Source organism: Fulvivirga lutimaris (genome assembly GCF_009711525.1).
Lineage (GTDB): Bacteria > Bacteroidota > Bacteroidia > Cytophagales > Cyclobacteriaceae > Fulvivirga > Fulvivirga lutimaris.
This window is the reverse complement of sequence record NZ_SMLV01000419.1, coordinates 1-42424: the sequence shown is the minus strand read 5'-3', so window position 1 is coordinate 42424 and position 42424 is coordinate 1. Positions and strand designations below refer to the sequence as shown.

Below are 42424 nucleotides of genomic sequence, written 5' to 3'. Positions count from 1 at the left end.
TTTATTCAACTTTCTTATTGATAATAAACAGAAAACCACTTGACTAATGATTTGCAGGTCTTAAATATTTAAGCCCAATGAGTAATATAACCTGTAAAACCAGAATAATAATTTTCGGATTGATTTCCTGATAATTGATGAATAATGCTGCATGGGTGGAGATATATATCCATAGAACCACGAATCCCCAGTTTTTACGTAAGAGCGCTCCTACTGCCCCTGATGTGAGCAGAATACCCATGAATACAATAAAGGCAAAGTAGGTCACTTCCGTGAATGGCACAATTTGTTTTCCCGCTCGTTCTTCTAAAAATTGTTTTACCTCCATTGTTGCCTCATTTAGTTCCGTGTAGTTAACCAGATGTATTGTTTGCGCTAACAATGCACTTCCTACGCCTATTCGTATAATTCCATATCCCAACAATCCTATGGTTATAAGTATGCCTATTTTGCTTTTCATAGTTATCAAGATTTTTTATTGCTTAACTGTTTTTTCATGGTATAATCAACTGCTGTACCAACCGCTTATCCGAGGCAAATCCACATTCCTAAATTGCTTAGTACGATACCAGCAATGACGCCAAAAAGGACACCTAGTGCCGTTCCGGATATACTGTTAATTTTTGCTTTCATAATTTTTCGTTATTAAGATGTTACAATGACCACATTACCTCTTTTATGGCCTGAATCAATATAGCGATGTGCTTCAGCTACCTTTTCTAATGGAAATTGGCGATCAATGACTGTTTTTAGCCTGCCCTCTTTGTAGATATCCAATACCTCTGAAAGCAGGCCGCGTAGTTTTTCTTCTTTGTTGGCTCCTGTTGCCTCGAACTTGGCTTTCTTTTGACCAAAGAACGAGGTTTTTACCATCTGAAGTAAAAGAGGAAACTTCAGGACTGGAGATAGGTACACACCATTTTCAGAGAGGATGTTTTTGCACGCAGAAAAGGAACTTTTCCCAATGGTATCGTAAACGAAATCATAGCTGTCCTTGCTCTTTGTGAAATCTTTTTGTTGGTAGTCAACTACTTGATCAGCACCAAGAGATTGCACTAACCCAATATTTCTGCCACTGCACACAGCTGTCACTTGAGCTCCCATGTGCTTCGCTATTTGAATAGCAGAAGTTCCCAATGATCCAGAGGCTCCATTGATCAGTACTTTCTGGCCAGCTTCTATTTTAGCTATTTCTATCAGAAAATTAAAGGAGGTCAAATGCCCATCACAGAAATTGGCTGCCTCAGAAAAATCAAGATTTTCAGGCATTGGAAGAATGACTCCATCTTCGGATATGGTCAGATATTCTGCGTTTGAGCTAAAGCCAAAAGTAGTTTCTCCAAACACACGATCTCCAACTTTAAAGTCTTTAACCGCCTCACCAGCCTGCTCCACCACTCCAGCGAAACCGGTTCCAGAAATAGGTTTCTTGGGTTTAAAAAGACCTACAAACAACCTAGCGATGTAGGGTTTACCCGTCCGCATCATGGCATCTGCTGTAGTCGCAGCAGAAGTCATAACTCTTACCAATACTTCATTGGGTTTTGGTGTAGGTCTAGTTACTACTTGTAATTGAAGTACCTCGGGCGATCCGTACCCTGTAGCTACCGTTGCTTTCATTGTCTGATTCATAGCTCATGTTTTGAACACAAGGCAAAAAGACGAAGAAGTGAAAGGGTAAAAGTTCGGTATATTAAGAAGTGGTTCGGATTTATAATTCAGAACCTAATAACAGTTTATAATTGACTTTTCTGGAATTCTTTAGGTGTCATACCTACTTCTTTTTTGAATACAGTGTTAAAAACGGTCTTCGAGTTAAAGCCGCTTTCATATGCCAGCCCTATAAACGAAATATGAGAATTGTCTGGGTCAATGACGAGTTGTTTGAAGTGTTCAATGCGTTTCTTGTTAACGAACTCATTGAAATTTTGACCGATGGATTCATTCAATAACCAGGATAGCTGATTAGGATGAATCTCTACTTGTTCGGCTAGCGAACGCAGCGTTAGTGAAGGATTGAGGTATGGGCGTTCGGATTCTACATACGCCTGTATTTTTTCCACCTGTTCTCTAATAATGGATTGATCAGGATTTCTGTTTTTTGTTTCTTTTGATTTTTCTACTGTTTTAGCATAAACCCTACTATGATATTCTGAATATCTTGGGTGTGAATGGATGGGCTTTCCCAGCGGATCACTAAAGGCAAGAATGAGAATTGAGGAGCCACTTTCAAAAAGCTTCTCTAAAATGCTAAATGCTTCGTCATATCGACCCAGATTGGCATAAGTAAGAAAAAGGTAGGCATGCGCATGATGCGCTTCTGGTTCCTGAGCATGTTTCTCAAGCTTTTGCAAATGTGCGGTGCTTTTCCCATCCATTGCTTCAATCAGGGCAAAGAAGCCTAATCTTTCATCAGGGGTAATGGCTTGCTCTGGAATTTTCTCTATAGTCTGGCGAGCTACTTTAAGTTGACGTTCATGAATAAGGATATAGATATTGACGATAATGGCGGGTAGATTCTGGTCATTTTCTGCCAGCAATTCCTTTAAAATCTCTTGCGCTTTGTCCATTTCGTCAACACGATAGAAATAATTAGCTTCATAGAATTTGGTCTCAGGGTTTAAAGGGTCTATTGATTTGGCAAACATGATATGTTCCCGTCCCTTTTTAAAGTCACCTCTAATTGTGTGGAGAAATGAAACGAATTGATGCGCTTCTGAATATGTGGGTTTGGCTGCCAGAGATCTCATACCATGTTGCAATGCCGCAGTGAAGTTTGCTTTGGTAAAGAAGTATTGCATACCCAACATATAGTTAAGTCCTGCATGGTTTGGGTCAAGCTTCTTTGCTGATTCTAATGCTGCAATACTTTTTTTCCAGGCTTCATTACGTGGAGCAAAACCAGCCACAGCTATAAAACTATAGCTATCCGCTATGCCCAGATAACCATCAATAAGACCTTTGTCTAGCTCTATGGCTTTTTCAAAGTGATCAATTGCAATATTAGTATCCTCAGGATTCCACTTATAAAAATGAAGCCGACCTTTCAGAAGATGTTCGTATGATGAAAGATTCGATGTAGGGCTATTCGCTAATTTATTAGAAATGTTCAGATGCCCATGTTGCTCTCGAATTTTATCAGCGATGAGCAAGCTTATTTCATCTTGCGTTTCAAAAAGATTTTCTAGCTTCCGATCCCAGGTCTCTGACCAGAAATGTACATCCTCTTCGACACCTATCAGCTTGGCACGAACTCGAATTTTGCCGTCATGAATCTGTGCGCTGCCCTCTAGAAGGATTGCTACATCCAGCTTCGTTGCAATTTCCTCAAGAGAAGCTTTATGGTTTTTGAAAAAGAAACTGGATGTGCGAGAGATGACTTTCAACCCATCGATTTTGGCGAGTGCATTGATGATCTCCTCTGTAATACCATCGCAGATGAATTCATTGCTTCCGTCAAGACTGAGGTCACTAAAAGGGAGGACTGCTATAGATTTTCTTGAATTCACTTTCAACTGGATTTTTGCTAATTGACGCTAACCCCAATGTATGAGGCGTGTACTCACACTTGGATCAAAGTAGCAAAATAGTAAAATCTGCCGGTGCATTCAAAGCATCAAATAGGGACTGAGTCAAACAGATCAAAAACCCCCGCGAGCAGAAGAGGGTAGATAGCACTTCAGTTTCCTGGCGGCAGATAAGCGTGAATCTCAGCAGACTCTTTGCAGAAGGCTAAATAAAGCCATGCGCTATATCATATGTTGGCATTCGTTTTATCCAAGGAACTTAATGATTGCATTAATTAAGAAGTCATTAGTTACAATGGCCATAATGATTGGTATCATCAAGAACGTTATGGCCATAACTAAGAAGGTCATAGGATGAACTTTCCTGTACTTTAAGATCTCATATCCAAGGAGTGAAATTGGAATAATAAACGAGCCTACGTATTGAAAAATCTCAGGTAGGCCGAACGGTCGAATAAAGCGATCAAAAGCTGGAGTCAGAAGCAGGAAACTCGCACCAAATATGGCTCTTTTATGTGCATTGGGAGCATTCCGCTTAATGTATGCCAGCAAGATGAGAAACGAGCTGACGAGTGTAAAATATAGGTTCCCGATAACAAATCCGCCAGAGTTTTCAATGGTTCGTATTTCTCCAAAATAGGCTGGGGTGCCCGTCATGATCTCATTTGAAATGTTAAGTACCACATTCAAGTTACCAACAGCCATCAGTATTGCTAGCATAAACCAATAGATGCCAATTTTTTTATGATTTGCTAGTTGTCCTTTTACAATAAGCAGGTTTTGGATGAAGTAGCCTGAAAACCAAAAAAGCATTATTACTCCATGTAAGATTAAATAAAGGGGTAAGGATGTCTCCCTGTATAATGGTCGCAATAAGAAGGTGGGTGTAAAGCCAATGATGGTAATCAAAAGGAAGACAATACTCCAAAAGAAGAAAAAAGTAAAGTTTAGCTTTTTCATATTGATTGAGCAATTGGTATGAATGCCAACGGCCTGGCTATGGTGCATATCCCGAAGGGTGCCATGCAATATACAAAATGTTAGCCTTTCATTTTATTTATTTATCCCTGTAATATGGAGCATCAAAACTGAGCATTATAAGCTTTGTACTATCATGGTAGGCAACTAATCCTATCTGCCAATATTCAAATTAGGCAAGAATATCCCACCCCGCAAAGCCTATAACAGCATAAAATAAGTTACTTAGAACATGAATTAGGATCGCCATTTTTAAAGAGCCAGTACGTGCCAAAATCCAACCCCAGGTAGCACTATACAGAAAATACATGGGCCACAATATCATGGGACTATGGCCAAAGGTAAAAACAATAGAAGTTATCAATATAGCTGCCCATAAGGGTATTTTTTTGGCCAATGAAGACTGTAAATACCCTCTAAATACAACCTCTTCCATAATAGGTCCAACAAAGATGGCCAGCAATAAAAAACCGGACATTTCAAGTGCTCCTCCGCTGGTCTGAATAAAGCTGAACATCTTTGAGCCTCCGCCAATGATTCCTTCGTGACCGAAGGCAGGTAAGATCACCGATCTATATATCCATGCTAAAAAGTGTGTCGATACCAATGCACTTATAACCAATAAAAGACCTTTGCTTTTTTTAATCTTACTTGGTTGAAGTCCTATCTCAGGATAAAAAGCTTTACCTGATCTACGAATATCCCACCAGTAAAAAGTAATTATCATTACTCCACTGAGCAAAGCAGAAGTGAGTCCCAAGATCTCGATAGGAACTTTATTATTAAGGGAAAAGAACTTAAACCCATAAGAGATAGCAATTCCGGCTAGGAGTTGACATGCGTACATGAGCACAATGGCCAGAATTCCCCTCTTTATTGTTAATTGCTGGCGTTTAATTTCCGCTTCTGTCATCCAATTATATTTGTTTTAATAGTTATGGATGCTAACGTCCAACTAAAATGAGTATGCGCCCCAGTTGCTAGAAGCACTGAAGCATCCATTATGATTTTTAATTGCTAGTACTCATTTCGCATATTCATTTTAGTGTTTGTTGTGCATCGTTTATTTTAGGTATAAAGCTACCTTCCTTTCTTCTAAAATCCAGTTTATCTATATCTTCTGTTTCGACTATGAAGCGCAGCGGCATAATGGGAGCGATGATTTCTTATACATTGTAGTGACACGTTTTTATTCTTTTTTAAGTTTCATTATGATTTGAGCGTCTACCCAAAAAATATTGGCCACACTTTCTTCAATGCTCTCACCTAATTTTGCTCGACTAAAATAAAAATACCTTCCGTCTGAGGTTACACTACCATAAAAATCATCACTATCAGTATTGATTTTATTACCCATATTGATCGCAGAACCCCATGATCCATCTTTTTGCCTGAAACATATATATAAGTCTGATCCACCATATCCATCTTCTCTGTCGCTATCCCAAATCAAATACGTTTCATCCGGTGCAATGAAAGGATGCGAAGTATACGTCCCGGAGTTAACTTGTTTTCCGAGAACTTTAGGAGCTTCCCGTTTGCCATTGACGATTCTTCAGTACCTAATCGTTCCGATAGAATCACGTTCATCAAAAAAGTACGTGCCGGACGATGATGCAGTAAGACGCATGATTGGGAATTCATCAAAAGGTGCTCCTAAACTTCTCTCATCCGTCCAGCCATCATCCGTTCGTTCTCTGTATGTATTACCAAGATGTATGGTGTTATTGTCTGTTGCGATAAATACTTCGCCTTCGCTTGTACTCCGTTCAACTGGTTTACTCCATTCGCCACTCTCATAATGAATAACAAAATTCTTAGATCTTTCGCCTTTGCTTTGTCGAAGAAAATAGAATTCTTTCATGTTGGGTGCAAACGCGGGTTCAAGCTCTAGGTCATCGGTTGAAATAATGCCGGGTGCAAATACTTGTGGACTCAATCCAGGTGGGTTTTGACCAAGAAACAACTCTTCTGGTGATTCAGACTTTTCTTCTTTTTGAGAGTTACAGCCATTCGTGACCATTCCTATCGCGAAAAGTGAAAGTAGATAAATCGTTATTTTCATGTGTAAAGTTTGAAATCAAAACCTTGCTGCTTTTAGGTCATGCTTATCACTAATCTCAAGCTAAATACAGCAAAGGTTTTGCAGATTTTCAATTAGGGGATTCGACTAGGTTTCCTGTAATGTTTTCGGACCCATCTGAAAGGGTTAATTCTGCATCATTTAGGGTAATGACTAAATCTTGCATCCCGCCATTTCTGTATCCATCAATAAAGAATTTGTTTTCACCCACTGGAACAAGCGCCACCTTGGTTACATGACTTGTTTTGACAGCATCATCCATAAACATTCCCTGTATTTTATTTTCTGCGTTTACGCTTAGTACCATTCCAATATCAAGGATTTCGAAATGAAATCGTATGTGTACATTTTTACCTTCCTCTCCCTGAATTTTGTAGATGTTGTACGCTATAAATTCACCAGCATCGTTGATGAAATTGGCCCACATACCTTTTAATTGATCCTGCCCTTGTTGGGTGCCTAAGAATCCTTTCATTTGTTCGTTACCGTAAGCTGAAAGTCCTTCAAACTGTTGAGTACTCCAGGCTTTGGCAAAAAACAGGGCAGTTTTGACGGCTTCACTTTTATCATTCGCATCTTTAGAAAATGCATAGGTAAAAATAGACCAAGGTGTTTTCCCAGTTGTTTCCAAGAAGTAGTTACCTCCTTCATTTTTAATAACTAGGGTGTGATCTGTATCCAGTTGAAATGCCTTTTTGCTCAAGCTGACATTGTTTTTTTGAGTGGGAATAGGCGTAAGTTCAACGGGTTTATCTAATAGTAGCGCGACAATTTTATCTGTTATTTCCCCTTCGACAAATGAAATAGCACCCTGAAATTCATCGGTTACCGGATTAACGGAAGTTGCATTGGATAGTATAATCACCTTTATGTTTTGCTCTGGCAACGAGCCCATCATAGAGGCATATCCAGGAAGTAGGCCACTATTGTATATCCATCTTTCTCCTTCTTTTTGATCAATCACCCAGCCTAAACCAGATGTCATTTTATTAACCCCCATGTCTTGAGACCGAGTGTATAACTGATTTACGGAAGCTGCCGTCAAAAGAGTCCCCTTGTCAAGTGCGTGCATGAATTTGTACAAATCGCCAGCAGTTGAATTCACATCAGCAGCACCCATTAGCCATGAAGGGTGAAAGGGAGTTGTGAATTTCTCCAGCTCCTCCATTCCTAAGCCAAAATAGGGGTGAGCCATTTCGCTGACATTTGCAACAGTAGCTGACGATGTACTTTTCATTCCTGCAGGTTTGAAGACCGCCTGCTGCATAAAGCTTGCGTAAGACTGCCTGCTCACTTTTTCAATAATATTGGCAAGTAGTAAGTAGCCGAAGTTATTGTATTCATAAGCTGTACCTGGCTCGAAATTCAACTTGGAGTCTTTAAATTTTGCTAGTAGCTCATCAATACTGATCTCGCTGATTTCTGGCATGAGACCGTTACCCTGGTCATCCACTCTTCCAATATTGGCTTGAATACCCGAGCTATTATTTAATAGGTGCTGAATCGTAATTTGGCTTGAATACTCAGGAACAAAATTTGGAAAGTAAGTGGAAAGTGGAGTTTCTAACGAGAGTTGCCCATTTTCCACAAGCTTCATTATACCTACAGCGGTTAATGATTTTGTAAGTGAGGCGATATTAAATATGGATGCTTTGTTGTTCTTTTTTTGTCCTTCCAGATCAGCATAGCCAAAACTCTTTTCATAAATAATTTTGTTGTCTTTGGCAATCAAGACATTACCCACAAACCGGTTGTAATGTGTGTAGCTTTCAAACAATCGGTCAATTTTTGTTTCCAATTCTTTTTTGGTGTTGGATTGTCCAGAGGAACTGTATCCAAGGCCTAAAATGAGTGCAATAATGATTAACTTTTTCATGATGTGTAGCTTATGATGTATTTGTAAAATCTGTGCTTTCAGTGACAGATATGAGACAATATTAAAGCAGGTAGATGGCGCTTCATAATGAATGTGACCGATGCTTTATAAGGAGTTGTAGACGTTGTTAATTATGTGATAAAAGCAAACTTCACAGCGATCAGAGTTTTTGTCCCTAGAAAAGGATCATTTGTCCCATTGTCATTTAATCATTGATTAAATTTCCTTTCTTTGATCAGGAAAATGAGGAGCATGAATAAACGATCAGAGTCTATCATTCATATTTTATTATGGGGAGTTGGATACTTCATACTATTGCATGAGACGTCAACAATAGGAGATTTCAGGAAAGATACGGGTCCTTATTGGGCTCCACTGTTGTTTGGGATGTTAATGAGTCAACTACTATTTTATACAACGGCCTTTTATTTTGTCCCTAAATTTTTAAGGTTAAAAAAAACAAAGACATTAATCGTATTAGTAGCTACGGCACTCATTACTATAGCACTGTTTGAGAGTTTTGTTGACTATAACTACTTGGTAAATTTTTTCTCCTCAGAGAATGAGAGCTTTCTGGTCTATTTCTACTACAATCTATTTGTAGGGTTCATTGTTCTGCTTGTTGCCCTATCCTACGCTTTGCTTAAGTATTGGATGAGAAATGAAAAATTAAAAAGGGTATTACTCGAGGAAAAATTGTCAACAGAAATGGCTTTTTTGAAGTCTAAAATAAACCCTCATTTCTTGTTTAATGTATTGAATAGTTTTTATGCTAAATCTTTAAAGCATAATGTTCCAGAATTAGCAGATGGAATTTCAAAATTGGCGGAGTTGATGCGGTACATGGTCTACGACACAAATGAAGACAAGTTGCTGCTGGAAAAAGAAATTCATCACCTTAAAAACTTCATTCAAGTATACCAACTACGCATAGCAGAAGAGGACGATGTTTACATCAATTTTGACATTCAGGGAGATTTAAATTCGGTCAAGGTAAGCCCTATGTTGCTTATTCCCTTCGTGGAAAATGCGATAAAGCATGGGGTCATTCCTAATGAAAAGTCAACGATAGAAATAGCATTGAAAATAAAACAAGACTGGATGAATTTTGAAGTGACGAACTCAATTCATAAAGCAGCAAACAGCATTCCAGATAATTCGTCAGGGTTTGGGCTTGATAATTTGAGAAAGCGACTTGCTGTTCTTTACCCTGAGGAACATACATTGGAAACGAGAGAAGAAAATGGTTATTTTATTTCTTCATTGGGGTTAAAAATTGATCAGGCATCATGATAAACTATGTAATTATTGATGACGAGCCGGCCGCTATTGAAGTGCTTCGAATTCATTTGAACAAGATTCCTTCAATGACATTGAAAGCCTCTTTTCGTGACCCAATGGAGGCACTGGAGTACCTCCAGCAAAACACAGTTGATCTCATTTTTCTGGATATAAACATGCCTAAGTTATCGGGTATGAGTTTCCCCAAGTTATTGAAAGATCCTCCCTTGATTATATTCACAACAGCCTATTCGGAACACGCACTGGAAAGTTATGAGCTAAAGGCTGTAGACTATCTTTTAAAGCCGATTCAATTTGATCGATTACTCCAGGCAGTAATGAAAGTGAAAGAAGTATTGAATAAAAGCAATGCTGTTCAATCAGTCAACCCTGAATCAAATGCTAGTGTAGTCGATCAGACTATTTTTATTAAAAGCGGATCGGAATTCCATCAATTGGCTATTCAAGACATTAAATATATTGAAAGTGACAGCAATTATGTGACTTTCTATACCAATAGTAAACCCATACTGGCGCGCTACAAATTATCGGAAGTATTGAGTCTTCTTCCATCTCATCAATTTGTAAGAATACATCGCTCATATGCGGTAGCACTAAAACATATCGTAACGATTAAAAACCATTGTGTGATCATTGGCACACAAGAGGTCCCAATAAGTAGCACGTATAAGGCGGGTTTTTTAGATTTAATAAACGGTAAACTTGGAGAGAGAAACAATTGACCCAAAGTAATTTGGTTTTGGTCGGTACTTTGGAACCAAGTTGAGATGATGCACAACAAAGAAATAGCGGGCATGCCCGCTATTTCACCAATGTATTTTTCTTAGAATTTCACTTCAGGCACTTTTTCAGCACCTTCGTCAGCTTCGAAATATCCTTTGCGTTCAACTCCCGCCATTGGCGCAATCATAGAAGCGGGGATTTTACGAATTTTGGCATTCAATGTTTGCACGGCATCGTTAAACCTTTTACGCTCTACCGCTATTCGGTTTTCTGTACCTTCCAGCTGCGACTGCAACTCCAGGAAATTCTGGTTGGCTTTAAGGTCTGGGTAACGTTCAATGGTTACCAGTAGCCTGGACAAGGCCGAACCTAGGCCATCTTGTGCAGATTGAAATTGACTGATGGCAGCCGGACTCAAATTTGAAGGGTCGATATTTACAGCAGTAGCTTTTGATCTTGCTTCTATTACGCCAGTTAGCGTTTCTTGCTCAAAGTCGGCATAGCCCTTTACTGTGTTCACAAGATTGGGAATGAGGTCAGATCTTCTTTGATAAACATTTTCCACCTGTGCCCATTTACCGGCAACATCTTCATCCATTTCTTGTAAGGTATTGTAAACACCCACAAACCACATGACTAGCATTCCAATAATGACTACGAATGCTCCAAAAACGATTAATAAGATTTTAGCTGTCTTTCCCATAGGTTTTAAATTTGAATCTAAATTAAGCTATTTACACAATTGAAACCAACAATGTTATTCATTGTTAATAACCTCATGAAGCGGATAGCATTCCTTTTATTTTTGATTATTACTGGCTGTAAGATTGATGATGACAAAACCATTGATCGGGATAAGCTCACCTTTAAAATTGGTACGGATACACAGCTTTTTTTTAAAAATGTACGGCAGTCTTATTATGATCTGGAAGAAAATAAGGCCGCTAAATTTAATGTGTTCAGGTTTTCTGATAGAAGTAAAAATCCTGAAGAGAGGGTTTTAAACCTGGCCATTGTGGTCAATTACCTGCAAGATGAGGCTTATTTGTTGATAGAGCCGAGTGAGGCTATAGGTAATGAAAATATTGAATTAAGAGCGCAGCATCCGAATAATGGTGATGTCAAAGGAGCAATTCTCAATGAGATGAACCGTGAGGCCATGCTTAATTTCTGCACAGATGTTTATGAGCTGCTGGTGCAGGGCTATCAATTTGAGATAAAAGTGGGTGAAGAATGGAGGCCTGTTTTAGATAACCATGAAGCCAAGGAGGCTTTCCGAATTACCGTTTCTGATTATTACAGGTTGACGAGGGTGTTTTAAATAAGCTATTTCTTGCCGGATTTATTCCGGCACCTCTTGGATGAAAGTATAAACAGTTATGGTTATAATCAGAGACCCCGGAATATATCCGGGGAGGACTTAAATAAAAGACTCCGAAACAGGTCCGGGGAGGGAATGTTGTATTAATAATTACCATAAAGATCTTCCCATTCAGGGTTCTTCTCATTAATTAGGTTTTCCTTCCAACTTCTTTTGTATCTTTTCAATTGCCGCTCTCTGTGTAAAGCCTCATCTTTTTCAATAAACTCTTCAAAGTATACCAATTTATTACAATTGTATTTTGAAGTGAAGCCTGAAACTAATTGATTTTTATGCTCAAAAACCCGTCTATCCAGATTATCGGTAAAGCCAGTGTAAAGTACCGAATGGTTTTTATTGGTGAGCATATAGACATAAAACATGAATAAAATTAGCTGATTTATTTAATGTATTAACTAGACCCCGGAATAAATGCGGGGAGAAATGTCTTAATATAGTGCTCCCTTGCCGGACATGTTCCGGCACCTCTTGGATAAAAGGTTAAGCAGTCATTATTATAATTGGAGACCCCGGAACATGTCCGGGGATGGTTTCTTCTATTAAGTACTTACTGTATCTATTTCAGTATCTCTTGGATAAGAGATTTGACAGGGGTGTGTAAAACAAAAGACCCCGGAACAGGTCCGGGGAGGCTATATTCTAATAATAAATCTTGGGAGGGTAATTTTTAAGCCCCAGCACCATCATATTTCACATTAAGTATACGCTCTTCGATCATACCCAATGCCAGCTTGTCTTCACCAAGTACATCAAATAATTCGAGGCATCTTCTGGCTACATATTCTTCTTCAATTTGCTCCTGCACAAACCATCTGAGAAACTCTTCAGTAGCTAAATCGCCAACTTTTCTGCACTCGCGAACCATATCATGGATAGAATCTGTAACAGCAATTTCCATTTCCAGTGACTTTTCGAAAACAGTTCTGAGCTTATCAAACTCATGTTGAGAATCACCTACTGTTGGAGAGATAGCCTCGCACTCCATATCTACCAAATAATGAAAGAATTTTAGCTGATGCTCTCTTTCCTGATTAGACTGATTAAAGAAAAACTCGGCACAGTTATCATAGCCATTTACATCGCACCATGCAGCCATAGCAAGGTAAGCAGCCGATGATTGAGCTTCCATTTTTATTTGCTTGTTGATTACGTCAACAATTTCATCTTTCAGTACGGAATGTCTTCTTAGTATATCTTTCATTTCGAAAATTTCTTTATTGTACAACCACAAATGAACAATAAAAGTTGAACCTCTTGTGAATTTGAGGGCAATTTAAATTTAGTCTAAAGAAATAGAAATTATTAAAGGGGCCTTCTTACCAGCTCTTTGTGAATCATGCTGTTAAGCTCGAGCATGGTAAATGCTCCGGCAAATAGCTCTTTTAACTGAAGTACATCGTGAATATTGAGGGCAAATAGTCTGTCACAATGCGGCATGTAAACTATCTCTATGTCGGCTGTATTATCAGCAAACATCTGAGCGAGGTCTATTTTCTGGATTTTTCTTTTGAAAGCAATCAATTGGCAAACTCTGAATTCTACAACCTCTGAGTTAAAGCGCAAAGTATATATCTCAGATGTATCACACTGGTGTAGTGAAGCTTTGTTGGTTTCATAAACCAATTCCAACTGATTGTTATCTAGCGCCATCATAACCTCGGACATTTTTTACAGTGTCTACCCTTCTTTTTATACTTTTTACAGCACTTTTTCAGGACACAGTCGAAGCTGTCCATAGGCGTATTCTTTTCAAAAATGTTGAAAGATTCACTATCCGTCTGCTCTGTATAAAATTCGTTAATCATTATTTAGACTAATTCCAGATAGCAAAGCTATGGAAATTTGATTTTACGAACAATAGACTGGTAGGTATAAAATTGAAGGACTGATGAAAATTATTTTTAATACTGACAATTGTCAGCTCCATAGGGCAACATATTTACCTTTTGGATCGTGCTGTACCCTTTGACTTTCTACATTGAATTCACGGCCATTTCTGGGGTCGTTGCCCACACCAGCTATATAGGCCCAGTTGAGCCAGTTGCTGCAGGGGTCATAATCAATAAGTGAGTGTTCAAACCAGGCCGCACCCCAGGTCCAGTTGACTTTAAGCTGATGAATCAGGTAGCTGGCTACGATCTGGCGCCCTCGGTTGGACATGAATCCGCTCATGCGCAATTCATTCATATTGGCATTGATAAACTCATCTTCTGTTTTACCGTTTTGCCACAACTCGAAGGTTGCGGCATCATTTTTTAGCGTGTGCTCTAATGATGAAATCCCATTTTCAAGAAAGATTTTCTGACCATGTTTCTTGGCCATAAATTTGAAAAAGTCACGCCAGAGCAACTCGAAGATGAGCCAGTAAGTGGAGTCATTATTTTCTCGCAACTTTTCATACTTCTTTACCTCATAGTAGATTGTTTTGGGCGAAATAGCACCTACTGCCAGCCAGGGCGAAAGCTTTGAAGAGTAGTCGGCCCCGACCAGTCCATTTCTGGTTTCTTTGTAGTTCTTTAACAAATCCTGTTTCCAGAAGTAGTTATCCAGTCGTTTGTTGGCCGCTCTTTCTCCGCCTTCGAAATCTAAGACCGCACGCTTGTCATTGACAGTTTCTTCAAGACCCAATTGACTTAATGTTGGAAGTTCTCCTAATTCAATATTGGTGACCGCTGGCAACTTGGTTGGCTTTTGGAAAAGTGCTCTCACCTTAACTGTACTCTCAGCTTCCTTTCTGAACTGTGTAAAAACATCGGGCACTTGCTTAATGGGCCATGGCACATCCTCCTGATGAAAAAGCGTTTGTTGCCAGATGAGCTTTAATGCAATGCCATTCTTAAAAAGCGAGGCTTCCAATGCTGCTTCTATAATTATTTCATCATAGGTAATTTCTTTGCTGGCATAAACTTTTACGGCATTTACCTCTTTTGCTATAGCTGGAATGAGTATTTCGGGTTTGCCGATTCTTATCACTAAATCGGAGCCTATTTTTTGCAGATCAGATTTTAGTTGAGCTAATGTTTCAATAATAAATTTGGTTTTGAACGATCCTGTTCTGGTAAAACCCAAATTAGAAGTCTTGTAATGCCGTGGGTCAAAGATGTAAACAGGGATGATATCAAAATTGGCAGCTGCCTCGACAAGTGTTTCATTGTCAAGTAATCTAAGATCATTTCTAAACCACACAATTGCGTTCGACTTCATACAGATAAAACCAAAAGCAAGAAAAATGGTTTAAAGCTTAATTCTCCTTTCGCTCAAATGCGCCTATATCGGGTTTTTCGTCTCTAGCATTGCCATCAAGGTCTATGAGAAACCCAAGATCAATGGCCATATCTTTAGCAGGTGAGAGTGTATCGAGTTGATAGTCAAATTCGCCTGGGTCAAAGAATTTAGGATCCTCATTAAGGAGATTATCCACATCTGCAAATGCATTCTCCTGGCTTTTTAGGATGTTATTGGTAAATAGAATTTCTGTGCTGGTTTCTCCGGAATTGCTAATTAAAAGTTCGTCTCTAAGGCTTCCCCAAACAATGCTATTGGTCATGGAGAAGTTAAGGTCACCTAGCAAAACTGAATTATCGCCCAGTAAGAGGTTATCAGATAACACAAGCACAGGATCTCTACGGAAAAAGTTGAATGAGAAGTTGGCGAATGTACAGTGCTCATAGGTGTAATTACCGCCAGCAAGATTGCCAACAGCATTTAATTGACAGTTATTGATCAACACGTTAGCCGCGTACAGGTCTGAAGAGATGGCCAGCAAACCAAAACCTGGCTGCACAAGGCTGTCGATACTTGGGATTAGGGCATTGCCACCCATATTTTCAATGCGTGTATTGGTAAGCCGTAAATCAGGTTCATCATCATCGTCTGGTGTGCCCAAATAGATGCCCACATTAGAATTTCTAATATCAGCAAAGTCAATTTGATTGCTATTGCTACCCACAAGAAATATGAGTCCACCCCACTGCCCTGGAGCATCAGTAAACTGCTCATCAAAACGATCATTGGTAAAGGTTACTCTGTTTTCTGCTGAGCCGTTGGCTAAAATTGTTCCTTGAATAAAAATGAAAGAACCATTGTGCGAGTATATGCGTGTGCCTTCTTCAATAGTCAAAGTGCAGCCTTCTTGTATCAAAACAGAATTGTATAATACATAAGGCCGTTCTGCTGTCCAGGTGGTGTTGCACACCAATACCGAATCTCTTAAAAAGTTGGCGTCCTGCCCCCACGAAACCAGTTCAACGGATTGTAGATTGCCATTGGTATTGAAGTTTACCTGATCGGTAACTACAAAAGGTAAATCCTCATCCATTGGATCTATAGTAACTTCTGCTAAAATTAACAGGCTGTCTTTACCCAAAAGACGCACATTCTCGACTTCAGGACCGGCAATACCATTGACAAAAATTGAATACGAAGAGCCACTACCTGACTCGAGCGAAACGTTGCTAATGTTCACCGCATTTTCAGCATCGTTATAGACCCTAAACCTTTTGGTAACGCTACCGATGGTGCTGAATAAAGTATCGAAGTATACAGTGTCAGTAGAAAATCTGAGACTGGCGGCTGAGTCCAAAGTAAATTTCTCTTCTTCTGGTGTGCACGAGAAAAAGAGACAATACAATAATGGAATGATTAATAACCGCTTCAAGATTTTATGTTAACGATGCAAGTAACGGATTATTCCATTGCTCCATCTTCCATTTTAGCCGCGCTTTCTGCTATTCTCAACTGGCTGATAAATTCTTCGATTTCACCATCCATTACAGCAGGTAAATTGTGCTGACTATAATTGATACGGTGGTCAGTCACTCTACTTTGTGGGTAGTTGTACGTTCTGATTTTATCAGAGCGGTCACCACTACCTACCATAGATTTTCTTTGAGCGCCAACGGCCTCGTTGTGCTTGGCTAATTCAATTTCATACAGCCTTGATCGCAATACCTTTAATGCTTTATCAAAGTTTTTGAGCTGTGACTTCTGATCTTGACAAGACACTACCAAGCCACTCGGAGCATGCGTTAATCTTACAGCCGAATATGTTGTGTTTACCGACTGTCCACCTGGGCCAGATGAGCAGAAGGTGTCCTTACGCACATCGTTCATGTCAATTTCTACATCTACCTCATCCATTTCTGGCAAAACTGCTACAGTGGCTGCTGAGGTATGCACTCTACCTTGAGTTTCTGTTTGTGGGACACGTTGAACACGATGCACGCCAGATTCAAACTTTAAAGTACCATAAGGCTCATGACCTGTTACAGTGCTTACTATTTCTTTATACCCGCCACTTGTACCTTCTGTAAGGTCAAGTACCGTTAGTTTTAATCCATTTTTTTCGCAGAACCTCTGGTACATTCTGAAAAGATCGCCTGCAAAAATAGCCGCCTCGTCACCACCTGTACCAGCTCTAATTTCTAAAATTGCCTCTTTCTCGTCATTAGGATCTTTAGGAATCATCATTTCCTTCAGAACAGCTTCTATGCGCTCTTTTTCAGGCTCCAGCTCGTCAAGCTCCATCTTGGCCATTTCACGGAACTCTTCATCCTTCTCCGTTTTTAAAACGTCTTTGGCATTTTTAATATTTGAAAGTACCTCGCTATACTCATCATATTGAGTAACGATTTTTTCAAGATCTTTATATTCTTTGCTGAGCTGCGAATATTTTTTCATATCAGACATGGCATCTGGCTGCACAATAAGCTGCCCCACCTCTTCAAATCTTTGTTTGAGCTCTTCTAATTTAGCGATCATAAGGATTACGATTAAGACTGCAAAACTAACAAATAGCATCATTTTATAGTAATTTTGATTTAAATCGAATGACATGAAGAATTTTGTGATTGTATTAATGGCAGTAGTGGCCCTGACATCATGTGAGGCTAAACTTTCTGAAGATCAGCGCAAGGCATTGCATGAGGAAATGGAAGATCGGAAGATCAAAAAGATTAGCCAGGAGGATATATATAAAAAGGCATTGGAAGAAGGCAGATTGGTTTTGGAGTCTGTTGATAGTGGCAATATCGATTCTGTTAAAGCCGCATGTAAATGTGAGATCTCAAATCTCACGAGCAAAGATGACTTATCAGAAGTGGAACTGAAATTATACGAGGCCTATGAATTCAACCCTAATGGTACTGACAATATTCAAAAAGAGGGCGATCAGTTTTTAATCTACACTAAACCGCAGGTAGCGAATGATAGCCTTGCCGGGTTATGGATGATTAAATTTCCTAAAAGCGAAATTGTAAAGAAGATCTAAACTTCGTGATAGCGGAAGCAGCTCACGGCATGATCATTTACTAATCCGCAGGCCTGCATGTGCGCATAGATTATGGTGCTGCCAACAAATTTAAACCCTCGCTTTTTTAAATCTTTGCTCAGTGCATCAGACTCTGGCGTTGTAGCAGGCACCCCTTGCATCGATTGCCATTTATTTACAATTGGTTTTCCACCTACAAACTGCCAGATATACTTGTCAAAAGAGCCAAATTCCTTCTGTACCTCGATGAATTTTTGAGCATTGATAACGGCTCCTCTAATTTTAAGCTTGTTCCTTATAATATCAGGGTTTTCAATAAGCTTTAAAATTTTATCCTCATCATATTTTGCCACCTTTTCTACTTCAAAGTTGGCAAAGGCTTTTCTGTAGCCGTCTCTTTTTTTAAGCACTGTTGACCAACTTAATCCGGCTTGGGCGCCTTCCAGAATCAAAAACTCAAAATGTGTTTTATCATCATGCACGGGTACACCCCATTCTTCATCATGATATTTTACATAGGCATCAAAATGACCTTCGGCCCAGCTACAACGATTTTTCATATTGGTAGGATTAGTATTCTAAAATTATGAAATTACCTTTTAAAATAAACTCCTATGAAAAAATCAGTACTACTCATTTTATTGTCAATGATCACGTCATTCTCATTTGCACAAACTGCAGAAGAGAACATTAAAAAGTTAAATATTCAGCTTTTTAAACCCAGTCCGCCTATTGCCAATTATGTAAAGGCGGTGAGAACAGGCAACCTGGTTTTTATGGCCGGTCATGGTCCATCAAAAGCTGACGGCACTTCCATAAAAGGAAAACTGGGTGCAGACATGACTGTTGAGGAGGGCTATGAAGCAGCAAGGGTGGCTGCCATTTCAGTGCTTTCTTCACTAAAAGCAGAGATCGGAGATTTGAACAAAGTGGTAAGAATAGTTAAGCTAAAAGGTATGGTTAACTGTACTGCAGATTTTCTTGATCAACCTCAGGTTATCAATGGCTGTTCTGATCTTTTAGTAGAAATTTTCGGAGATAAAGGAAAGCATGCCAGAGCCGCTGTGGGAATGGTATCTCTCCCATCAAATATTGCCGTGGAAATTGAAATGGTCGTGGAGATTGCAGAATAGTTGTTTTAGATAAACTTATTTAGAATCATTCTCGTTCTTCCTTTTATCAACCAGAAGAACATGAATAAAAAATTATCTATAGATACTTTTCCCTTCAAATCTCAACTGAACTTAAGTTCATTGGTAGAGTATTGGGAGAGCAACCTCAAGAAGGATAATGGTATTGGCCTTTATCCTACCGAGCATATATTAAGGAGTATTAAAGAGGCTCCGGAACTAAAACAACCTATTGATGATCTGGCAGTTTTAGAAAAACACAAAGAGCTTGTCGGGTTTTTAATGAGTGCCATTATTCCCAGTGCTTTAATAGACACAGAACTGTCGGCAGGGCTCGTACCTTTTAATTTCAAAGGCTTTTTCGCTACCGAAGGTTTTAAAGCTATTCTTCCTTTAGATAAAATCAGGGAAGATATTGCGCTTAAGAATGAAGCTAAAAACATGTCTGCAGGTAAGATTATCAAGGCATCTGCGCTTATTCTTAAAAAATTCTATAACACTAACATTGAACTAGATGAACCAATGTTAGTGACAATACCCGACACAGCAACCGGTCTTGATAGAATATATAAAGTAGACTTTAGTTCAGATTTTGTTGATGTTGTCAATGTGGGAGAGATTAAACCCATCAGTGAGGAGAATCTGAGCCTCATGATGGATGATCTTTACAATACTGAGCTATGGCTGCAACATATAGACCCTGATAATTTTGTATTTCAGGGCTTTAATATTTGCAGACTTGTGGAGGTAACGGTTGAAGAAATGATTTCTTCGATAAAGTACGACCTGCTGAAAAAGGACGCGGTCACCTGTCCAATGAGCTTCGAAACCATCCAGAAAAAGATTAGGTCCATATTCAAACTTCCGGAAATGAAGTTAGGCCTTTCGTTTTTTGATGTTGATAACAATATTATTTCTAATCAAGGTCTGAGCAATTGGAACAGTTTTATGATGCCTTGCCAGCCGGAGGGTCTTTCATGTAATTATTTTGCTGGATCAATGTATGACAGAGCATTCCAGCAACAGCGACCTGTGATTATTGAAGACCTTTCAAAAATGGCTGATAAGACCCATGTAGAAAAAAGTCTGATAGATCAGGGAATAAATAATGTAGCCATTGCCCCATTGATATATGACAATGAGGTCATAGGTATGCTTGAATTAGGAACTCCATATGCCAGTAAATTAAATCCTGTTAGTGCCAGTAAAATGGAGGCTGTATTGCCAATGTTTACCGCTGCGGTAAGAAGAGTTCTGGAGGACATGAAAACGGAAGTTCGCGCCATTATTCAAGAAGAGTGTACAGCTATTCACCCAAGTGTGGAATGGAAATTTTTAGAAGAGGGGTATAAAATTCTGAGTAAAAGGAATTCTGGTAAAAAAGTGACTTTGTCTGATATTACATTTCCAGGGGTTTATCCACTTTATGGCTTATCAGATATTCGTAATTCATCCAATGAGCGAAACACCGCTATTCAGAAAGACCTTATTGATAATCTGAAACAGGCTAAAAAGGTGATAGCTGCCGTTACTTTGAAGCAAGAAATGCCGATTTTGAATGAGATGAAATTCAGAATTGACAATGAGCTTAATAAAATAAGTAAAGGCCTTAATTCTGGAGATGAAACTTCAGTGCTCGATTTTCTGAAGAACGAAATTGTACCGGCATTCAACCACTTTAAGATCATAGACGCTGAGCATAAAGGTATCATTGAAAAATATGAGGAGCAGCTGGATCCAGAATTAGGCGTGATTTATAATAAGCGTAAAAGCTTTGAGCAAAGCCTTACCAAAATCAATGAGACTATTAGTGCTTATTTAGATACGGTAGAAGAGGAGGCACAGCAGATCTTCCCGCATTATTTTGAAAAGTATAAGACTGATGGTGTTGAGTATAACATCTACTTAGGGCAGTCAATGGTCAAGGATAAGACCTTTGACACCTTATACCTCAATAACTTTAGGCTGTGGCAATTGATCACAATGTGTGAGATTGCTAATAGAGTGGAGGCATTGAAGCCTACTTTATCTACTCCGTTAGATATCACACAGCTGATATTGGTGCATGGAGAGCCCTTGTCTATCAAGTTTAGAAAGGACGAGAAGCATTTTGATGTAGATGGTGCTTATAATATCAGGTATGAAATTGTTAAGAAGCGTATTGATAAGGCGTTTATTAAAGATACCACAGAACGATTAACACAGCCTGGCAAGGTGGCCATTGTTTATACTCAGCAGAAGGAAGCTGATGAATATATGCGTTATATCTCATACTTGCAGTCTATAGATTACCTGAAAGAGGAAGTGGAATGGTTAGAACTTGAAGAGCTGCAGGGCGCACATGGATTAAAGGCCTTAAGAGTGTCTATTAATTTCTGTGCTGAGAAGCAGTCGTTCGGTAATGAGGTTATTCAAAATGTTTTACAAAACATTAATGAAAACTAGCATCAGTTGATTTCTAATCACAGTTCGTTATTTTAGCATCAAATTGTAATACTATGAGAGTTACCATTTTGATGCTATTTCTTTTTTCGGCAGGGCTTGCAGAGGCCCAGGATGTAAGAGAATTGGACAAGCGAAACGGCTTCAAGGACATAAAGGTGAACACCTCGGTTTTAGATTATGAGGGGCTAGAGTTTAAAAAGGAAACTGATGATAAATTATTTCCAGAGGCTAAAATCTATGTGCCTATAAAGGGGTATTATGAAAGTATCGGCAGTCTTAAAATTTATGATTTGGAAGTAAAGACCTATAGAGACTCTATATTTCAAATTATTGTAGTCACTGATAAGGATCCGAACCTATACAAAGGACTAAAGAAGGCCTTTGGTGAGCCAGAATATCATTATCGGTCTGGCTTTTATCATTGGACTGCTGAAAACCTCAGACTATCTTATACTCCTCATCAGAAAGATAAAATTGAGATGAAATACGAATCTTTCCTGATGCGCAATAAGCTAAAAAAGGATAAAGAAGAAGTGGTAGAAGCCATTGTTGATGATTTTTAATTACTAGTACCGCTTCAAAAACTTCTTCTCTGCGTTACTCTGTTAACTCTGCGGTTTTAATTTTTTATTAACCACAGAGGACGCTGAGATGCACAGAGAAGCATCGATTTTAGGGAATAATTTAAACTAAACCTTCTTAAACAACGCAATCGCATTGTGACCGCCAAAGCCAAAGGTATTGCTCATCGCATAGTTCATTTCCTTTTTCACCGCTTTACCTAAAGTTAAATCAATGCCCTCTGGTAAGGCTTCATCTACATTTTTAGTATTGATAGTAGGTGGAACAGTGGACTCTACCATGGCTTTAACTGTGGCTACTGCCTCAATAGCACCAGCCGCACCAAGTAAATGACCAGTCATTGATTTGGTGGCGCTTACCTGCAAGGTTTTTCCATTCCCAACTAATGATTTTAAGGCATGTAATTCTGATAAATCACCGACAGGGGTGCTGGTGGCATGCATGTTTACATAATCTATTTTATCAGCGGAGATTTCAGCATCTTCCAAGGCCATTTCTATTGCCAGCCTGGCTCCAAGTCCTTCTGGATGGGTTGCCGTGCTATGGTAGGCATCGTTTGACATACCTGCTCCCACAACTTCAGCATAAATCTTTGCTCCTCTGGCTACCGCATGATCCCAATCTTCTAAGATGAGTGCTCCAGCACCTTCCCCCATCACGAAACCGTCACGCTCCTGATCGAATGGCCTTGAGGCAGTTGACGGATCATCATTTCTTGTTGATAGTGCTTTCATGGCATTGAAACCCCCGATGGCTGCTTGGGTTATTGGAGCCTCTGAACCTCCGGCAATCATCACCTTGGCCTTACCCCATTTTATATAGTTAAAGGCATCCATAACTGCACTTGTACCAGATGCACATGCCGATACAGTGCAGTAATTTATGCCTCTAAAGGTATGCTCCAGGGCGATAGCCCCTGACGGAGAATCCGATAATATTTTAGGGATGAAGAAAGGACTAAACCTGGGCCCAATTTCAGAAGCTGCATATTCCAACATTTCAGATTCAAAGGTGGTAATACCACCATTACCTGAGGCCCAGATCACACCGCATTTATTGTTATCTAGCACTTCAGTATTAAAAGCGGCATCTTTCATGGCCTCTCTTGATGCGATTAATGCATAAAGTGTGAAAGGATCATTTTTTCTGATCGTCTTTTTATCAAAATAGTCTTCGAGGTCAAAGTTTTTTAGCTCGCAGGCAAAATTAGTTTTGAATAGTGTAGTGTCGAATTTAGTGATCGGAGCTGAGCCACTCTTCCCGGCTATTAGGTTGTTCCAAAATTCATCAACTGTATTGCCAATGGGCGTAAGTGCGCCAAGTCCTGTTACTGCTACTCTTCTGACTTTCATAATTTATTAGTTTAAAGCGCTTCTCTCTGAAGGCCTGTGAATATTACAGATTTAATAGATGCTAATATATTTTCTCCTGTTACCCGATTCATTATTAATGAAGCCAGCAAAGACGTGATGATGGCATCACTTTTTTCTTCCAGATTTTCATTGAAAGAAAAACTACCATCGGCCAATCCGGCTTTAAGAATAATCCTGATCCAACTACGTATTTCAAAGCTTGCCGCTGTTAACTCCTTTTGCATTGACTCGGGTAAAGTTTTGTAAGAAGGCCCCAGCGATCCCATAAAGCAAATCAATTCTTTTTCATTAGCGCCTTCATAGGTAGCTATGAATTGCTCAAGCTGCCTGGTGGGGCTAGCCGTTTTCCATTCGCTTATGTGCTGAGCAAAGCGCAACCTTGTTCGGTTAATAATGGCTTTGCCGAGATCATGCTTAGCAGGAAAATGGTAATGAATGGCTGCATTTTTAATGTTCAATGCAGAAGAAATGTCTTTATAACTGAATGAATTATAGCCTCTGGAGCGTATTAATTGCTCTGCCAGGTCCATTATTTCAGTTTTTGTGTCCATTTGGAGCAAATATACTTACTAGTAAGTAAGTAAGCAAAAATCAAAGAATTGTTCTCCTTTGTCATTCTTGATTTTTATCAGTTTTGATCATGCTCCAAGTCATAAGAATTGATTAATAATGATGCTAATATGTATGACAATTAAAGAATCAAACTAAACACCACCGTCATGAAAAATTTAGTATATTATATAACACTCACAGGCATATCATTTCTGCTTGCCTGTAATGTGCCACCACCAGAGAACAATCAAGATGATCAGATAGAAAGTGACACAACAACAAAAGGAAATGTCACTTACATTGATACCAGTGATCCGCTAGATGTTGCCCTCATTACTGAAGGTAAAATCATTTTTGAGAAGCGATGTGATAATTGCCATCGAAGCGACTCTATCAAATTGGTTGGTCCGGGTTGGGCAGGCATTACAAATAGAAGAAGTCCTGAATGGATAATGAATATGATTCTGAATGTGGGCATTATGGTAGAACATGATTCTGTTGCTCATAAGCTGCTGGAGGAAAATGAAGTGAAAATGCCGGATCAGCATCTAGCGGTGGATAAAGCTAGGGCTGTGTTAGAATTTATGAGGGCCAACGATCTCAAGACGGTTGGCTCAAAAGATGAAGCAGACACAAAGAACTAGTTGGCTTTGTTGAAAGGCCCCTGGGCGAGGTAGTCGTTCAGGGGCTGGTTTTTTTGTGCGCCAACTACCATAATATCAATTCAACCAGTTAGATTGAATTCTATCAAAAAAAGGAGGTTAAAATCCTCCCTTTTTTGCTTTCTTTAGTCTTTTCTCTTCTTTCTTTTCCTTAGGACTTTTTAGAGCTTCCTTTTTAACACTTTTCTTGGCATCCTGCGATTTGGCCATGGCTTTGTTTTTTTAGTGATGTGGTTATCCAACAGGAAAAGTACATCATTTAAATTCAGTTTCTATTTATCTGTAGTCCAAGCATCAATTTATTTTTCACCAGGGTGATAGCGGCTTTCTGCTCTTTTCTCTACGTCTTCTTTGTAATATGCTACATCTTTAAACTGACAATCGGCATACCGCTGTGCCTGATCATCAAAGTGAGGAGAATCAGGGTCACCACTTTGGCCACCAGCCAGCATCGATTTGGCTTTAACCTTATCGCCAAATTCTACCACGGCTACGAAGCTGTTTCCTGATGTTCCATAAATACGCTTTGTGTTTTCATATGATCTGGCACCAAATGAAGCCAGTGCTCCCCAGCGGCCACTGGCCATGCCCACACCAATACTAGGTAAGCTATCATTAAAATCTTGCCTGATGTCACCGTTGATTCTCTGATATCGGTTAATCTCACCCCATGGCGTTTTCCAGCTACCAAAGTCTTCATTTAACTGATCTATTGTTTTTTGTAAAATTGCTAATCTTTCTTCTTCTGGTGATTCGCTACCAGCATAGTTTAGTCGTTCCATAAATGATAAACCATCAGAGAATTCTCCATCGCGGAGATAGTTGATGTTATAGAAGTGGGCTATCGACACTGGTATTGAAGATGTTGAAACCTTATAATCCCAGGCCTTAAGTTCGTCAAGCAGTTCCTGATTGTCATTGCTATTTTCTAAGGCTGTAATCAATCCTGGGATGGTGGCTTCAAAGGCCGGTATCCATGGATCATAGGCTAGCTTAATAAGACCATCAAGTGTGAGGTTGTTTGCCTCTTTCAATAATTTGATGGCATGTACACCTCTAAAATTTTCCTGATTGGCTGACATATAAACCGGATAGTCCTCAGCTTTTGGACTGTAATCTCCGGCACTTGTAAATGGTGTAGAGTTACAGTTTTGAATCCATCCTGTTTCTGGATTAATCACCACTATACTTTCATCCACCGTATGTAGTCGCTGCCAGTCTGTAGCAGGATTACTGCCATCCAAAGGCTCTAAGAAATTGAATGATGTATCTCTTTTAGGGATGAAATTTCCATGATAGTAAGCGATATTACCTTCAGCATCGGCATACACCGTATTGTTGGAAGAGTTTGTTCGGATATTCATCATCTCTCTGAATGACTTATGTCCATCCTGCTTTGTTCTGGTATAAGATTGTATCAATGCATTGACGGGATCCCACATCATAGCTGTGGACACCCATTTACCATCAATATTTCCTGTAACCGGGCCATGGTGCGTTCTGTACATGGTAAAATCCCTTTCTTTTACTTCTTCACCATCTTTATATTTTAATGTCACATCCAGGCTTTTTACAGGCCTGTTTTCTTTGCCATATTTATACAGATATCCATCTTCATTCTTAATTACAGTTTCCACATATTCATCCATCACATCTGTATAAGTGGAGGTGTGCATCCAGCCCGTTTTTTCATTAAATCCCTGATAAACAAAAAACTGCCCCCAGGTTACCGCTCCATAAGCGTTTAAACCTTCTTCGCTAACCACATGCACTTCACCTCTAAAGAAAAAGGAAGTATGTGGATTGATAAGTAACATAGCTTTGCCAGATGCCGTGTGCTCTCCAGCAATGGCTATTCCATTAGAACCTCTGGGTTCATTATCATCCAATCGCGTCAAACCGGGGTCCGCAGCTGCCACAGCATGGTCTAGGTTTTTTTCATATAACTCTTTGATGCCTTTGGTGGATACTCTTTCAATATCACCACCGATAGAGCCCTCACTGAAATACATTGGCATCCAAGGCTCAAATCGAGTTAATAATTTAGGTTTCACCTCAGGATGTGTATGAAGATAATAGTTTATGCCATCTGCAAAAGCATCACATAGTTCCTTGAGCCAGTCAGGACTGTTTTCATAATTGGCAATAGCCTCTTCTTCCGTCATGAAAAGTTTTGCTCTCAGGTCACTATAGATAGCTTCTTCGCCCTCAACTTCGGCCAGCCTTCCCGTAGCCCAGATGTAATTTTGCTCTACTCTGTTAAAGTCGTCTTCACATTGCGCATATAACAATCCAAAAACAGCATCAGCATCTGTTTTTCCATAAATGTGTGGTACGCCAAAGTCATCTCTGATGATTTCTACATTGGCGGCTTGTGCTTCCCACTTGCTTACTTCTGTGTTTTCGACTGGGGCATTGCATGCTACAAGTGCAATGAAGAGGAGTGAAAAAATTCTTCTCATGGTTTAGGTTCAATTAATTCAGAACCACAATTTAGTCAACTCCTGAGATTGTAAAAGGGGAATTATATGTGCGGTAGCTCATATGTTTAACGAACTGATCTAAATTTCCCTCTATAAAGAGGAGTTTCTTCCCCGGATTTATTCTGGGGTCTCTAGGTTTTGTGAGATGCCGGAACATGTCCGGCAAGAGCCTTAGAAGCAACCACCCCTGCTGCTCCAGGAGGAGAATTTTCCTGTATTATTAGTCTACAATTTTCAAGACAGACTGCCTTTCCCTATTTACAGTGAGCTGCGTTACATCAGGCCTTGAATAATGACCCGATGGATCGAAATTCTGCCTTTCTTCATACACCTTTTGAATATCAATGGATGCTGTAATCAGGCCTTCCTTATCTTTTACAGGTGCTATCACCCATTGTCCATCTGGTCCTGCAATGCAGGAGCCACCATTGGCAAGTATTTCAGGAGAATTTTCCAGAATCTTATCTAAATGAGGGGTATCTGCTGGAAAGTCAGAAATTCTCATTAGCGAAGAAACAGAAACGACAAAAGACCGGGATTCTTTAGCAATAAATCTGGTAATATCAATTGTGTTATGCTCTGAGCCCGGCCATACCGCTATATGCAGATTTTCGCCCATACCATATAAAGCTGTTCTCGCTAAAGGCATCCAATTCTCCCAGCAGTTGAGACCACCCACTGTAAAACCTTCCAGCGCATGCACCCTAAGTCCATGACCATCACCGGGAGACCATGTAAGGCGCTCTTCATAGGTGGGCTGCAGCTTTCTGTGTACAGATTGGATTACACCTTTTTTGCCGATGTAAACCAAAGAGCAATAAACGCTATGGCCACCTCTGTTTTGTGCTCTTTCAATGATGCCAAGATAGATGGCTATTGATTTTTCTTTGGCGATTTTACTTATCGCATCCAGGTCGCCTGACTCAATTTGAATGGAATTTTTGATATAGTGAGCATGTATTTCTTTCTGAATGCTGGATTCAAATTCAGCACCATTGGTCATTGCTAACCAGAAGGGATAGCCGGGAATTAGTCCCTCACCAAACACTACCAGATCGCACTTTTGATCGGCCGCTTCTGAGATGGAAGACATCACCTTATCTAATGTTTTTTGCTTATTCAACCACACTGGCGCTATCTGTGCCATGGCTATTTTAAGTGTACCACTCATTTTATTTTTTCTTTATGGGAACCCAAATCTCTTCTTCGGCTTCAGGGTGATTAGGCCCTTTATAGTCCCCGGTCATAATTTCAAAATGTGGCCTGTCATCTAGCTGGTAGCCAGACTGAGGCATCCATTGGCCATGAATATATTGTGCTGTTTGAGGAAATGCACGAGCAGGACCGTGATGAATAAATACGGCATAAAGTCCTGCCTCAATGGTTAATTTCTTCATTCCTTCAGGCACACTATCCAGGTCACTCACTTCCACAGCTGCCCACTTTTCAAACTGCGTCTGTGGCGTGAAATCTCTAAAGTCTAGGTCTTTCTCAAAAATCTCAACAGAATATAGATCTGTATTCAGCTTGTTTTTTATTGCTGATTCTTGTGCCCTAAATTTTGACCATAGAGAGAATGTTGCATTCTCTGCCAGGCTCGTAGTGATACAATGGCCAGCCATCAATTTACGTTCAATTTCTACTATTCTTGGTTGTTGCATTAGTGAGGTAAATACTTTTCAGGTAATGGGTGTTCAGCGGTTTCGGCCATCCAATAAATGTTAATAATCCAGTAGCGACTGCCATCATATAAGAGCTGGATGCTATTGATGCCTCTGGCAAATGGCTTTTCATCTTTCTCCGAACGGTAAGACTCATATGTGCTGAACACCTGCGTGATATTGCCAAAAGTGTCTACCTCCCGATGAATCTCTTTTTCGAAAAAACCATTTTGCTCAAGATAGGTACCTGAGGAATTTACATAGTCATCTGGTGACATGAACCTTGCCCCAATTATACCTTCCTGATTCTTTCCTGATGGAATTAGCTTGGCATCCGCATGAAATAAATATCTGAATAACTCCCAATCGCGTTTCACTCCTTTTTCACCAGAGATTACAGCATATAAATTATAGAGAGTGCTATCAAGGGACTGAACTTTTGAAAGATATTTTTCATCATTGGTTTGTGCCTCAGTTTTGCTTAGCATCAAGACTGACAGGCTTAATAGTAGGATAAACTTTTTCATGTGATGAAAATACAGGAAAAAATAATGGAATGTTTAACCGTTGATGGATTTGGTAGGTTTGTCAGCTTGTAGTCAGCTACTTAAACTTCATAAAGTTCCAGTGGCAGATCATCAGGATCAAAGAAGAATAGAAACTTCTTGCCGGTATATTCATCAACTCTGATCGGTTCGGCTTCTACTCCATTACTTTTCAAATGGGCAGCAACTTGATCAATATTATCAACTTCAAAGGCGAGATGTCTTAAACCTGTAGCTTCTGGTTGTGTTGGCCGTTGTGGAGGATTGGGAAATGAGAAAAGCTCAATGACATACTCTCCATTGAGTGCCAGATCAAGTTTATAAGAATTGCGCTCTTTCCTATAAACTTCCTGAATCACGGTTAACCCCAGAATGTCAGTATAAAAAGCCTTTGACTTCTCATAGTCAGAGCAGATGATGGCGATATGGTGGATTTTTTTGAGAATTCTTATTTATTAGCCAATGCCAAAGTCTCTTTAATAAAATCAGTTTTGGACAGCATATAATTGCCCCTGTCGTTCACATATTTATCAGCCAATTCCAGTTTCAATTTTTCATAAGCTTTCGCTCGATCTGGATTGGCAATAAGGTAGTCACGAAAATCCAGCTGATTCCACATGTAATTATCTTTTGGACACATATGTATGTGAAAGATCTGGCCGTTTTCTCCTTCTAAATTATAACCCTTGCCAAATGACATGTAGGCATCAATACCTTCTCTTTCAGGGACTTTGAAGTGAGTATATTCAAGTTCACTAAGCTTTGAAATAATGTCTTCATCAAACAACTTCTCCTTTTCAATTTCTATGATGATATCAATATAAGGCTTGGCTTTTATGTTAGGTATGGAAGTGCTACCAAAGTGCTCTATTCTCAACACATCGTCACCTAGCTTATCCAGAATGACTTCTTTTTCCAGCTTAAAAATCACTTTCCATTCAGGATTATGATCATATAATTTTACAGGGAATAGCGTATTCCAGTCCTCTTTGGTGAGGTCGTAGAGAGATTTTTTGCTTTCCATTTTTGAATAATGGCTATGAAAGTATTTTTAAGTATTCATTTTTTGATAAGCCAAAAAACGAATCAAAAAAGCTTTTGAAAATTTCTTGCGCACAGGGCTCCATCACACATCCGCTCGCCAAATTTTCATCTGCCCGCTTAAAAGAGCAGTCAGAGCCGTTTTAAGTTAAGGCGTTTATGCCTTTGGATTAGAAAATAGTTAAGCTTTCCTTGATATTAAGACCCACACCCTTCGCACTCGATCATCTGATCCATAGGCTTGGTGCCGTTCAATTTCATTTTAAGGTTGTGGATTTTGTCTTTGATGTCCATGTCCTGAAACATGTCGCCTGTAAGTTGTCCTTCTAGTGTGGTGATTTCTGCTTGGATGTCTTCTGCTGTCATGATTAAAAAATTAGGTGGTTGAAAAGTGAATATAAAAAAATGATACTATGACAACCGAAGAATTTCTGAAATAATTTCCTAAAACCGTCATTCCGGAATTTTTTATTAAAAAAATATCCGGAATCTCCTTCATCAACGCTACTGCAAATAGAAACGTAGTGAAGTGAGAAATCTCCCTCAGATTAAGGAGACTTCTCGCTTCGCTCGAAGTGACGTTATTCGCAAAACCTAGTCTTTTGGAAACAATGACTTATCAATATTCGGAATCACCTTCAAAGCATTCTTATAATAAAGCTTTTTAAGCACTTCATCATCTAAATCGAGACCGTACATTTTCCAGAAAGCATGATAACGCTTGTAGTATGGGAAGTACTCATCGGCAGTTTCCAGCACTCTGAAGTAGGTGTAATATTCCTCAGGGTTCCAGGCATCTTTGCCAAACATTACTCGGTCCTGGTACTTTGTCATAAAGGCCTTGGCCATTCTTGGCTGACGGCCAAGTTCTGCGATAACAGCACCTATCTCACCATACATATTCGGATAAGTGTCCATCAATTTGGCTAGGGTGGCAAGGTCATTTGCATACCAACCCAAGTGCGCATTGATAAATTTTGTGCCAGGGTGCTTTTTAAAGATATCGTGCTGTTCAGCAATGATAGTTTCCCATGGCGCTGGGTTGTCAGCATCGCGCTTTCTGCGTGGACGAACTTTAAGTTCTAACCATCTTTCATTCTGTTCGTCATGCTCATCCCAGAAAGGTTTAGGGTCAGCCGCATGGATGAGCACTGGTATGCCCAGCTCACCACATTTTGCCCATACTGGGTCAATTCTAGTGTCATTAATGGATATTCTTTCGCCATCAACTACAGCCATGGTCTGACTTTTATATATTTTCAGTCCGTTGGCGCCAAGTTTAACATCATTCTCTATTTGCTTAACTGTTTTCTCAGTCCAGCCTTCTTCATTAATAGTGCTTACATCAATATTGGTAAAAACAATAAATCGGTTGGCTGCTGTTTTATTCACATTATCTAGAGCGCCTTTCAAATGCTCGTCCGAACCTCTACCTCTGCCGCTCAGGTTAACCATTACAGCCATATTGAGCTTGTCCATTTCTGCTACCAGTTCGTTTAGGTTCTGCGTTGGCATAGAAAACTGATGATTATGCACATCAATAAAAGGATATTTAGCACTTTTTACTTCATGCTCAGGTACTACTAAGGTTGATGGTGGGTCATATTTTTCCCAGTCCATAATAGGCTCAGCAGATTCTTCCTGAGCTTTGCACTGAAATGCGAAAATTATCAATAATGAAAGTGATAGTAAATGTTTCAACATAGTGGTTTTAGTTAATTTATAGCTGATAGTAACGACCTCAATAACACCAAGGTTTTTAATTGTTGACGTTTAATATTACGGTACATCATCTGTATATTTGGCAAACGTCAATTTTATTTGACCCTAAATCTATAAAACCTATGAGAATCTTTGCCTTTGTTTTTTTACTAATATCAATAACAGGGTTTGGTCAGTCTGCCGCTGACCTCATTAAAACTGCAGATGATCATATTGAAAAGAATAAATTTAAGGAAGCCGTTGAGGTGCTCAACAAAGCTATAAGCACTGAGCCAAAAAACAAGGAGGCTTATAACAAAAGAGGCTATGCTAAGAATCAGCTTGGAGATTTTTACGGAGCGATAGGAGATTACAACTTTGCTTTAGAGATGGACTCCACATATGCCGAGGCGTTGAATAATCGTGGTGAGGCCAAGTTTAATCTGGGGGATGACTTTGGAGCCATTGAAGATTATGATAAGGCCATAAAGTTTGATGCCAAATTTGCCAGTGCTTATAATAACAGAGGGTTTGCTAAATACAATGTTGAAGATTTAGAAGGGGCCTATTTTGATTTCTCAAAGTCAATTGAGCTTGATCCACAGGATGCTGACAAATATTTTAATCGTGCGGTTGTAAAAGCTGAATTGGAGGAATATATCAGCGCTATTGACGATTATAACAAGTCTATTGAACTTGACCCTAGTAGCTCAGAAGTTTTTAATTATAGAGGCGTAGCTAAATACAATATTGGGCAAGTTGATGAATCAATAAAGGATTATGACAAAGCACTTAGCATAGACGCAGAAGATCCGATCATTTATGAAAACAGAGCTTTGGCAAAAAGTACGAATGAAGATTTTCAAGGTGCGCTGGAAGATTACACTAGGTCGATAGAGTTGTATGATGAAGACCCTGATACTTATAATTTAAGAGGAGTTATCTACTACAACCTTGAAGATTTTGATTCAGCTATTGAAGATTATAATCTGGCCATTGAGTTGGACCCATATAACCCTGTTTATTATGACAACAGGGCCTTGGCTAAAACAGCTAAGGAAGATTACAAAGGAGCGGTAAAGGACTATTCTTTTTCAATAGAGCTGTACCCACAAGACCCTGAGACTTTTCATCAAAGAGGCCTTTGTAAGATCAGTATGGGCGACAACTATGACGGCTGCCTTGACCTCAATACTGCATTAGAGCTAGGCTCTGAGGATGCGAAGGATTCAATCAAAGAGCACTGCAAGTAATTTAATCTGCTTTATAGAAGTTTATTTTTGCATACCTTATTAGAAGAGGATCACGCTCAAGAATAGTCTTCTTTTGAAGATCATTGAAGTTAACAGTATCTAAATCAACAGTTAGCGTATGCATACCACTTTTTAGCTTGCTAACATCTATGTAGTTGATAAAACCAACGGCATAACTTATTGGGTGTTTATAGTCCAGCCAGTCAAGGTTTTCTATTCGTTCATTATCGATGGCTACCCTAACAAATCGGTCAGCATATTTGGATTGCTGCCGCTCATTTAATTTGCTCCATCCCCCAGTATTTGTGGAGTCCTTAGAATATAAAAGGCCCATTTGTCCATGGGTGTTGGTAAAGAGCTTAATAAAGTTTCCGTCTATAACATCACTTTGAATAGTGGCAAATATCGGGTCATCATCTTTACGGAGCGATTCATAGTTCATCCTATTAACAGTAGTAAAGGCAGATTCGAGGTATTTTTCTTCTGCAAAGTCCTTTATTTTACCGTTGATGAACATATACCCACCAATTAACATAACAGCTAATATAGGGACCATATGTGCCTGCCATTTTGGTAGGTTAGAGATAATGGTGAGGCTTATCCTGTTATAAATGAATGAAAATGTAAGGTACCGAAATGCCACCGCTACATAATAATATGGTCTGGATGCCCAGGGCTCTCTTCTGAAAAAACCATTGGTAATGAAATCAACAAACATTATTAAAACCATAATGCAGTAGACAAACAATATAATAGAAGCAAATACTAAAAACCATGCATTGCCACTTCTAGTGGCTGGAACTAAAACCCACTCTACAAAACCTAACAGATAAAGTAATAGCATTCCTGCACTTAGGATCATCCCTGAAAGCATAAAAGAGATGGAATAGCTCATACTGGCAACCTTTTCAAGGCCTTTTATCGTCTTGTCCAGTGCTATATCATCTTCAAGCTCTTTGCGAAATTTACCCTTAAATTTTAGGTTATCGATATTTAAACTTTTAGGATAAATGTAGCTTAAACCAACGCTGGCGACCCAGATACCGCGGGCGATTATATGAATGCAATATCCTATCCTGAGCACCTTTAGAGCATTGATAAAAATGCCAAATACTCTGTAGATTAATCCACCTAACTCATAATGTTGATCCCTGTAGTTCTCTATCACCTCAGGCACCTGAAAGAGCATATAAAGTAGTAATGCAGAAATGAGCAACTCAGCTTCCCAGGAATTTATCTGGATTGCCTTGAGCCATTCAGGGATCTCATTTTCAGTTTTACTGGCGTCCTCTTTGTTGGTTTTCATGTTGGGGTGTTTTACTTAATCAGCTAAAAATAAGAGATATCCTTAATAAATGGGAGATACCATTCACGAAAATAAATTTACCATTCACTCCTGTTATTCTCAAAGTCACGATTTTATTCATATCCACTTCTGCCTTTCAATGTTCTAACATCAAACTTTAAAAACTTTAAAAACATGAAAAACAACAGAAAAACGAGTAACAGGTTTATTACCTACCTCTTCAGTATACTTTTAGTTGGTCTTATTGCTGTAGGCTGTAGCGATGATGACGACCCAGTGGCAGTACAACAAGATTTAGTAGAATTAGCCGTAGCTAGCGGATACAACACGTTAGCTGCTGCCTTAACAGAAGCTGAACTTGTAACTGCTTTGAAGGCAACAGGCCCTTTCACAGTTTTTGCACCTACGGATGCAGCTTTTGCTGCTGCCGGTATTACAGCCGATAATGTTGGTGATGTTGAGAATCTAGAATCAATTTTATTGTACCATGTAGTGAGTGGAGCAGTTCGTTCTTCTGATTTAACCACAGGTTCAGTAGCAACACTTAACGCAGAGACTATAGCTATTGATGCAGATAATTTAACTGTTAATGGAATAAGCATAGCAGAGCCATTTGATGTTGAAGCAAGCAATGGTATCATTCATACCATCGATGGCGTTTTAATTCCTGAAAGCGCTCAGCCAGAGCCAAATCCTACTATTGTGGAAGCAGCTACTGCAGCTGGTTTGACAACTTTATTAGATGCAGTAACCGCTGCTGATTTAGGTGCTACGCTTCTAGAAGCTGAAGCTATAACAGTATTTGCGCCAACTAATGATGCCTTTGGAGCTGCTTTGGAGGCTTATGGCGTTAGCAATCTTGATGAATTAGTGGCTGAATTGGGTGGATTAGATAACCTGGGTACAGTTTTAGGATTTCATGTTGTACCTGCAGTAGCTTTTGCCGAAGATCTTGCTGATGGTGAACAAATGTTTGAAACATTGGCTGGTCAGATGTTAACAGTAACTAAAACTAGTGCTGGGGTAACAGTAACTGATGCCAATGGAACGAGCTACAGTGTTGTTACTGCTGATGTAGCCATAGAAAATGGAGTTGTTCATGTTATTGATGGAGTGTTGCTTCCAGAACTTGCTTTACCAACCATAGTTGAAGCAGCTACTGCTGCAGAGTTAACTACATTGTTAGATGCAGTGACTGCTGCAGATTTAGGATCTACTTTATTAGATGCAGAAGCGATAACAGTATTTGCACCTACTAATGATGCATTTGGAAATGCGTTAGAAGCTTATGGTGTTAGTAATCTTAATCAACTTGTAGCAGAATTAGGTGGACTAGAAAACCTTGTATCTGTATTAGGATTCCACGTTGTACCAGCGATTGCTTTTTCACATGACCTAGCAGATGGCGATCAGATGTTTGAAACATTAGCAGGACAAATGCTAACAGTAAATAAATCAGCTGATGGAGTCACCGTAACTGATGCAAATGGTACTAGTTATAATGTAGCTGTGGCAGATGTAGCCATTGCGAATGGTGTGGTTCATGTTATTGATGGAGTATTATTGCCAGAAATTACTTTACCTAATATAGTTGATGCTGCCACAGATGCAGGCTTAACCACTCTACTTGATGCTGTTACAGCATTAAACTTAGGAGGAACTTTAACAGGAGCTGAAGCAATAACAGTATTTGCTCCAACGAACCAAGCTTTTGCAGATTTGTTAGAAGCTCAAGATGTAGCTGACCTTGATGGCTTGGTGGATAAATTAGGAGCTGAAGCTGTAACTGATGTCTTAACTTATCATGTTGTGCCAGCAGTTGCTTTCTCTCACGACTTGAGCGATGGTGATATGTTTGAAACGCTGGACGGAGAAATGCTAACTGTTAATGTTACTGAAAATGGAGTTACTGTGACAGATGTTAATGGGAATGTGTTTACTGTAACAGCTGCAGACGTTGCTATTGAGAACGGTGTAGTACACGTAATAGACGGAGTGCTATTACCAACACTATAATATTTATCTTTAATGGTCGGGGTACTTTTTATCCCGACCATTTTAAACTTTAATTATGTTTAAACATAGACTCAGATATTTATTTATACTTCTTCTAGGAGTCTATTCCTACATTAATATACTTTTCACTGAGGGTGATAGGCTTTTTGGTTTCACAATAAATCCTGTCCTTTTCTTTAGTATTCTGTTATTTTTGGTTGGATTAATTTGGGAGGGAAACCGCGTAATTCAGCATATTGTAAGATTCCCAAGATGGTCTGAGAAGGCACATCCTCTTATGATATATTTTGCCTTAAGTTTTATTATGGTTGTAGGCTATTCTGGCTTTACCTCTCTTGCTCTTAGCAAATATTTTAATGATCCAACTCATCTATACCTCACATTTAAATTATCCTTAGGCTTTACTTTTAGAGTAAATCTATTTTTGCATTCTATAAATGCTATTTTCTTTTTTGTCAACAGGTATAATCAATCACAGCTGTTAGCTGAAAAATTTCAAAAAGAGAGTGCTGAGGCTCAATTTAATGCTTTAAGGAGCCAGATCAACCCTCATTTTTTGTTTAATAGTTTCAATGTGCTTTCTTCTTTAGTTCATAAAGATGCAGCCACTGCTTCAAAATTTATAGACCAGCTGAGCATAGTTTATCGGTATGTTTTAAATCATGAACAAAATAAAATTGTACCACTAAAAGAGGAGCTGAGCTTTCTGGAGTCTTATGTTTATCTATTAAAAATTAGGTTTCAGGAGAATTTGACTATTGAAATAAACATTCCTGATGCCTTGAATAATACTCAGATAGCCCCCGCCACTTTGCAGCTTCTTATAGAGAATGCCATAAAACATAATGTGGTGTCTAAATCGAACCCACTTAACATAAATATTTTCAGTGATGATACTCATATCATCGTTCAGAACAGTATTTTAAGAAAGGAATTCAAGGAAGAGTCAACGAATATTGGCTTAGCAAATATTCGTAAGCGATATGAATACTTATGTGGAAAGGATGCCATCATAACAAACTCCAATGGGGTATTCAAAGTAAAAATTCCAATCATAAATGAACTATGAATGTTGTTATTGTTGAAGATGAGCAACTGGCAGTAGAAAGGTTAGAGCAATTGCTCAGGGATATTGACCCATCGATTCAGGTGCTAGCAAGCATTGATACTGTTAAAGAAGCAGCTGCATTTCTGTCAAGTCATAAAGAAAACATTGATCTTGTTTTTTTGGATATTCAATTGGCAGATGGTAAGAGCTTTGAAATTTTTACTAAAATCGATTACAATAAGGCAGTCATTTTTACCACGGCATATGACCAGTTCGCTATTCAGGCTTTCAAATTAAATAGCATAGATTACTTACTAAAGCCAATTTTATATGATGAATTGCAGGCAGCTATTAATAAATTTAAAGAGCTTAAAAGTTCGACAAATAATGCGTCTCCAATAAACCAACAGGTAATTATTGACTTAATAAGCGGTAAAAGTTCTTATAAGCAGCGGTTTCTTGTCAAAATGGGAACAAGAATCCAATACAGAAATACCACTGATATTTCCCTCTTTTATGCTGAAGATAAAATTTGTCATTTATATACTTCTGATGGCAAAAAATACTTAATCGATCATACCCTTGAGACGCTCGAAAATGATCTATTAGATCCCAAAATATTTTTTAGAGTAAGCAGGCAGGCGATTGTCAATATAAATGCCATTAAAGAGGCACGAACTGATTATAATCGCATGGAAATTTTGCTAAATATACCATTGGGTCATAATTTGGTAGTTAGTAGAAGTAGGGTTAAAGAATTTAAAGACTGGCTCAACGGCTAGTGTCAATTCTTGACCAAAACATGGATAGATATTTATGAAATTATTGGTTTTTGGGTTATCCCTTTATTTGATATCGCAGTCATTTCTTACCAATGCCCAGGAAAAAGGTGATATCAATGAGTTGAAACAAGAGATTCTTTCTATTCGAGCAGATGTAGAAAACATCACTTTAAATCTTGAAAAATCAAAGTCTAAATTTCAGAGAGGCATTTTTGTAGCCACTCTAGGCTATACCATTACGATTGTAGGAGGGTTGATGCTAGGCCGTGAAAATGATGAACTAGGTCAGGGTCTACTAGTAGCTGGTGGTGTAACAGGCGGAATAGGCACCTACATGCTTGTAGATGCCTTTAAATACCTGGGTAGAGTGAGGCTTACTACTAAGGAAAAGCCTATTTAGTCACCTCCACACCCTTCCAAAATGCTACATATCCTTTGATAGCTTTAGCCAAATCACTGGTTTCAGGATAATACCATGCAGCATCTTTGTTGGCCTCTCCATCAACGTCTACAGTGTAGTAAGAAGCGGTGCCTTTCCATGGGCAAACTGTATGCGTATCTGAGGATTTAAAATATTCCTTTTTAATAGTATCAGCAGGGAAATAATGATTTCCTTCAATAACTACAGTATCGTTACTTTCGGCTATAACGGTGCCATTCCAAATTGCCTTCATGTTTTTAATTTCATTTAATTAAACACAATAACACAGAACTCGTTAAATTTATTTGTCTTAACTCAGACAGTTTAAACAACTAGGTCAAAAAAATAACAACATTATGTTTAAAGTAGGGTTCATTCTGAATGGCAACAACCATCGGAAGAAAAAATTCTATAAGGAACTCTCTAAGGTCAGAAAAACATTAAAAGATGTAGAGTTCAATGTCATTGAAACCACCGCTCAGGGTCATGCCACTTCCTTAGCTTTTGAATTTGTAAATGAGGGTTATACGCACATCATTGGTGTAGGTGGGGACGGCACGCTTAATGAAGTAATTAATGGCATAATGAGGCACGAAAATCCGGAGGTAGTATTGGGTATTTTACCTTTTGGAACTGCCAATGATTTTGTGAAGAGTATTAAGTTACCAGCTAGCATGAAGGATATGTTTGAAGCTGTAATCCGGGAGAAATCTTCTAAAATAGATATTGGAGTTATTGATCTGGAGAGTAGAAGACATTATTTCCTGAATATTGCAGATATTGGTATTGGTGCTGAAGTGGTAAAAAGAGTAAACAAATCAACGAAGCTATTCGGATCAAACTTTACCTTTTTTGCCGCAATTGCCCGAACATTTTTAACCTACAAAAATCAGGATGTAAAGTGTCATACTAATGATTGGGATTATGAAGGCAAAACCAATTCGCTGGTAATGGCAAATGGTAAGTATTTTGGAAGTGGCATGTGTATAGCACCAAGAGCTGATATGCAGGATGGGCAATTTTCAGTGGTTATATCTGGGGATATCAGCATTAAGGATTACCTAAAAAACATTAAGAAGATTAAGCGCGGTGAAGAACTGTCTCACCCTAAGGTAGAATATAAAACTGCCAGTAAGCTGGAATTGTCATCGACAGAGAGTTGTGGTATTGAAGCCGATGGTGAATTTATAGGCTATATGCCTGCTTCAATATCTGTTGTTCCTAAAAAAATAAACCTCTTAACTGCTTGAGCTATGAGGTTTATTAGAATGTTTTCAATTGAGATTAATAAGTAAAGGGCAGCTCTACTATTACCTTATCCCAGCCAAGTCTCATAACACCTGCGCTGCTACCAGATTCGTCAAACTGAATACTAAAGTTTTCAATAACGTCTTTACCCTCTTTTGATTTTGCCATTACTCTGGCTACATCATTATCTTTATTGTATCTGTATGACCCCCAATAGTCTAAGTCTGAACTGAAAATAATAGTCCAGTCAGTTGCTGTGGGTATGGTGAAGATAGAGTAGGTACCAGCAGGTATTTTTGTGCCTCCGAAAGTGACATCCTGATATAGTTTTATCTCTGTAGCTTCATTCGCTCCAGTTCTCCATACCTTGTCATAGTCTACAAGCTTGCCGAAAATATCTCTGTCTTTTTTGGCGGGGCGGCTATAGGTTACTTTCATTATAGCCTTCTGGTCATCTTTACGGTCATGAGCAAAGTTATCAGGAAAATAGGCTACATCTAGTGGGCTTTTGTCTACACCGCGAAAAGATTGAGCAGATACTGAAACTGACGTGACTAAAATAAATGCTAGAACAAATGTTAGGTTTTTCATTTCTATTTAATTGGTTTTATGATAATTGAAGATAGTCTATAAATGATGATAATTGAAATTTTGGATTCCAAATGACATGGTTTGTCAACGGCCAGACAGGTTTATAATTTGTGGAGCAGAAACGTGCCCATTGACCTTTTTCCTTCCACCACCACTGACTTCCAAGGCTCTGAAAAAAACAGCTCTTCCTGAGCAAAAGTCACATCGATTTTAGAACCTTCTAACAGATAAGTAAATGAACCATTGTTCTTCGAATTCAGCCCAACATCGGTGGCCATTCTTATGAGCATAGTGCCTCCAGATTTCAATACGCGTGATAACTCCGACAGCATTAATTTGAACTCATTCTCATTGGTGGCGAAGTGTAGCACCGCCATGCAAATGACGCTGTCAAAGTAGCCATCTTTATAAGGTAGTTCGGTCAGGTTTTCTACCTGGAGCTGATCTATTGGAATTGTTTTATAAGTTATTCGGGCCATTTTTATAGCCATAGGGTTAATATCCACACCGTGTACCTCCATCCGATTATTGACAAAATATTGAAGGTTTCTCCCCTCCCCACACCCGGCATCTAGTATTCTTCTGGTGTTGTCAAATGTACCTTTTAGAATTTGATCAAGTAAGTAGATATCAACGTTGCCAACCAGATTATTTAACTCCTTCTGATGCATTTTTTAAAGCTTTTTTAAATTCTTTTTTTCCATGTTCAATTACTTCAGCCGCTCTATAGAATTCAAATGTTCCGCAGGTATTTCTTGAGATCTTTACAAGCACATCAGGTTGGTTCATTTCTAAAATATAATCTGATATCCTATCCTGCATAAGGTCAACTGAGTTGGCTACTAAATCAAAATAGCTCAATCTTTTAGTTTTAGATTCACGTGGAAAAAAGCTGTTCCATTTTTCTATCAGTTCTGAAAACCTGCCATTAGGCTTTTCTTCAACTTTTTTCAAAGTGCTTTTGATGTTGGCGTTGACATCAGAAACGACCAAAATATCATTATCGTGTCTTTTAACATGAGATATCGGGATAGGGTTATAGACTCCCCCATCTACCAATTCAATACCATCAATAAGGCTTGGTTTTAATACTGAAGGAATGGCAGCAGAGGCTCTCATGGCGGTAAATAATTCACCTTTGTTGAACACCACTTCCTTTTTTCCAACTATATCTGTTGCTATTATTGACATTGGAATATTGAGATCTTCAATATTTCTATCATCAATAAATTTTTTCATTTCATTAAAAACCTTCTCACCTCTTACAAAACCCTGGGTGCTTAAGGTGAAATCCATCAATTTAAAAACATCAACCCTGTCAAGGTTAGATACCCACTCTTTAAACTCTGAGAGCTTGCCAGCAGCATATACCCCACCAACTACTGCTCCCATTGAGCTTCCTGATATGGAGTCAATACTGTAGCCCTCTTCCAATAGCCCTTCTAT

At 39.0% G+C, this 42424-nt stretch carries 45 protein-coding genes; 14 read left to right on the top strand and 31 right to left on the bottom strand.

Annotated elements, in window-relative coordinates; translation table 11 throughout:
• Nucleotides 1-43 precede the first annotated feature (43 nt).
• The 8 genes from E1140_RS16715 to E1140_RS16680 form a co-directional block, all read right to left on the bottom strand.
• Entirely contained in the window at nt 44-460 is a 417-nt protein-coding gene (locus E1140_RS16715; protein WP_155186529.1) for a hypothetical protein, read from the bottom strand.
• 185 nt (nt 461-645) lie between these two features.
• Complete coding sequence (locus E1140_RS16710; RefSeq protein WP_155186526.1) at nt 646-1632, bottom strand: NAD(P)-dependent alcohol dehydrogenase; 987 nt, start codon at nt 1630-1632, stop codon at nt 646-648.
• A gap of 104 nt (nt 1633-1736) precedes the next feature.
• Nucleotides 1737-3509, bottom strand: a complete 1773-nt coding sequence (locus E1140_RS22045) for a helix-turn-helix domain-containing protein (protein ID WP_155186523.1) — start codon at nt 3507-3509, stop codon at nt 1737-1739.
• 264 nt (nt 3510-3773) lie between these two features.
• Complete coding sequence (locus E1140_RS16700) at nt 3774-4487, bottom strand: hypothetical protein (RefSeq protein WP_155186520.1); 714 nt, start codon at nt 4485-4487, stop codon at nt 3774-3776.
• A gap of 190 nt (nt 4488-4677) precedes the next feature.
• Nucleotides 4678-5418: a CPBP family intramembrane glutamic endopeptidase gene (locus E1140_RS16695; RefSeq protein ID WP_155186517.1), complete on the bottom strand. Its 741-nt coding sequence runs from the start codon at nt 5416-5418 to the stop codon at nt 4678-4680.
• 276 nt (nt 5419-5694) lie between these two features.
• Entirely contained in the window at nt 5695-5958 is a 264-nt protein-coding gene (locus E1140_RS16690; RefSeq protein WP_155186513.1) for a hypothetical protein, read from the bottom strand.
• A gap of 102 nt (nt 5959-6060) precedes the next feature.
• Nucleotides 6061-6570 carry a hypothetical protein gene (locus E1140_RS16685; RefSeq protein WP_155186510.1) on the bottom strand — a complete coding sequence of 170 codons (510 nt, stop codon included), beginning with the start codon at nt 6568-6570 and terminating at the stop codon, nt 6061-6063.
• An 88-nt stretch (nt 6571-6658) separates the two neighbouring features.
• Nucleotides 6659-8464 carry a serine hydrolase domain-containing protein gene (locus tag E1140_RS16680; protein ID WP_155186506.1) on the bottom strand — a complete coding sequence of 602 codons (1806 nt, stop codon included), beginning with the start codon at nt 8462-8464 and terminating at the stop codon, nt 6659-6661.
• A 252-nt stretch (nt 8465-8716) separates the two neighbouring features.
• Here E1140_RS16680 and E1140_RS16675 point away from each other — a divergent pair, with 252 nt between their 5' ends.
• Both E1140_RS16675 and E1140_RS16670 read left to right on the top strand, forming a co-directional pair.
• A complete protein-coding gene (locus E1140_RS16675; RefSeq protein ID WP_185153641.1) occupies nt 8717-9757 on the top strand; it encodes a sensor histidine kinase in 1041 nt (346 codons plus the stop codon).
• Nucleotides 9754-10488, top strand: a complete 735-nt coding sequence (locus E1140_RS16670; RefSeq protein ID WP_155186502.1) for a LytR/AlgR family response regulator transcription factor — start codon at nt 9754-9756, stop codon at nt 10486-10488. The genes E1140_RS16675 and E1140_RS16670 overlap by 4 nt, the downstream gene beginning before the upstream one ends.
• 101 nt (nt 10489-10589) lie before the next feature.
• Here E1140_RS16670 and E1140_RS16665 read toward each other — a convergent pair whose 3' ends face one another.
• Nucleotides 10590-11192, bottom strand: a complete 603-nt coding sequence (locus E1140_RS16665) for a LemA family protein (RefSeq protein ID WP_155186500.1) — start codon at nt 11190-11192, stop codon at nt 10590-10592.
• A 75-nt stretch (nt 11193-11267) separates the two neighbouring features.
• Between E1140_RS16665 and E1140_RS16660 the strand changes: the two genes are divergently transcribed.
• Nucleotides 11268-11810: a hypothetical protein gene (locus tag E1140_RS16660; RefSeq protein WP_155186498.1), complete on the top strand. Its 543-nt coding sequence runs from the start codon at nt 11268-11270 to the stop codon at nt 11808-11810.
• Between the two features lie 143 nt (nt 11811-11953).
• Here E1140_RS16660 and E1140_RS16655 read toward each other — a convergent pair whose 3' ends face one another.
• The 6 genes from E1140_RS16655 to prfA all read right to left on the bottom strand — a co-directional run bounded on the left by E1140_RS16655 (nt 11954) and on the right by prfA (nt 17630).
• Nucleotides 11954-12232, bottom strand: a complete 279-nt coding sequence (locus E1140_RS16655) for a GIY-YIG nuclease family protein (RefSeq protein WP_155186496.1) — start codon at nt 12230-12232, stop codon at nt 11954-11956.
• Nucleotides 12233-12537: 305 nt separating this feature from the next.
• Entirely contained in the window at nt 12538-13071 is a 534-nt protein-coding gene (locus E1140_RS16650) for a ferritin (RefSeq protein WP_155186494.1), read from the bottom strand.
• A 101-nt stretch (nt 13072-13172) separates the two neighbouring features.
• The gene (locus E1140_RS16645) at nt 13173-13535 is read right to left on the bottom strand and encodes a DUF6686 family protein (RefSeq protein WP_155186492.1); all 363 of its coding nucleotides are present in this window, start codon (nt 13533-13535) and stop codon (nt 13173-13175) included.
• Between the two features lie 252 nt (nt 13536-13787).
• Nucleotides 13788-15074, bottom strand: coding sequence for a DASH family cryptochrome (locus E1140_RS16640; RefSeq protein ID WP_155186490.1), 1287 nt, complete (start codon nt 15072-15074; stop codon nt 13788-13790).
• A 37-nt stretch (nt 15075-15111) separates the two neighbouring features.
• A complete protein-coding gene (locus E1140_RS16635; RefSeq protein WP_155186488.1) occupies nt 15112-16527 on the bottom strand; it encodes a right-handed parallel beta-helix repeat-containing protein in 1416 nt (471 codons plus the stop codon).
• Between the two features lie 29 nt (nt 16528-16556).
• A complete protein-coding gene (gene prfA, locus E1140_RS16630) occupies nt 16557-17630 on the bottom strand; it encodes a peptide chain release factor 1 (RefSeq protein ID WP_155186486.1) in 1074 nt (357 codons plus the stop codon).
• Between the two features lie 73 nt (nt 17631-17703).
• Between prfA and E1140_RS16625 the strand changes: the two genes are divergently transcribed.
• Nucleotides 17704-18138 (top strand): hypothetical protein, encoded by a 435-nt coding sequence (locus E1140_RS16625; RefSeq protein WP_155186484.1) that lies wholly within the window; start codon nt 17704-17706, stop codon nt 18136-18138.
• On the opposite strand, the gene E1140_RS16620 is transcribed toward E1140_RS16625, so the two are convergent.
• Entirely contained in the window at nt 18135-18698 is a 564-nt protein-coding gene (locus tag E1140_RS16620; RefSeq protein WP_155186482.1) for a DNA-3-methyladenine glycosylase I, read from the bottom strand. The genes E1140_RS16625 and E1140_RS16620 overlap by 4 nt on opposite strands.
• Before the next feature lie 54 nt (nt 18699-18752).
• Between E1140_RS16620 and E1140_RS16615 the strand changes: the two genes are divergently transcribed.
• The 3 genes from E1140_RS16615 to E1140_RS16605 are packed head-to-tail and all read left to right on the top strand — an operon-like array spanning nt 18753 to nt 22276.
• Nucleotides 18753-19271: a RidA family protein gene (locus E1140_RS16615; RefSeq protein ID WP_155186480.1), complete on the top strand. Its 519-nt coding sequence runs from the start codon at nt 18753-18755 to the stop codon at nt 19269-19271.
• A 60-nt stretch (nt 19272-19331) separates the two neighbouring features.
• On the top strand, nt 19332-21713 hold the full coding sequence (locus E1140_RS16610; protein WP_155186476.1) for a GAF domain-containing protein: 2382 nt from the start codon (nt 19332-19334) through the stop codon (nt 21711-21713).
• A gap of 53 nt (nt 21714-21766) precedes the next feature.
• Entirely contained in the window at nt 21767-22276 is a 510-nt protein-coding gene (locus E1140_RS16605; protein ID WP_155186473.1) for a hypothetical protein, read from the top strand.
• Between the two features lie 126 nt (nt 22277-22402).
• On the opposite strand, the gene fabF is transcribed toward E1140_RS16605, so the two are convergent.
• Nucleotides 22403-23647 carry a beta-ketoacyl-ACP synthase II gene (gene fabF / locus E1140_RS16600; protein WP_155186470.1) on the bottom strand — a complete coding sequence of 415 codons (1245 nt, stop codon included), beginning with the start codon at nt 23645-23647 and terminating at the stop codon, nt 22403-22405.
• An 11-nt stretch (nt 23648-23658) separates the two neighbouring features.
• Complete coding sequence (locus tag E1140_RS16595; protein ID WP_155186468.1) at nt 23659-24219, bottom strand: TetR/AcrR family transcriptional regulator; 561 nt, start codon at nt 24217-24219, stop codon at nt 23659-23661.
• A 168-nt stretch (nt 24220-24387) separates the two neighbouring features.
• Between E1140_RS16595 and E1140_RS16590 the strand changes: the two genes are divergently transcribed.
• Nucleotides 24388-24864 (top strand): c-type cytochrome, encoded by a 477-nt coding sequence (locus E1140_RS16590; RefSeq protein WP_155186463.1) that lies wholly within the window; start codon nt 24388-24390, stop codon nt 24862-24864.
• Between the two features lie 317 nt (nt 24865-25181).
• Here the strand turns inward: E1140_RS16590 and E1140_RS16580 are convergent, their stop codons facing one another.
• The 8 genes from E1140_RS16580 to E1140_RS16550 form a co-directional block, all read right to left on the bottom strand.
• On the bottom strand, nt 25182-27344 hold the full coding sequence (locus tag E1140_RS16580; protein WP_155186458.1) for a penicillin acylase family protein: 2163 nt from the start codon (nt 27342-27344) through the stop codon (nt 25182-25184).
• Nucleotides 27345-27585: 241 nt separating this feature from the next.
• Complete coding sequence (locus E1140_RS16575) at nt 27586-28536, bottom strand: carbon-nitrogen hydrolase family protein (protein ID WP_155186456.1); 951 nt, start codon at nt 28534-28536, stop codon at nt 27586-27588.
• 1 nt (nt 28537) lies between these two features.
• Nucleotides 28538-29026, bottom strand: a complete 489-nt coding sequence (locus E1140_RS16570) for a GyrI-like domain-containing protein (protein WP_155186453.1) — start codon at nt 29024-29026, stop codon at nt 28538-28540.
• Nucleotides 29026-29553 carry a hypothetical protein gene (locus E1140_RS16565; protein ID WP_155186451.1) on the bottom strand — a complete coding sequence of 176 codons (528 nt, stop codon included), beginning with the start codon at nt 29551-29553 and terminating at the stop codon, nt 29026-29028. The genes E1140_RS16570 and E1140_RS16565 overlap by 1 nt, the downstream gene beginning before the upstream one ends.
• A gap of 80 nt (nt 29554-29633) precedes the next feature.
• Nucleotides 29634-30023, bottom strand: a complete 390-nt coding sequence (gloA2, locus tag E1140_RS16560; RefSeq protein ID WP_343034262.1) for an SMU1112c/YaeR family gloxylase I-like metalloprotein — start codon at nt 30021-30023, stop codon at nt 29634-29636.
• Entirely contained in the window at nt 30020-30595 is a 576-nt protein-coding gene (locus E1140_RS16555; protein WP_155186448.1) for a GrpB family protein, read from the bottom strand. Before E1140_RS16555 ends, gloA2 begins: the two co-directional genes overlap by 4 nt.
• A 215-nt stretch (nt 30596-30810) precedes the next feature.
• Nucleotides 30811-30978: a hypothetical protein gene (locus E1140_RS21575; protein ID WP_185153640.1), complete on the bottom strand. Its 168-nt coding sequence runs from the start codon at nt 30976-30978 to the stop codon at nt 30811-30813.
• Between the two features lie 228 nt (nt 30979-31206).
• Nucleotides 31207-32316, bottom strand: a complete 1110-nt coding sequence (locus tag E1140_RS16550; RefSeq protein WP_155186445.1) for an amidohydrolase family protein — start codon at nt 32314-32316, stop codon at nt 31207-31209.
• A 140-nt stretch (nt 32317-32456) separates the two neighbouring features.
• On the opposite strand from E1140_RS16550, the gene E1140_RS16545 reads away from it, so the two are divergent.
• A complete protein-coding gene (locus tag E1140_RS16545; protein WP_155186442.1) occupies nt 32457-33566 on the top strand; it encodes a tetratricopeptide repeat protein in 1110 nt (369 codons plus the stop codon).
• Between the two features lies 1 nt (nt 33567).
• Here E1140_RS16545 and E1140_RS16540 read toward each other — a convergent pair whose 3' ends face one another.
• On the bottom strand, nt 33568-34872 hold the full coding sequence (locus E1140_RS16540; protein WP_155186439.1) for a hypothetical protein: 1305 nt from the start codon (nt 34870-34872) through the stop codon (nt 33568-33570).
• Nucleotides 34873-35046: 174 nt separating this feature from the next.
• On the opposite strand from E1140_RS16540, the gene E1140_RS16535 reads away from it, so the two are divergent.
• The 4 genes from E1140_RS16535 to E1140_RS16520 are packed head-to-tail and all read left to right on the top strand — an operon-like array spanning nt 35047 to nt 39118.
• Entirely contained in the window at nt 35047-36888 is a 1842-nt protein-coding gene (locus E1140_RS16535) for a fasciclin domain-containing protein (RefSeq protein WP_155186434.1), read from the top strand.
• A gap of 55 nt (nt 36889-36943) precedes the next feature.
• Entirely contained in the window at nt 36944-37957 is a 1014-nt protein-coding gene (locus tag E1140_RS16530) for a sensor histidine kinase (protein ID WP_155186429.1), read from the top strand.
• Entirely contained in the window at nt 37954-38718 is a 765-nt protein-coding gene (locus tag E1140_RS16525; RefSeq protein ID WP_155186426.1) for a LytR/AlgR family response regulator transcription factor, read from the top strand. Before E1140_RS16530 ends, E1140_RS16525 begins: the two co-directional genes overlap by 4 nt.
• Before the next feature lie 34 nt (nt 38719-38752).
• Nucleotides 38753-39118, top strand: coding sequence for a hypothetical protein (locus E1140_RS16520; protein WP_155186423.1), 366 nt, complete (start codon nt 38753-38755; stop codon nt 39116-39118).
• On the opposite strand, the gene E1140_RS16515 is transcribed toward E1140_RS16520, so the two are convergent.
• Nucleotides 39111-39392, bottom strand: a complete 282-nt coding sequence (locus tag E1140_RS16515) for a DUF427 domain-containing protein (RefSeq protein WP_155186420.1) — start codon at nt 39390-39392, stop codon at nt 39111-39113. The genes E1140_RS16520 and E1140_RS16515 overlap by 8 nt on opposite strands.
• Nucleotides 39393-39495: 103 nt before the next feature.
• Between E1140_RS16515 and E1140_RS16510 the strand changes: the two genes are divergently transcribed.
• Nucleotides 39496-40389 (top strand): diacylglycerol/lipid kinase family protein, encoded by an 894-nt coding sequence (locus E1140_RS16510; RefSeq protein ID WP_155186417.1) that lies wholly within the window; start codon nt 39496-39498, stop codon nt 40387-40389.
• Between the two features lie 34 nt (nt 40390-40423).
• Here the strand turns inward: E1140_RS16510 and E1140_RS16505 are convergent, their stop codons facing one another.
• The 3 genes from E1140_RS16505 to E1140_RS16495 all read right to left on the bottom strand — a co-directional run.
• A complete protein-coding gene (locus E1140_RS16505; RefSeq protein ID WP_155186414.1) occupies nt 40424-40978 on the bottom strand; it encodes a DUF2911 domain-containing protein in 555 nt (184 codons plus the stop codon).
• 101 nt (nt 40979-41079) lie between these two features.
• Nucleotides 41080-41649, bottom strand: coding sequence for a class I SAM-dependent methyltransferase (locus E1140_RS16500; protein ID WP_155186411.1), 570 nt, complete (start codon nt 41647-41649; stop codon nt 41080-41082).
• The coding region (locus E1140_RS16495) for a patatin-like phospholipase family protein (protein ID WP_155186408.1) at nt 41627-42424 on the bottom strand (798 nt) is incomplete at its 5' end. The genes E1140_RS16500 and E1140_RS16495, both read right to left, overlap by 23 nt.

Excerpts from the sequence above, each read along its gene's own strand:
- E1140_RS16715 (WP_155186529.1), bottom strand. The coding sequence starts at position 460 with ATGAAAAGCAAAATAGGCATACTTATAACCATAGGATTGTTGGGATAT.
- E1140_RS16710 (WP_155186526.1), bottom strand. The coding sequence starts at position 1,632 with ATGAATCAGACAATGAAAGCAACGGTAGCTACAGGGTACGGATCGCCC.
- E1140_RS16700 (WP_155186520.1), bottom strand. The coding sequence starts at position 4,487 with ATGAAAAAGCTAAACTTTACTTTTTTCTTCTTTTGGAGTATTGTCTTC.
- E1140_RS16695 (WP_155186517.1), bottom strand. The coding sequence starts at position 5,418 with ATGACAGAAGCGGAAATTAAACGCCAGCAATTAACAATAAAGAGGGGA.
- E1140_RS16685 (WP_155186510.1), bottom strand. The coding sequence starts at position 6,570 with ATGAAAATAACGATTTATCTACTTTCACTTTTCGCGATAGGAATGGTC.
- E1140_RS16680 (WP_155186506.1), bottom strand. The coding sequence starts at position 8,464 with ATGAAAAAGTTAATCATTATTGCACTCATTTTAGGCCTTGGATACAGT.
- E1140_RS16675 (WP_185153641.1), top strand. The coding sequence starts at position 8,717 with ATGAATAAACGATCAGAGTCTATCATTCATATTTTATTATGGGGAGTT.
- E1140_RS16670 (WP_155186502.1), top strand. The coding sequence starts at position 9,754 with ATGATAAACTATGTAATTATTGATGACGAGCCGGCCGCTATTGAAGTG.
- E1140_RS16665 (WP_155186500.1), bottom strand. The coding sequence starts at position 11,192 with ATGGGAAAGACAGCTAAAATCTTATTAATCGTTTTTGGAGCATTCGTA.
- E1140_RS16660 (WP_155186498.1), top strand. The coding sequence starts at position 11,268 with ATGAAGCGGATAGCATTCCTTTTATTTTTGATTATTACTGGCTGTAAG.
- E1140_RS16655 (WP_155186496.1), bottom strand. The coding sequence starts at position 12,232 with ATGTTTTATGTCTATATGCTCACCAATAAAAACCATTCGGTACTTTAC.
- E1140_RS16650 (WP_155186494.1), bottom strand. The coding sequence starts at position 13,071 with ATGAAAGATATACTAAGAAGACATTCCGTACTGAAAGATGAAATTGTT.
- E1140_RS16645 (WP_155186492.1), bottom strand. The coding sequence starts at position 13,535 with ATGTCCGAGGTTATGATGGCGCTAGATAACAATCAGTTGGAATTGGTT.
- E1140_RS16640 (WP_155186490.1), bottom strand. The coding sequence starts at position 15,074 with ATGAAGTCGAACGCAATTGTGTGGTTTAGAAATGATCTTAGATTACTT.
- prfA (WP_155186486.1), bottom strand. The coding sequence starts at position 17,630 with ATGATCGCTAAATTAGAAGAGCTCAAACAAAGATTTGAAGAGGTGGGG.
- E1140_RS16625 (WP_155186484.1), top strand. The coding sequence starts at position 17,704 with ATGAAGAATTTTGTGATTGTATTAATGGCAGTAGTGGCCCTGACATCA.
- E1140_RS16620 (WP_155186482.1), bottom strand. The coding sequence starts at position 18,698 with ATGAAAAATCGTTGTAGCTGGGCCGAAGGTCATTTTGATGCCTATGTA.
- E1140_RS16615 (WP_155186480.1), top strand. The coding sequence starts at position 18,753 with ATGAAAAAATCAGTACTACTCATTTTATTGTCAATGATCACGTCATTC.
- E1140_RS16610 (WP_155186476.1), top strand. The coding sequence starts at position 19,332 with ATGAATAAAAAATTATCTATAGATACTTTTCCCTTCAAATCTCAACTG.
- E1140_RS16605 (WP_155186473.1), top strand. The coding sequence starts at position 21,767 with ATGAGAGTTACCATTTTGATGCTATTTCTTTTTTCGGCAGGGCTTGCA.
- fabF (WP_155186470.1), bottom strand. The coding sequence starts at position 23,647 with ATGAAAGTCAGAAGAGTAGCAGTAACAGGACTTGGCGCACTTACGCCC.
- E1140_RS16595 (WP_155186468.1), bottom strand. The coding sequence starts at position 24,219 with ATGGACACAAAAACTGAAATAATGGACCTGGCAGAGCAATTAATACGC.
- E1140_RS16590 (WP_155186463.1), top strand. The coding sequence starts at position 24,388 with ATGAAAAATTTAGTATATTATATAACACTCACAGGCATATCATTTCTG.
- E1140_RS16580 (WP_155186458.1), bottom strand. The coding sequence starts at position 27,344 with ATGAGAAGAATTTTTTCACTCCTCTTCATTGCACTTGTAGCATGCAAT.
- E1140_RS16575 (WP_155186456.1), bottom strand. The coding sequence starts at position 28,536 with ATGAGTGGTACACTTAAAATAGCCATGGCACAGATAGCGCCAGTGTGG.
- E1140_RS16570 (WP_155186453.1), bottom strand. The coding sequence starts at position 29,026 with ATGCAACAACCAAGAATAGTAGAAATTGAACGTAAATTGATGGCTGGC.
- E1140_RS16565 (WP_155186451.1), bottom strand. The coding sequence starts at position 29,553 with ATGAAAAAGTTTATCCTACTATTAAGCCTGTCAGTCTTGATGCTAAGC.
- E1140_RS16555 (WP_155186448.1), bottom strand. The coding sequence starts at position 30,595 with ATGGAAAGCAAAAAATCTCTCTACGACCTCACCAAAGAGGACTGGAAT.
- E1140_RS21575 (WP_185153640.1), bottom strand. The coding sequence starts at position 30,978 with ATGACAGCAGAAGACATCCAAGCAGAAATCACCACACTAGAAGGACAA.
- E1140_RS16550 (WP_155186445.1), bottom strand. The coding sequence starts at position 32,316 with ATGTTGAAACATTTACTATCACTTTCATTATTGATAATTTTCGCATTT.
- E1140_RS16545 (WP_155186442.1), top strand. The coding sequence starts at position 32,457 with ATGAGAATCTTTGCCTTTGTTTTTTTACTAATATCAATAACAGGGTTT.
- E1140_RS16540 (WP_155186439.1), bottom strand. The coding sequence starts at position 34,872 with ATGAAAACCAACAAAGAGGACGCCAGTAAAACTGAAAATGAGATCCCT.
- E1140_RS16535 (WP_155186434.1), top strand. The coding sequence starts at position 35,047 with ATGAAAAACAACAGAAAAACGAGTAACAGGTTTATTACCTACCTCTTC.
- E1140_RS16530 (WP_155186429.1), top strand. The coding sequence starts at position 36,944 with ATGTTTAAACATAGACTCAGATATTTATTTATACTTCTTCTAGGAGTC.
- E1140_RS16525 (WP_155186426.1), top strand. The coding sequence starts at position 37,954 with ATGAATGTTGTTATTGTTGAAGATGAGCAACTGGCAGTAGAAAGGTTA.
- E1140_RS16520 (WP_155186423.1), top strand. The coding sequence starts at position 38,753 with ATGAAATTATTGGTTTTTGGGTTATCCCTTTATTTGATATCGCAGTCA.
- E1140_RS16515 (WP_155186420.1), bottom strand. The coding sequence starts at position 39,392 with ATGAAGGCAATTTGGAATGGCACCGTTATAGCCGAAAGTAACGATACT.
- E1140_RS16510 (WP_155186417.1), top strand. The coding sequence starts at position 39,496 with ATGTTTAAAGTAGGGTTCATTCTGAATGGCAACAACCATCGGAAGAAA.
- E1140_RS16505 (WP_155186414.1), bottom strand. The coding sequence starts at position 40,978 with ATGAAAAACCTAACATTTGTTCTAGCATTTATTTTAGTCACGTCAGTT.
- E1140_RS16500 (WP_155186411.1), bottom strand. The coding sequence starts at position 41,649 with ATGCATCAGAAGGAGTTAAATAATCTGGTTGGCAACGTTGATATCTAC.